Below are 55,724 nucleotides of genomic sequence, written 5' to 3' on the forward strand. Positions count from 1 at the left end.
CAGAGTACCATCCTTCTCCAGGTTTCCCTGAAGCGGTGTACTCACCAAAGCATAGACATCGGTCGATGTTCTCATTCGATCGCCCCGAAGGACAATCCGCAAGGACACCGCCGCCTACGCTTCTCTTCTCTCTTCACTTGTCAAAGAACAGGTGCCCCACAAGAGACACAAAAGAACCCCAAGCACCCCCGCCATCCCTTGCCAGGATGACCAGGCCCCGAAGCCCCGAAAGCAGAAGGACCAAACAACCCCGCCGCCGATGAAGTTGTTCTACCCGAACCCCTTCCTTAGGTCAACACCTATTTCGAAGAAATTTCTCGAAATCGGCGTGCCCAGCCTTCTTCTTCAGTATTCAGGCAAGCTTTGCCGTTCGCAAAAGCGTATTCGCCTCTGCGTGGATGCCATTCGAATCGATTAAATTCATCCGAATGCTTCTCGATTGTCGTCAGAGGAGCCGTGGGTTGATGCCATATACTGGCTTCCATGGCTCGTGCCGTTGATCGGGATCAAAGGAGATCGCGATCGGGACCCGAACGATCGCCGAGATCCGTGGATCTCGGCAACGTTGGCGTCGTGTGAGAGTGAAGCTTGCCAGAACCAAGTTCCGGCGGGGCTGCGGATATGTCGATTCCCGGATCGTTTGTCAACACCTGCGGGCTCGACCGATGGCAAATGGCTCCGGAGCGTCCTGCTCTCTTGGAGGAGCGGCCTCCCGTACGAATGCTCGCCAGGAAAGTTATGGAGCGGACGGGGGGATTGAACCCGCGACATTCGACCTGGAAAGCCAGATGACTGGCCCCTCCCCTCACCGGCAATGCTTCAATTCTCCTGCAACGATGCTTGCTCCCTCATCATTCCCGACGATTTCCGGATCCTGATCCTAAGGTCTGGTTTGATCCCGCTGCTGTACCACGCCCTGTTCGAGCCGCTCCACTCATCGCGATCCGGCCTGTCGTCACGACGTAAAGCCCGAGTTGAGCTTCAAGCCCCGCCACATGAATGGCGGAACTCGGATGACCGCAGGACAGGGGCCGCATCTCCGGCAGCCGCCGGCCTCGCGGCGCGTGACATGCGCGATCATGGCTGCCTCGCTTTGCGAGCGCCTTTCGGGCTTCACTCCGCCGGGGCGGCAGGCGCGACACCGGTCACCTGCGCGGAGGGCTCTTCGCTGAGCCAGCGGTAGAGCATCCCGCCGAGAGCTCCGCCGATCAGCGGCGCGACCCAGAACATCCAGAGCTGCGCCAGGGCCCAGCCCCCGACGAACAGCGCCGGACCCGTGCTGCGGGCCGGGTTCACGGAGGTGTTGGTGACCGGGATGCCGACGAGGTGGATGAGCGTCAGGCCAAGCCCGATGGCGATGGGCGCGAAACCCGCCGGAGCTTTGCCGTGGGTCGCCCCCATGATGATGAACAGGAACATCATGGTGAGCACCACCTCGGCGACGAACCCGGACATCATGCTGTACTGGCCGGGCGAGTGCGCGCCATACCCGTTGGCGGCAAACCCCTTGGCGAGGTCGAAGGTCGGCGAGCCGATGGCGATTGTGTAGAGGGCGGCCGCCGCGACGATGGCGCCCACGACCTGCGACGCCACATAGGTTCCAATGCAATTGGCCGGGAAGCGGCCTCCGGCCCAGAGGCCCACGGTCACGGCCGGGTTGAGGTGGCAGCCCGAGATGTGGCCGATGGCGTAGGCCATGGTCAGGACCGACAATCCGAACGCCAGCGAGACGCCGAGCAGGCCGATGCCGACCTCCGGGAAGGCCGCCGCGATGACGGCGCTGCCGCACCCGGCGAAAGTGAGCCAGAATGTGCCGATCGCCTCGGCGGCGCATTTGTGGATGGTGCTGCTGTTCATGGGCTCCTCCCTTGGTTGATGCAACCGAACGGTTCAGGAGAGACGTCGACAAAGCTGTCGATCAAAAGCGGCTCGTCGGGAGCCCAGGCTGAACGCAGATCTTCTTTTGTCGACAGGATACGCCCTCCTGCCCCGGTGGGAAAGCGGCACTGGGCCGGCCAGACGCCAGAACCGAGCGAAGGTCCGGGAAGCGCCGAACACGGTCGTTCGCAAGACCACGTCGATGGATCCGTCTATTCGTCAAACAGGAAAGCCGGACACGGGGGCGAAAGGGCCGATAGAGCCGCACTCCCGCCGCACCCGTACCGGGCGCGGGAAGATCCGGTTCGAGACGCCGATGATCTGGGTGATGGGCTTCATCCCGACCTTCGTGATCGGCGGATTGACCGGCGTGCTGCTCGCGGTGCCGCCCGCCGACTTCGTCCTACACAACAGCCTGTTCCTGGTCGCCCACTTCCATAACGTCATCATCGGCGGCGTGGTGTTCGGGCTGCTCGCAGGCGTCCAGTACTGGTTCCCCAAGGCCTTCGGCTACAAGCTCGATCCGTTCTGGGGAAAGGCGTCGTTCTGGTGCTGGCTGGTCGGCTTCTGGGTCACGTTCATGCCGATCTACATTGTCGGCCTGATGGGCGTGACGCGCCGGACGCAGCATTTCGACGATCCGGCCGTGCAGCCCTTCCTGACGCTCGCCGCGATCGGCGCCTTCATCATCATGGCCGGCATCCTGGCGTTCGTGGTCCAACTCGTCGTCAGCTTCTTCCGTCGCGAGCAGCTGCGCGACCTCACCGGCGATCCCTGGGGCGGCCGCACGCTCGAATGGTCGACCACTTCGCCGCCCCCACCCTACAACTTCGCCTTCACGCCGGTCGTCCACGACCTCGATGCGTGGTGGGACATGAAGAGGCGCGGTCACGACCGGCCCATGCAAAGCTTCAGGCCGATCCACATGCCCAGGAACACCGGCACGGGCGTGATCCTGGCCGGGCTCAGCACCGTACTCGGCTTCGCCCTGGTCTGGTACATCTGGTGGCTGGCCGCCCTGTCGTTCGTCGGTCTCCTCGCGGTCGCCATCATCCACACGTTCAACTACGACCGGGACTACTACATTCCGGCCGAGGACGTCGTCCGGATCGAGAGCCAAGGAGCGGCTCAACTCGCAGGGGGAGGCTGAGCCGATGCATGAAACGACCCCGCCGCCCGGTGCCACGGCGCCCGTCTTCTACGAACAGGAGGAGCATGCCCACGGCGACGGGGGCACGCTGTTCGGCTTCTGGCTCTATCTGATGAGCGACTGCCTCATCTTCGCGGCCCTGTTCGCCACGTTCGGCGTGCTCGGCCGCAACTATGCGGCGGGCCCGTCGGGGGCCGACCTGTTCGATCTGCGGCTCGTTGCCGTCAATACGGGCCTCCTCCTTCTGTCCTCGATCACCTACGGCTTTGCCATGCTGGCGATGGACAAGGACAGGATCGGCCCGACCCTGAAGTGGCTTGCGGTTACAGGCCTGTTCGGAGCGGCCTTCATCGCGATCGAACTCTACGAGTTCACGCACCTGATCCGCGAAGGCGTCACCCCTCAGCGCAGCGCCTTCCTTTCCTCCTTCTTCGCGCTGGTGGGGACGCATGGACTGCATGTCACGTTCGGCATCGTCTGGCTCGTGACGCTGATGATCCAGGTGCGCCGGCGGGGGCTGATCGCGGCCAACCAGCGCCGGCTCATGTGCTTGTCCATGTTCTGGCACTTCCTCGACGTGGTCTGGATCGGCGTGTTCACCTTCGTTTACCTGATGGGAGCCATGCGATGAGCGAAGTCGCCGAGCCGGGGCTCGCCCCGAAGCCGCAAGGCCACGGCGGGGGGCACGGGGAGCATCCTCATGGCGCGCAGGGCACGTTCAGAAGCTACATGACCGGCTTCGTCCTGTCGGTCATCCTCACGGCCATTCCGTTTTGGCTCGTGATGGGTGACGTCCTGAACGACACGCTCATGACCAGCATCGTCATCATGGCATTGGCGGCGGTGCAGATCGTGGTCCACATGATCTACTTCCTGCATATGAACACGAAGTCGGAGGGCGGCTGGACCTTCCTGGCCCTGCTGTTCACGCTCACCCTCGTCGTCATCACGCTGGTTGGGTCGATATGGGTCATGTACCACATGGACCAGAACATGATGCCGATGTCGCCGCACGAGGCGCTGCAAAAGCCGTGACGCGCAGAAAAATCGCCGCGCTGATTGCCTTCAATCTCGTGGCGATCGTGCTTGTGGCCTGTCTCGCTGCACTCGCCGTCTGGCAGATCCATCGCCGCGCCTATAAGCTCGACCTGATCGCGCGCGTGGAGGCGCGGGTCCATGCGGCTCCGATTCCTGCGCCGGGGCCGGGAAGCTGGACTGGTATCTCGGCCGCTTCGGACGAGTACCGCCGCGTCGTTGCGGCGGGCGATTGGCTTGAGGATCGCTCGACTCTCGTCCAGGCCGTCACGGAATTGGGTGGCGGATATTGGGTCATGACGCCTTTAGCCCGGAATGACGGGACGACGGTTCTGGTCAACCGCGGCTTCGTTCCCGGGAACGGGCGCGACCCGGCCTCCTGGCGGCCGCGAAACCCGGAGCCCGTCACCGTGATCGGGCTGCTGCGCATGTCCGAGCCGGGCGGCGCCTTTTTGCGTGCGAACGATCCCTCGTCCAACCGCTGGTTCTCCCGCGACGTGGCTGCGATCGCCGCAACGCGCGGCCTGGACAAGGTCGCGCCCTACTTCATCGATGCCGAGCGCATGCTGGGGGAAAGCGGCCTGCCGGTCGCAGGACTGACGGTGATCGCCTTTTCCAACAACCATCTCGTTTACGCGCTTACCTGGGGCGCCCTCGCCCTGATGGCCGCGGCGGGGGCGATCTTCGTCAACCTGGACAGGTTGCGCTCCGACTGGATCGGAGCGCGCCAGACAGACCCGCACGGCTCATGACATACAACGCTGCCGTCTCGTGTCGGACTTCAGGGCCATGGCCGAGCCGACAGACCTAGCCCTGGATGGAGTCGAGATAGGCGAGCAGATCGTTGATCTGAGCAGGATCGAGCTGGAACTGGGGCATGGAGGGATGGCCTGTCGTGATACCTTCCGCGAAAGCCTCGGCCAGGCTTTCAATGGGATAGCGAGTATGCAGGGTGCGGAAGGGTGGCGCCTCGGGAACGGGACTCTCGCCGACACGGCCGATGGCATGGCATTGGGAGCAGTTCGTCTGCGCAAACACCTGTCCGCGCTGTACCCGGCCCGATTGAGCCATGGCGGCCGACGAGGCGCATGCGAGGGCGAGGCCGAGAAGAGTGAGCCGCCTCATCATCGGTTCTCCTATTCTCGAACGGGCTCAGCCCGTTTTACGGAGACGACCTGAAACGTGTAGGGCTTCCCGTCATCGTCCTCGATCGTGACGTACTCGCCCTCAATGAACCGATGCTGATGCAGGTGATATCCCGCCTCCTCGTCGCCGGGACGGCCTTGGTTGTAGTGGATCATCCAGGTCGCTCCACCAGCCCCACCTGGCCGATGGACGAGAGCACCCCGCCGCTCGCCCTCATTGGCCCAGAAGCGGCGGACCCGGCAGTAAGCCCGTTTGTCGGACCATTCTTCCTGATCGAGATGGCCCTGCCCGTCGAGCGGCGCGGTGATCTCGTAGCCGTAGCGCGGGCTGCCCTCCGGAAACTGCTTGCTGCGGGCCAGATGGAGCGTGATGTGATGGAGCATGGATCTCTCCCGAAAACGGCCGCGTCTCTACCAGGACATGCCATTGTGGCAGAGCTTAGGAGACACTCGCTCTGCCGCCTTGATCCTGATCAACAGGGAACGGCCTGAGCGGAGACTTCCATGGTTGTGCGCGCTTGCCCCTGGCAGGAGCAAGTCGCGGTCAGTGCGCCAGGAGGATGGGGCGATCCGCGATCGTCAGCATGTCCAGGGTCGCGCCGCCGAAGACCTGTTCCCGCAGGCGGGTATGGCCGTAGCCTCCCATGCCGACGAGATCGGCGGAAATCCGGCGAGCCTCGTCGAGCACCACATCCGCAACCCGACGTCCCTGACTCTCGACCGGGACGATCTCCGCCGTTACGCCGTGGCGGGCGAGATGCCGTTCGATGGCCTGGCCCATCCTGCCGTCGGCCTTGGGATCGATCATGAGTACGGCAGTGCGGTCGGCATCCTGGATGAAACCAAGCCCTTCGCCCAAGGCGCGGGCGGCCTCGCGGCTGCCGTTCCAGGCCAGCAGAACCGTCCGAACGGATCCCGACTGACGGTAGCCCGGCGGGACGACCAGGAGACCCCGTCCGCTGCCGAAGAGAACGGACTCGACCAGGTCCAGCCACATGGGGGGGTCGCCTGCGCCATAGGGACGGGTGGCAACGAAGAGGTCGGCGTAGCGGGCCCGCTCTGCCACCGTGATCGACATCGATCCTAAGGTTTCGTCGAAGCGGAGCAGCTCGGTCGGCGCCCCACGCCCGCCGAGCCTGTCTGCCAGGCGCCTGGCGACAGCATCGCCGTCCTTGCGGGCCTGCTGCTCGAGTTCCATCACGACCTGCACGACGGCGGCGGCACCGCCATCGAAGGGCATGGCCATCGAGAGTTCGGGAAGGAGATTGGTAAAGGCGCCGACCAGGTGAACCGGCATGCCGGACGTGATGGCCTGGGCGTATTCCAGCCGGACCTCGTCCTCGGGACTTCCATCCAGATGCACCATCAGGTCCTTGATCATCGTTATCTCCTGCTGCCCGGCCGGGGAACGCAGGCGCCGGACCTTCGAGTTCGATCATGATGCAGACGGATCAGGACGGATGCCTTGATCCAGCGCAAAACGCCGCGCGAATGCGGATGCGCCCGCTTTCCGCCCTGGAGAACCCGCTCGAGCGCCATGCCGGATGCGGCGACCATTGCAGAGCGCCGTCCCGGCTGCGGAAGCCAATTACCCTTGCGGCTTATGAAAGCGTTCGGGCACCTGCGGGTTGTTCGCCGGATTCGTGTCATGTCGCGAGATCCGCAGGATGGATATGCCATCCACCACAGGGTGCAGATCAGCCTCGAGGCCGTCTGCTTCCTGCTTTGGATACACGGGCTCACCGTTGATGTGGAGGGCGAATGACCTGAGGTGCTTTGCCCTCTTCACGGGATCCTCGATCGTAGCCTTCGTCCACTCATAGAGAGGGTAGCCCCCGACCCCATGCGCCTCGGCCTCCGTCACATAATCTGCAAAGGCGTCGAGCTGGCATTTCATGGTCGCGCCGTGCTTTTCCAGCACGGCGGGCAAGGGCCCGAGTGCGGCGGCGGCGGAATCACCGCGGGCCACCTCAGCGAGCTCATCAGCCAGATAGATCCGCAGTTGGTACTGCCACTGGTCGCCCATGCTACAGCTCCATCGGAAATGTCAGCCGAACCCTCATTGAAGGGAATTCTAGCACCATTCCCCAACAGGCCGCTCCGCCGGGTAGCCGCACCCACCCGATCAGAATGATCCGCCAGTCCTGAAGCCCCCGCCACCGAAGGACCCGCCGGTGCCGAAACCGTCCGGAGGCGGAATGGGCAATCCGCCGCCAAAACCGGAATCCCACGGGCTCGGCCCATGGTGGAAGCCGCCGCGCAGAACCTGTCCTAGGATGGCCCCGCCGATTGCACCCGTGAGAACGCCGCCCAGCACGTTGCCGAGGGCGGCCTCGTTACCGAAGGTTCCATATGGGGTGTCGTATCCCTGGCTTCGCAACTCCTCCCATTCATGTTCGATCATCGCCCGCCGCTGGGCGACCTCCTTGAGCTGACGGTGGGCATCCACCGCCTGGCGCAGCGCCCGGTTGATCATCACGTCGGTGGCCTGAATGCGGCGCACGATCTCCTCATCGCGCGGCGTCGGGGTGCGCAGCGCCTCCTGGTAGAGCTGGTCGAGGTCTTCGCGCTGGTCGGCGGCGGCCAGGACCTCCACGCCCTCGCGGTACGGGGCGTCCCCCTCCAGGACCGAGACGTCGTAGGTGCGGTCGAGCATGGCGAGCGCATCCCTTGCCTCGGCGAGCCTGCCGTCGGCCTCCGCCACGGCGTCCCGCGTCTTCGCCGCAGCAGCCTCGGCGGCTTCGATCCCGGCCTCCACGAGCGCCGTGCGCTCCAGGGCCGTCAGCCTGTCCCGGGCATCCCTCAACTCGTCGATCAGCCGGCGGGAATGCTCGCGCAGGCGCTCCGGGATCTCGTTGAGCAGGCCGTAATTGGCCCGTGCCTTGTCATAGCCGACGACACGCGCCACCAGGCGGTCCATGGTGCGGGTGAAGGGGCCGACCCGATAGGCGGCAGTGCCGAACTTCCGCTTCCACAGATACATGAACAAGGGGTCGTCCTCGTAGGGGCGGCGCTTCTCGTCCCGATCCGTTTCAGCCTGCACGGCCTTCTGCTCCGCCTGCTGCGCCTGTCCGGTGAGCTCACCGACCCGGGCCCGGGCCATGACCCAGTCGGCATTGGCGCTGATCCTGGCCTCGACATTCTTGCGGGTCGTCTCGACATCGGCCAGGGCCCGCTCCAGAACGTCGACTGCGGCCTGCCGCCCCGCTTCCGCCTGGCGCACGCGCTCCTCTGCCTGTCGGCGCCGCTCGGTCAGCTGCCGCAGGGCCTCCTGGCGGCTGCTGAGCAGGTTCATGGCCTGGCGTTCGGCAGCATCCAGCTGGCCGACAACCTGTTCCTGCCTGATGGCATCCAGCTTCAGCCGCGCCAGCTCACGGAAGCGTTCCGTGCGCTCAATTCGCAGGCGACCGACCTCCTCGGTTACGGTGGCATAGGCTCGCCCGCATTGCGCCTCCTGCTGACGGGCCTTCTCGATGAACTGCTCGATCTGCGCGAGCGCGTGCCGTCCCGATATCATGGCCCTACCATTGCGTGATCGTGCCGCCGAGAACCGGCATCAGGTAGCTCACGTCGAGCTGGCCGCGGCGTTTCTCACCGAGACGGTTGCGCTGCACGATGCCGTCGTCGTTCCTGTCCCGCTGCACCTGCATGGCCACGTCCTCGCTCACGCGTATCCCCCACTTCGATGCCGTCACGGTCCGGCCGTCCTCCTCGCTGGTGACCGGCAGGCTGAGGATGCGTCCATCGGGGGCTACCGCCTCCACGATCAGGTAGTAGTTCCGGCCGGCTGGGTTGCGCTCCGGCACGCGCCAGACCCCCGTTGGTTCGCCCGGCCGCGAGACGATACGCAGGACGTATTCGCGCCGCAGATCCGCGCGCAGAACCTCCAGGTCATTGATGGCCTGCCGAGCCCCTTCGCCGTCGCTGCGGGCAACGGCTGCCTTTCCGTCCGCCAGGAGCCGATCTGCCCGTTCGCGCGCCGCCGGCACCTGCGCCTCCCGCAGCACGTCCTCATGCCCCTGCTCCAGGGCGGCTGGCAGCCTCTCGGCCAGCTCGATCCGGTTGCGCTGTTCTTGAGCCTGCTCCTGGGCGGCCCGCTGCCGGGCGGGCTCGACCACGCCGAACTGATAGGCACCCCAGCCGAGACCAAGAAGCGCCAGGGCAGCGAGGAGGCGACGACCGATCCGCCCGCGATTGACCCATGCCCGTGCGACCGTGCGGGCGAAGCTCGGGCCGGGCGGGGTGTAGACGAAGCGATGCTCCTTGAGGGCCTGTACGCCCTCCTGCAGGATCCGGTCGGGAACCTCGATTCCCTGTCCGTGGTAGATATCGCGCAAACGCTGCAAAAGCTGGGCGTCGCGATCTTCCTCGCTGAGCTCACGGCTGACAAGGTTCTCCTGATGGCGGAGCGTGTCCACCACGTCCATCGCGAGCATCACCTCGTCGAGGCTCTGAGATGGCTTGTCCGGAGGGCCCGCGAGCGTCCTGGCGACCATCTCAGCCATTGGCCGGCAGGGCCTGTCCTTCTGCCACGAGGCGTGCGATGCGCCGTTTGCCGTCCTCGACCGCATCGCGGATTTCGGCCGAGTTCTGCGTCGCGAGCCGGCGCATCTCGCCGATGATCTCCTGGGAGCGCTCCTGGAACGTGATCACGGAATCCACGAGCTTCCTGACCGCGTCTGCCCGGATCGTGGGGCCGTAACCTGCCTTCACGGCTGCCTCGCCGACCTGGTCGCCTATCTCGGCCAGCACCTCCAGGCTGCGGGAGACCCCCTCCTTCATCTCGTTCAGGGTCTGGGTCGACTCGTTCAGGCCGAACATGCCGGTGAAGGAGGCCTTCAGTGCCGTGAACACGGAATCATTGGTCGAGAAGAAGGTCACGGCCTGGGCATAGACACGCTCCTTGGCATTCGTCATCTGCATCAGCCGCGCCATGATGACCTCGGAGGTGTTGTAGCTGACCGTCAGGTTGTCCGAGAGGTCCTTGGCGATCTGATAGCGCTTCTCCTCGTCCTGCGTTCGGCGCAACTGTTCGTCGCGGGCGAGCTCGAGCCGGGCGCGATCGGCCACCTCGGCGCCCTTGAAGGTACCGACGGCATCGGACGACCTCTGCAGATCCGCCTTGGCAGCCTCCAGCTTCCGCTCCGCGGTCCGAAGCACCTCCAGGGCCATCACCTCGGCGTGCTTGAGGGCGCCGCGGAAATCACGGTAGGCGTCGAGGATGATCTGCTCACGCTGAATTTGATCCTTCGTCGACTGGGTCACATCGAGGTAGATCTCCTTGATCTCGTCAAAGCGGTCCGCGACGTCGCCCCGGGAAAGCTTCATCCAGACATTGTTGATCCGTTCGAAGAAGTCGATCTTCTGGTCATCGAGCTGGTCGACCATCTTTTTCGTGTCGTCGCGGATGGAATTGAAGGCTTCCGTGATCTGGCGGTAGCGCTCGCCGATCTCCATCGCCTGGGTCTGCTCGCGGACGACCTCGTTGAACACGCTGGTCTGGCCCAGGGTACGGGCGATGATCACGATCCGGTCCTGATCCAGGTCCGAGATCTTCTCCAGAAGGCCGTTGATGGGAGCGTCCATGGCTTGCGGCGGGATGATGCCAAGGTCGCGCAGGGCCGATGTAGCCCTGTCGAGATACTGCATGGGGCTTTTTACGACGATGTCAGACATGGCGTCTCTTCCGATCACGCGCAGCGTTTCGGACATCCGGGCGAACGGAAATGCTGCGCTTGGCCTGTTGCGGTGGTGAAAGCACAGCGGGCTAATGTCCAATGTGAACGAGGGTTCCCCATATGGTTCGTCCGGGAGGTCTCTTCCGAGCCAAGGAACGCGGTTCCCGACATCTCGCGAGAAATTCTTTAGCCATGGTTGGAAGCAAGACTTCGCCGTAGAGACAAAGTTCCTGAGTTCAACGGCAACATCGCCGAGTCCACCATTCATCAATCGGCAAAGCATGCAGCCCGACGATCGAAAGCCGCAGAACCTCGAGGCTATTCAGGGCCTCCTCGCCAAGCAGGAGATTAAGAACGCCTTTTGCCTTGGCTATTGTGTCAAGCTTGTCTCTCGTGACACGCGGCCTCTTCATCTTCCACGGCCTTCAAAGACCCTGACGAGCTTCAAAGGCCCGATAATCTTTCCGCTTTATAGTCAGAATGGAGGATTTCACCCTAGAACTGTCATCTACCCGACAGACAGAAGGGGTGTGGGCACGTTATAGGAATCCGACCGGCCTTTTATGCCCCTACGGGTCGGACTTTAGAGCGCTCCCTGAGACGGTGGGCGCTTTCTTTTTCTGTGATCTCAACTCGGGACGGTCTCACGTTTTTGGCAGTTGCTGTCAATGCGGTGGCTCATTCACTCGAGTCCAACCGAGAGGCCATGCTCCTGCTCTGCTTCATCATGGGGCAGCAGAACGCCACCATGACCAAGATTTCCGGCGCTCGTATCCGCATGATCCATACGATAGGCATGATCACCGATGCCAGGATTGAGGGGAGAAAGCGCGTCGACTGGAACAGAGGGATCACCCGTTCGGCAATGCCCTTGGCCCATGCAGGGCATCCGAAGCCGCGCTTGCAAAGTCTATCGGAACTGCTCATGCGCAGCCGTGAGGCTTACGGCGTCTTCACGCTGCCTCGACACCGTTTTTCCATGCGGCAGGCAACGGCGCACTTATGTCGCACAGAACCCCGTTAGGCTCGTAGCTGATATGGACCTCGCCCGCGAGTTCCAGCGCCAGACTGCGTTCGATCAGGCGTGATCCAAAACCCTTCTGGCTGGGCGGCGATACAGGAGGGCCGCCACGCTCCTGCCAGCGCAAGGCAAGGTGCGGCGGATCGCCGGGCCTGACTGTCCACGTGATCGCCACCCTCCCTGTCGGGACGGAGAGCGCGCCATACTTGGCAGCATTCGTCGCCAGCTCATGCAGCGCCAGGGTCAATGCCAGGGCCACCCGTGGGGTCAATCGCAGCTCTGGCCCGCCGATCTCGAAGCGTTGGCGCTGGTAGGGTGCAAGAACTTGGCCAACGACAGTCGCCATGTCGGTCCCGTCCCAGTTCTCGCGGGTGAGCAGATCATGGGCACGGGACAACGCTTGCAGGCGCGCCTCAAATGTCTCCCGCGCCCTGCTGTCCAAGGGACCGCTGCGGAAGCTCTGCCGCGCGATGGCCTGCACCGTCGCCAGCGTATTCTTCACCCGGTGGTTCAGCTCGTGCACCAGGGTCTGTTGGAGGCGCTCCGCCCGCTTCTGGTCGGTGATGTCGCGCGCGATCTTGGAGGCACCGGCGATCACGCCCTGAGCATCTCTAACCGGCGAGATCGTCAGCGATATCTCGATCAAACTGCCGTCCTTGCGCTGGCGGACGGTCTCGAAGTGATCGACGCGCTCGCCCCGGCGGAGACGTTCGAGGATTCTCGGCTCCTCGTCTTGCCGGTCCTCGGGGATCAGGACGGTGACCGGCTGCCCGACCACCTCTTCGGTCCGGTAGCCGAAGAGCCGTTCCGCTCCCCGGTTCCAACTCGTGATGATGCCGTTCAGGTTCTTGCTGATGATCGCATCGTCCGACGACTCGATGATCGCCGCCAGCCACTGTCCGAGCTCGCCGGCCTGCTTGCGCTCGGTGATGTCAACCCCGGCACCGGCAAATCGCAACGGCTTGCCGGCCTCGTCGTAGATGCATCCACCGCGCGCTTCGATCCAGTGGACCGTACCGTCCCGGCGCAGGAGGCGGTACTCCTGAACGTATTTCTCGCCTGTTGCGATAGTCCGATCAACCGCACTAGCAATCCGATCCCGGTCGTCGGGATGGATGCCGGCGAGATAGTCGGCAATCGGCGCCCCCTTCTCGCCCTTCTCGGGGTCCAGGGAGAACATCGTCGCAAACCGTGCGTCCGAGTAGAGCGTATCGGATGGAATGTACCAATCGAAAGTACCGATCATCCCCGACGCGCTCAGAGCATGAGATAAGCGCTCCTGGGTTTTCGCCAGCGCCTGTTGAGCCAGGACGCGCTCCGTCGTCTCGCTGACGATGCACAGGACGCCCGCCACCGCGCCTGCCTTGCTGCGAACCGGGGAGTAGGAGATGTCGAAGTACACCTCCTCAGGATAGCTGTGCCGCTCGATGTAGAAGGGCCGATCACTGGCGGTGACCGTCTCGCCCGTGCTGAGGACACCCTGGAGCAGCGGCTCGAGATCGTCCCAGAGTTCGCTCCAGTTCTCCCGCGCCGGGCGTCCGAGTGCCCTCGGATGCTTGTTACCGATCACCTGTGCGTAGGCGTCGTTGTAGAGCGCGATGAATTCCGGCCCCCAAAAAAGCACGATCTGTGCCTTCGCGGGCAGCATGAGACTGACAGCGGACATGAGACTTGGCGGCCAGTCGGAGATTGGCCCCAAGCTGGTCGCCGACCAGTCGTAGACGCCGATGAGCGCGCCCATTTCGCCGCCACCTGGGAAGTCAGGGCTAGGCGGAAGTGACTTCTTGTCCATCGGGTCTGTTCTTTTTCTGCCGGTGATGGCTGCTGGGTTCCATGCGGCGCTCCTGTTCCGCCAACAGGCGCAGAGCGGCCCGGACGACCTCGCTGGCGCTGCAGTAATGGCCAGTTGCGATCTTCTGGTCGATGAACGCGGTCAGTTCCCGCGTGAGCGACACGCTGCGAACGAACTTGGCGGGCACGGGAGGGCGTCCTGTCAGGGTCGTGAAGGTTCATACCCTTATAGGACCTACCGCAAGGGGAACAAGTATCAACCCGGCCGTTCCGCACCTCTGCGCCGGTTGAGGTTCCTCGTCTTGCAGGGGCGGCCGCCATGCGGATGGGCCTGCCCAACAAAAGTACGATTTGCGGGTAGGCTGGTCGCATTCAAACTCTTCTCTGCCCAACAAGAAGAAAAGGTAAGTAGATGAAATTGTTAGTTGGCGATAAGGTCCGCGTGCATTTCTATCCTCCAAAGTCTACGCGCAGCTTTGTTGAAGGTATCGTAGACCGCAACGAGATCAGCACTTTCCGAGGACTGGGTTTTTCGCTCCAAACTACCCGGGAAGTCGTCCTGGGACACGAGATCTCCACCCCTCGGAGCCTGCCGTATATCATCGCCTACGTGAAGGAAGACGATTTCGAGGGGCGGATCGAAGTCTTGGAGACCGCCGCAGAGCCGGTGATTGAGGCTGTGTCCGGAGCCGAGGCGGATCACACGCCTCAGACAGAGCCCGTGGAAATCGCCGAGGAGCCTGATCTGCTGCTTGAGACGCAGGTCGAGGCGGAAGTCCAACCAGAGCCCCAGAAGCAGGGCTGGCGACGGCTGTTCAATCGGGCGGCCTGACAGACGTCGAGAAGACGAACATCGACTGATTCCATTGGACGTGTACGGGACCGACGTGCACCGAAACATCCAACAAGCCTGCTTTGTTCCCGTGCCTTCCCAGTCCTGGAAGATCCCGCAAAAATGAAAAACCCCTGCAACTGCAGGGGTTTATTGGAGCGGGCGATGGGAATCGAACCCACGACATTCAGCTTGGGAAGCTGACGTTCTACCTCTGAACTACGCCCGCGTTCCCTTATTCATATCCGGCCTTGTCGCGATCCGGCAAGGGGGTCGACTGAAGTGGCGCGAAAGCTCAGCGGAAGTGCTTGGAGAGCTTCAGACCCTGCGCCTGGTAGTTCGAACCGGCGCCCGCGCCGTAGAGCACCTTGGGGCGCTCTGCCATCCGCTCGTAGACGAGGCGCCCGACGATCTGCCCGTCCTCGAGGATGAAGGGAACGTCGCGGGAGCGCACCTCGAGCACCGCGCGGGCCCCCTCCCCTCCGGCTTCGGCGTGGCCGAAGCCCGGATCGAAGAAGCCGGCATAGTGGACCCGGAACTCACCCACGAGAGGATCGAAGGGCACCATCTCGGCGGCGTAATCCGGCGGCACATGCACCGCCTCCTTGGAGGCGAGGATATAGAACTGGCCAGGATCCAGGATCAGGGTCCTGCTGGCGTCGGCATAGAGCGGTTCCCAGAAATCGGCGACGCGGCAGGAGCCGGGCCGGTCCACATCGACCAGGCCCGTATGGCGCTTGGCCCGGTAGCCGATGAGGTTGTCGGGGCCGAAGCCCGAGAGATCCACGCTCACGGCGACGCCGTCCTGAATGGACGGCTCAGTCGAGGTCACGACCCGCTCCCGCTCATGAACCGCCTGGAGTTCGGCATCGCTCAGGCGCACGTGGCCCTTGCGCAGACGCAGCTGCGACAGGCGCGTGCCGGTCCTGACCAGCACCGGGAAGGTGCGCGGTGAGATCTCGGCATAAAGACGGCCGCGGTAGCCGGCGCCGATGGTGTCGAATTCCTGGCTCCGATCGGTGATGACCCGGGTGAAGACGTCGATGCGGCCGGTCGAGCTCTTCGGGTTCGCGGCAGCCGACAGATCCTCCGGCAGAGCCAGTTCCTCCTGCAATTCGGCGATATAGACGCTGCCTGTTTCCAGGATCGCCCCTATGCTCAGGTCGATCTCATGGAAGCTCAACTGGTCGAGCCGGTCGCGCACCGTGTGATTGCGCCCTGGCAGGAAGCTGGCACGGACCCGATAGGCGCGGCGCCCCAGCCTCAGATCCAGGCTTGCCGGCTGGACCTGATCGGACGCGAAGGGCGTCTCCGGTCTGATGGCCCCAGCCTCAGCAAGGCGCATGATGGCATCTGCCGATTGGATCCCGTCCTTCAACGTAACCATATCCGTCTTCCGAGGGGCCTGCCCTCATTGAGATGTTGAGCCTGGCAGTATCTGTAAGGGTTGTTACGGAATTCTCAATCGCTTTCCTTGCCATGGGAAAATTCCGGCTGGCGGGTCGGTCTCCCTTCCCTCCTCGATTGACGAGGCTCGAAGGCCGCCGTACCACGGGCTCATGGAACTCTTCGACCGGCGTGAGGCTAGCTCATGTATAAGGCCGTGACCCGCGGCATCAGCGTGACGGTGACACCCCGCTACATGCCCGAAGAATCCTCGCCCCAGCAGGGCCGCTATTTCTTTGCCTATACGGTCGAGATCATCAACACGAGCCTGGACCGGGTCCAGCTCCGCGCCCGTCACTGGACAATCACCGACGAGCACGGTCAGGCCCAGGAGGTGCGCGGCGCCGGCGTGGTCGGAGAGGAGCCGGTGCTGGGTCCCGGCGAGAGCTTCAGCTATACGAGCGGCTGCCCCCTGCCGACGCCCAGCGGCACCATGCAGGGGACCTATCTGATGGAGACCGCCACCGGCGAAACCTTCGACGCCGAAATTCCCGCCTTCTCACTCGACATTCCCCGCACCAATCGCGTGCTGCACTGAGGTTCCCGATGTCTCCTAACGGTCAACGGCTGACGCCGCTCGACATGCTGGCGAAGCTGGTCTCGTTCGATACCGTAAGTACCAAGTCGAACCTGCCTCTGATCGAGTTCGTCGAAAGCTATCTGCAGAGCTGGAATGTGCCTTATGTGCGCGTCCCGAACGAGACAGGCGACAAGGCGGCCATCTACGCCACAATCGGCCCGCAGGACCGAGGCGGGATCGTGCTCTCCGGCCACACGGACGTGGTGCCGGTGACGGGCCAGGCCTGGACATCCGATCCCTTCACCCTTCGTGTCGAGAACGGACGCGCCTATGGGCGCGGTGCGGTGGACATGAAAGCTTTCGACGCGCTGGCGCTTGCGATGGCGCCCGAATTCCAAGCCGCCCATCTCACGACGCCGATCCACATCATGCTCTCCTACGACGAGGAAACGACCTGCCTCGGCGTCGTCGACACCATCCGCCGCCTCGGACACGATCTGCCTCTGCCGAATGCCGCCATCGTCGGCGAGCCGACGATGCTGGAGGTGGTGGATGCGCACAAAAGCGTCGTGACCTTCTCCACCACGGTGCATGGTTTCGAGGCGCATTCGTCGAAGCCCTATCTCGGCGCCAGCGCCGTCATGACGGCGGCTGAACTGATCGCGGAGCTGAACCGCATCGGCGACGACATGATGGAGCGCGGCGACTCCAGCGGGCGCTTCGATCCGCCCTACACGACGGTGCATGTGGGAACGATCTCAGGGGGCACGGCGCGCAACATCCTGTCGAAGACCTGCACCTTCCATTGGGAGTTCCGCGGCCTGCCGAGCCTCGATCCGCAGGAGATCCCCGATCGTCTCGACCGGTTCGTCGGGGAGGTGGCTCTCAAACGGCTCAACCGCTTCGGCGAGTTCGGACGGATCGAGACCGTCCTACACGCCGACGTGCCGGGCCTCGCACCGGATCCGGGCTCGGCGGCGGAAGTTCTGGCCCTGCGCCTTGCCGGCAAGAACCACACGCAGACCGTGCCCTTCGGCACAGAGGCAGGCCATTACCAGGCCGCCGGGATTCCCACCGTCGTCTGCGGACCCGGCTCGATCAATCAGGCTCATCAGCCTGACGAGTACATTACCCTGGAACAGCTCGAGGCCGGCATGGCGTTCATGCGGCGGCTCGCGGCGACCTGTGCGCGTTCGTGACGCCGTCACGTCTTAGTCAGCATTCATCCTGAGCGGCTGGCTCGGAATGCGCTGCCCGTCCCTCTTACGTCATCACCGGCCTTGTGCCGGTGATCTCGATGGCATGAAACTCTGAGCTTTTCCGTATCGGAATGGCCGGCACAAGGCCGGCCATGACGACGGAGAGAAGGACTTATCGGCCACACGCTGACGAGCTTAGTCTGCGTTGAAGCGTCGTCAGTCCGATGCTTCCGACTTGGCGATCTCGGCCTCGACCTCCGCCGGATCCAGATCGTAGAAGCGCGAGCAGAACTCGCAGGTGATGCCGATGCGGCCGTTATCACCGACCATGTCGTGGCGATCCTGCGGAGAGAAGCGGCGCATCATGCCCATGATGCGTTCATGCGAGCAGGTGCATTCCTCATGCACGTGCTGGCCCTCGAAGACGCGCACGCCCCGCTCGTGGAACAGGCGATAGAGAAGCGTCTCGCTGGAGACGGTCGGATCGACCAGCTCGTGATCCTCGACCGTGCCGACCAGGGATTTCGCTTCGAGCCAGGCATCGTCCTCCGACGACGACGCGAGATCGTTCGAGGGGTGTCCCTCCGGGATGTCGCCCGGATGCAGATCGGCCTGCCGAAGGCGCTCCGATGAGGATGGCAGGAACTGGATCATCAGGCCGCCGGCGCGATAGGTGTGACGGCCATCCTCGAACTGCTCGGCCACGGCCAGACGCACCTGCGTCGGGATCTGCTCGGACTGGCGGAAATACTGGTGGGCCGCCTCCTCGAAACCCTGCCCTTCCAGGGCGACGACGCCCTGGTAGCGGCTGCGCTCGGAGCCCTGATCGATGGTCATGGCAAGATAGCCCGAGCCGAGGAGCTCGCCCGTTCCCGGCGAGGTCTGGCCGAGAGCCTCGAGCTTGTCCTTGTCGAAGCGGGCCGTGGCGCGCAGGCGATCCGGTGCGTTGAAATCGACCACCACCATGTCGATGATGCCGTCGGTCTTGGTCTGCAGCTGGAAGCGTCCCTCGAGCTTGAGGGACGCACCGAGCATGACCGTCAATGCGGCCGCCTCGCCGATGACGCGGGCCACCATGTCGGGATAGCCGTGCCGGGCCAGGATCGTGTCGATGGAGGCCCCGAGACGCACCACGCGCCCACGCACGTCGAGAGGTTCGACTGCGAACGGCAGAACGACGTCGTCGTTTCCTTCAAGCGAAGCTGAACTCATGCGCTTGCTGCTCCGAGGCACCACGCCAGGATGCCCTTTTGTGCGTGAAGCCGGTTTTCGGCCTCGTCGAAGACCACCGATTGCGGACCATCCATCACCTCGTCAGTCACCTCTTCGCCGCGATGGGCAGGAAGGCAGTGCATGAAGACGGCGTCCTTGTCGGCCACGCCCATGAGCCTGCCGTTGACCTGATAGGGTTTGAGCAGATTCTGGCGGCGGAACTCGTCGTCGTCACCCATGGACACCCAGCAATCGGTGATGACCGCATGGGCGCCCTCGGCGGCCTCGTACGCATCGGTGGTCACGCTGATCTTGGCCCCTTCCTGTTTCGCCCAGGACAAAAGCTCCGGGCGCGGGGCAAGTTCCGGCGGCGATGCGATCTTCAGCGTGAAATCGAGACGCGCCGCCGCGTGAACCCAGGAGGCGAGCACGTTGTTGGCGTCGCCTGTCCAGGCGACGGTCCGGCCTTCGATGGAGCCGCGATGCTCCTCGTAGGTCATGATGTCGGCCATGATCTGGCACGGATGCGTCACCTTGGTGAGGCCGTTGATCACCGGGATCGAGGCGTACTGGGCGAGTTCCGTCACCATGGCATGATCGAGGGTGCGGATCATGATGGCGTCCACGTAGCGCGAGAGGACGCGCGCCGTATCGGCGATGCTCTCGCCGCGACCGAGCTGCATCTCCTTGCCCGTCAGCATCAGGGTCTCGCCGCCAAGTTCGCGCATGCCGACATCGAAGGAGACGCGGGTACGGGTCGAGGGCTTGTCGAAGACCATCGCCAGGACCTTGCCTTCGAGCGGCCGATCCTTGGCCTTCTCGCCGCGGCGGCGCTTCGACTTGATCTCCAGGCCGATATTCAGGAGGTGCCGGATCTCCGCGCCGGAAAAGTCGCTGAGATCGAGGAAATGGCGGGTCTTCATTGAACGGCTCCCGGCGGAACGGCGGTTTTCTGCTTAGCTTCGATGGCCGCGCAGGCGGCGTCCAGACGGTCGATGGCCTCTCCGAGATCGGCCTCCGAGATGATCAGCGGCGGCAGAAGCCGGACGACATTGTCGCCGGCTCCGATCACGATGAGCTTCTGGTCGCGCGCGGCGCTGACGAAGTCCGTGTTGGGCACGACGGTGCGCAGGCCCATGATGAGCCCCTGTCCCCGTACCTCGGCGATGACGTTCGGATGGCGGTCCTTCAGCTCGGCGAGGCGCTGCGTGAGCAGCAGGCCCTTGCGTTCGACGCTCTCCAGGAAGCCGGGCTCCAGGATCACGTCGAGCACGGCGTTGCCGACCGCCATGGCCAGCGGATTGCCCCCGAAGGTCGTGCCGTGAGTGCCGAGGGTCAAGCCCTTGCCGGCCTCCGCCGTGGCAAGGCACGCGCCCATCGGGAAGCCGCCGCCGATGCCCTTTGCCACGGTCATGATGTCGGGCGTCACACCGCTCCATTCATAGGCAAAGAGCTTGCCCGTACGGCCGACGCCGGTCTGGATCTCGTCGAAGATCAGGAGCAGTCCCTGGCTGTCGCACAGGGCGCGCAGCTCGCGCAGGAAGGCGTTCGAAACGGACCGGACGCCGCCTTCGCCCTGGATCGGCTCGATCATCAGGGCCGCCGTGTGGGGGCCGATGACGGCTTTCAGGGCCTCCAGATCCTCAGGCGGAACCTGATCGAAGCCCTGCACCTTGGGGCCGAAGCCTTCCAGATACTTGGCCTGCCCGCCGGCCGCGATGGTGCCGAGCGTGCGGCCGTGGAAGGCACCCTCGAAGGTGACGATGTGGAAGCGCTCGGGATTGCCGTTCACGTAATGATAGCGTCGCGCCATCTTGATCGCGGCTTCGTTGGCCTCGGCGCCGGAATTGGCGAAAAAGACGAAATCCGCGAAGGTGCTGTCGACGAGGCGCTGGGCAAGGCGCTCGCCTTCCGGGATCTGGAACAGATTGGAGCTGTGCCAGATCTTGGAGGCCTGCTCGGTCAGGGCCTTGACCAGATGCGGATGGGCGTGGCCCAGGGCGTTCACGGCGATGCCGGCTCCGAAATCGAGATATCGCTCGCCATCTCGGCCGTAGAGCCAGGGGCCCTCCCCCTTCTCGAAGGAAAGCTCGGCACGGGCAAAAGTCGGCAGCAATGGCGATGTCACGGGTGGTCTCCGCCTCAAGAGAGGCCCAAGGTCGCACCCGGGCCCGAAAAAGAAAGCGCCGCCCCAACAAGGGGCGGCACGGAGAGGGATTCTAACGAGGTGCGAGACCCTGTCAATTCAAGAGAAATGAAGTCATTCATCACAAGGAATTTTTGCCGATTCAGGGGCACGGGCGAGTTCCTTGGGGAAAACGACAGGGCCTGTCCGGGGACTCTTGCGCCGGAGTCCACCCATCCTGTACCTTCGGGGCAGTCGAGTACAGCATTCGTGCCACGGCATTCACCCTCAGGAGCGGCCCTCGCAACGCGGTCGGACATCAAAACCCTGTCCGCGAGGCATCCGGGATTCTGAGCTTGAAGCCGGTCACGATGGAGGAAAGTTTAAAAATGATGGATGCGGGCGGAACTTGGACGGACGAGCGGGTCGAGCTTCTCAAGAAGCTCTGGACCGATGGTTTGAGCGCGAGCCAGATCGCCGCCGAGCTTGGCAACGTGACCCGCAATGCGGTGATCGGCAAGGTTCACCGCCTCGGCCTCTCCGGCCGCGCCAAGGATGCGAAGCCCGCCGCCTCGGCCGCCGCCCGCCCGCGCAAGGCGACCCGCGCCCCGAGCGCGCCGGCTCCGATTGCGCCCCAGCAGCACAACAACAACGTGGTCATGGCTCCGATCGCCCTGCAGCCCGTGGCCGAGGAGCCGGTGGCGTTCGCCGACGACGACATCGCCATTCCCATGTCCGAGCGCGTGACCATCATGGATCTGCGCGAGTCCATGTGCCGCTGGCCCATGGGCGACCCGACCAAGCCGGAGTTCCGCTTCTGCGGCGCCCGCTCCATCACGGGCCTGCCCTATTGCACCCATCATGCGCGCATCGCCTACCAGCCGGTGGCCGACCGCAAGCGCGAGCGCAAGCTTGCCCGCGCTTAAGAACTATTCTCGATAAGAAGGCCGCGCTGATCGTGTTCAGCGCGGCCTTTTTGCTTTCCCCTTTCACGTCATCACCGGCCTTGTGCCGGTGATCCCGATGGATCGGAGCGCGGCGCTCTTCCGATCGGGATGGCCGGGACCGATCCCCGGATCAAGTCCGGGGACGGCCATGACGGGGAGAATTGAGGTATCAGAGCGCACCCTGCGGATCCGGGGAGACGCNCGGGACCGATCCCCGGATCAAGTCCGGGGACGGCCATGACGGGGAGAATTGAGGTATCAGAGCGCACCCTGCGGATCCGGGGAGACGCGCCCTATGATGCCTCAGGCGCTCACGGCCGGCTCCTCGCGGGCGAAGGTCTCGTCGAAGGAATAGCCGGCGCCGCGCACGGTGCGGATGGGATCGGGACGGCGCGGCAGGCTGATCGCCTTGCGCAGGCGGCCCACATGCACGTCCACGGTGCGCTCGTCGATATAGACGTCGTGGCCCCAGACAGCGTTGAGCAGGTGCTCGCGGCTGTAGACGCGACCGGGGCTCTGCATCAGGAATTCCAGCAGGCGGAACTCCGTCGGCCCGAGATGGAGTTCCTGGCCGGCGCGGCGCACGCGATGGGTCTCGCGGTCGAGCTCGATGTCGCCGGCTCTGAGAAGCGTTGCGATATGCGTCGGCTTCGCCCGCCGCAGGAGCGCACGGACCCGGGCCAGGAGTTCCGGCACGGAGAACGGCTTGACGATGTAATCGTCCGCACCGGTGGACAGGCCGCGGATGCGATCGCCCTCCTCGCCCCGCGCCGTGAGCATGATCACCGGCAGGCGCTCGGTTTCGGTCCGGGCGCGGATGCGCCGGCAGAGTTCGATCCCGGACAGCCCGGGCAGCATCCAGTCGAGCAGCACGATGTCCGGCACCTGCTCCCGCAACCGGATCTCCGCCTCGTCACCACGCGATACGCTGTCGACCTCGTAGCCTTCGGCCTCGAGGTTGTAGCGCAGGAGCAGCATCAAGGGCTCTTCGTCCTCGACGATCAGAACGCGAGGTCCCATGGTCAGGCTCCGGGGCCGATTGTCGTGTCGATGGAGCGGTCGTTCTTGGGCCGGTCGATGGCCAGCGTCTCGCCCGTGACCAGGTAGTGAACGGTCTCGGCGATGTTGGTGGTATGGTCGCCGATGCGCTCGATGTTCTTGGCGCAGAACAGGAGATGCGTGCAGAACGAGATGTTGCGCGGATCTTCCATCATGTAGGTCAGGAGCTCCCGGAACAGGGAGGTGTAGAGCGCGTCGATGGCGCCGTCCCGCTTCCAGACATCGAGCGCCTTCGCCGTGTCCTTTTGCGAATAGGCATCGAGCACATCCTTGAGCTGCCCGAGCACCAGATCGTTCATGTGGCGGAGCCCGACGACGATCTTGTGCGGCTGGAAATCGTCGCCGATGGCAACCGCGCGCTTGGCGATGTTCTTCGCCAGATCACCGATGCGCTCCACGTCGCCGGCGATGCGGATGGCCGAGATGGTCTCGCGCAGGTCGACGGCCAGCGGCTGGCGCCGGGCGATGGTGAGAATGGCGCTCTCCTCGACCTCGCGATGCAGGACGTCGAGACGGGGATCCGAGGCGATCACCGTCTGGGCCAGAGGCTTGTCGTGACGGGCCAGCGCGTCAACGGAATCCACCAGCATCTTCTCGGCAATGCCACCCATCTCGGCAATGCGCTGCCTGAGCCCTTGGAGGTCGGCGTCGTAGGAGCGGACGATATGCTCTGACATGGAAGTCCCCCTTGGACCGCTTCGATCAGCCGAAGCGGCCCGTGATGTAATCCTGAGTTTGTTTCTTGGTCGGGTTCATGAACATCTTGGTCGTGGGCCCGAACTCCACGAGTTCGCCGAGATACATGAACGCCGTGAACTGGGAGATGCGCGCCGCCTGCTGCATGTTGTGCGTGACGATCACGATCGTGAACTCGGAGCGCAGCTGCTCGATCAGCTCCTCGATTTTGCCGGTGGAGATCGGGTCGAGCGCCGAGGTCGGCTCGTCGAGCAGGATCACCTCCGGCCGCTGAGCGATGGTGCGCGCGATGCACAGGCGCTGCTGCTGGCCGCCCGACAGGCTCATGCCCGATTGGCGCAGCTTGTCCTTCGCCTCGTCCCACAGGGCCGCCTTGCGCAGCGCTTCCTCGATGCGCCCGTCGAGCTCGGATTTCGGCAGCCGCTCGTAGAGTTTGATGCCGAAGGCGATGTTGTCGTAGATCGACATGGGAAACGGCGTCGGCTTCTGGAACACCATGCCGACACGGGCGCGAAGCTCGTTCACGTCGATGGAGGGCGAGAGCACGTTCTGCCCGTCGAGCAGGATCTGACCATCGGCGCGCTGCTCGGGATACAGGCTGTAGATGCGGTTGAAGGTGCGCAGCAGCGTCGACTTCCCGCAGCCGGACGGGCCGATCAGGGCCGTGACCTGCCGGTCGTAGAAGTCGAGCGAGATGTCCTTCAGGCTGCGGAAATCGCCGTAGTAGAAATTGAGGTTCCTGACGGCGATGCGCACCGGCGCGCCGGCATCCGCAGCGGCGGCATTTCCGATGGCGCTGCTTGTGTTGAGGGCAATCGTGCTCATCGGACTTTATCCTTCCTCAGGAGCAGGCGCGCCACGACGGACAGCGCCAGGATCGACATGGTGATGATGAGGGCGCCGGCCCAGGCGAGTTCGCGCCAGTTCTCATAAGGCGACAGGGCGAACTGGTAGATCATGACCGGCAGGTTCGAGACGCCGCCCATCAGGGTCGGGTTGAACCAGAAATTGTTGTTGAGTGCCGTGAAGAGCAGGGGTGCCGTCTCGCCGGCGATGCGAGCGGTCGCAAGCAGGACGCCGGTGACCATGCCGGCGCGGGCTGCCTTCCAGCTGATCTTGATGATCACCGTCGACATGGGTGCGCCGAGCGCCGCTCCGGCTTCGCGCAGCGAGCCCGGCACGAGGCGCAGCATATCCTCGGTGGTCCGCACGATGACGGGAACGGCGATGATTGCGAGGGCCACGCCGCCGGCCCAGCCCGAATAGCCCCCCATGGGCTGCACCATGAGCATGTAGACGAAGAGGCCGATGAGGATGCTGGGTGCGGCGAGCAGGATGTCGTTCACGAAGCGGATGACCTCGGCAAGCTTCGAGCTCTTGCCGTACTCGGCCAGGTAGGTGCCGGCCAGCACGCCGACGGGCGTGGCCACGACGATGCCGAGGACCGTCAGGATCAGGCTGCCGACAAGGGCGTTGGCGATGCCCCCGCCCTGGCTTCCGGGGCCCGGCGTCGTCTCGGTGAAGACCGCAGGCGAGAGGCCGCCGATGCCCTCGACCAGCAGCATCAGCAGGATCCAGCCGAGCACGGTGGCGCCGAGAATCGTGAACAGGGTGCAGACGATCTTGAGCGCGCGGTCGGCCACATGGCGGCTGCGGCGCACCCGTCCCCAGGGAGCCGGGGCGGGCGTCGACCTTGCAGGCGCGCGGGTCTGGAGAGCGGTATCCATCGTCATTCTCCTACCCGACCTTCACACGCGCCACCAACAGGCGGGCGAGCACGAGAACGGTGAACGTGACCAGGAACAGGATGCATCCGAGAGCCATCAGCGCATTGAGCTGCAGGCCGATGGCCTCGTTGAACTCGTTGGCGATGCGTGACGCGATGGTGGAGCCCGGATCGAACAGTGAGCCCGACAGCCGGTTGGCGTTGCCGACCACGAAGGTCACGGCCATCGTCTCGCCGAGCGCGCGTCCGAGACCGAGCATGACCGCCCCGATGATGCTGACGCCGGCCTGCGGCAGGAGCACGTTGCGCACCACCTCCCAGGTGGTGCAGCCGATGCCGTAGGCGCTCTCGCGCAGCACGGACGGGATCTGATCGAGGATGTCGCGCGCAATCGAGGCGATGAAGGGAATGATCATGATCGCCAGGATGATGCCGGCTGTCAGAATGCCGACGCCGGAGGGTGTGCGCGCATAAAGGATGGTGCCGACGATGGGCATGCCCTCGACGATGTTGGACACGGGGATCTGCACGTAGTTCGCGAAGAGCGGCGCGAAGACGAAGAGGCCCCACATGCCGTAGATGATGCTGGGCACGGCGGCGAGGAGTTCGATGGTGGTCGCCACCGGACGCTTGAGCCAGGGCGGGCAGAGTTGGGTGAGAAAGATCGCAATCCCGAGGGACAGGGGAACGCCGATCACGAGGGCGATCAAAGCCGTCGACAGGGTGCCGACGATGGCAACCCACGCACCATACTGATCCTCGTTGACGTTCCAGACGCTCGACGTGATGAAGCCGAAGCCGAATTCGCGGAAGGCCGGCAGGCCGCCGTAGATCATGGCGCCGATGATGCCGAGAAGCACGATCAGCACCAGGAGGGCCGATCCAAGGCTCGAGAGACGAAAGAGCCGGTCGAAGCTCGGAGGGGTGGATCGGCGAGCGGGAGCATCCGCGCTCGACACGAGACGTTCTTGCGAGAGAGCTACCATTCGCCGATCCGCTTTGTTGTTCAATCGATCGAGATCAGATTACTGCGTGAAGACCGCTTGGCCCGAAGCGTTCTTGATCTCGCTCGCCCAGGTGGCGCGAACCTGATCCTTCAGCTTGCTCGGAAGCGGCACGTAGTCGAGCTCGACGGCCATCTTGTCGCCGTTCTTGAAGGACCAGTCGAAGAACTTCAGGGCCTCGGCCACCTGCTCGGGCTTCTCGGGGGTCTTGGGCACGAGGATGAAGGTCGGAGCCGTGATCGGCCAGGCCTCGTCGCCGGGCTGGTTCGTCAGCGAGATGCCGTAGCCTGGAGCAGACTTCCAGTCGGCGTTGGCAGCGGCGGCCTGGAAAGTCTTGGCCTCCGGCGACACGAACTTGCCGTTCTTGTTCTGCAACTGAGCGAACGGGATGCTGTTCTGCTTGGCATAGGCGTATTCGACATAGCCGATGGAGTTCGGCACCTGCTTCACGAGAGCGGCGACGCCCTCGTTGCCCTTACCGCCCTGACCGACCGGCCACTGCACGGAAGAACCGGCGCCCGGGCCGCTCTTCCAGCCTTCCGAGACCTGGGACAGGTAGGTGGTGAACACGCTGGTGGTGCCCGATCCGTCGGAGCGGTAGACCGGGGTAATCGACGCGTTGGGAAGGGTCACGCCCTGGTTCGCCTGTGCGATCTTGGGGTCGTTCCACTTGGAGATCTTGCCGTTGAAGATGTCGGCCAGAACCTCGCCCGTCAGCTTGAGCTGACCAGCGCCTTGGACATTGTAGACGGCCACCACGCCGCCCATCACGGCCGGAAACTGAACGAAGCCGTCCTTCTGGAGATCCTCGCCCTTGAGGGGAGCATCGGTCGCGCCGAAATCGACGGTCTTGGCCCGGATCTGGCGGATGCCGCCGCTGGAGCCGATCGACTGATAGTTCATGCGGTTCCCGGTTTCCTTGTTGTAGGCCTCGGCCCACTTGGCGTAGATCGGGAACGGGAACGTCGCGCCTGCGCCGGTAATGTCAGCAGCAGTTGCCGTGGTCGTAAGGCTCGCGACGGCAAGGCCGGCCGCAATGGCGTAGGACAAAATCTTCACGGTAAGTCTCCTGTTCATAAGCGCGACAGGCGGCTTCGAAGCCTTGGGCCGTGTCTCGCGATGGGACAGCTAGGCCCGACGGATGTCTCCTCTACGACAGTTGGATGACAATTAAATGACACCCCAAAAGGATCCCTTGGGAGGGGTGGAACCTTCACGTCATGGCCGGGCTTGTCCCGGCCATCTCGACAAGGTGAGGCTCGGCGCTTCTTGGATCGGGATCACCGGCACGAGGCCGGTGATGACGTCGCGGGTGTCATCACCGCCACACCTCTCCCTCTCCCGCCCGGGAGGGGAATTCCGTAGCCCCTACGGGCGAGGCCCCGCTTCCGGGAACCGCACCGTGAATCGGGCGCCCTGCCCCGCCTCGCTGGTAATGTCGAGATGACCGCGGTGGCGGTTGACGATGTGCTTGACGATGGCCAGCCCGAGGCCCGTTCCGCCCTTGCCCCGGCTCTGCACGACATCGACCCGGTAGAACCGCTCGGTCAGGCGCGGCAGGTGCTCCGGGGCGATGCCGGGACCGTAATCCTGCACGAAGAACGCAACCTGCGGCACCGGCCCCTCAATATGGGCGACCTCCACATCCACCTTTCCGCCGCTCTCGCCGTATTTCACGGCGTTCTCGATCAGGTTCTCGGCCACCCGCAGAAGCTCGTCCCGGTCGCCGAGCACGAGGCTGGGCCGATCCGGAAGGGTGGCCTTGATGACCACCCCCCGTTCCTTGGCCAGAGGCGAGAGAGTCTCGACCATCTGGGAGGCGATGGTGGCGAGATCGACCGTCTGCGTGGGCGAGAGGTGAGCGCGCATCTCGATGCGCGACAAGGACAGAAGATCGTCGATCAGGCGCTTCATGCGCTGCGCCTGCCCCTTCATGATGTCGAGGAAGCGCTCTCTCGCCCTGACATCGTCGCGCGCCGGGCCCTGCAGGGTCTCGATGAAGCCGAGAAGCGAGGCCAGCGGCGTGCGCAGCTCGTGGCTCGCATTGGCGACGAAGTCGGCCCGCATGGCCTCGAGCCGCCGGGCCGAGGTGAGATCGCGGAAGAACAGGACGACGCCCGCTTGGACTTCCGCATCCGCAACATCGGATTGGAGAGGGCCGATATGGACCTCGAAGGTCCGCTCAGTCGGAATCCGCTCGGAATATTCGACCTTCATGGGCTCACCCGTCTCCAGCACCTCCTGGATGCCGTCGAGCACGTACGGGGTGCGTAAGGCAAAGGACAGGGGATGGCTCGTCTTCAGCCCGGCCAGGAGATCGTAGGCGGCCCTGTTGGCCTCGATCACCACGGAACGCTGGTTTACCAGAATGACGGGATCGGGGATCTGGGCCAGAACCGCTTCGGCGACGCTGGAGCGGGGATTTGCCTTCGGCAGCGACGTGATCCTGGTTCCGAGCCCGAGGTTGCGCTTGGGTCCCGCGACGAGAAAGCCCGCGAGAATGGCCACGGCGGCCCAGAACAGAAGCCACGCATCCCCATGACCCCGCACCAGCGCAACGGCGACCAGCACGAAACAGGTCACGACGGTCCCGCGCAAAGCGGCGTCACGGACCAGGGTGGCACTCTGACGGCCAGGGTCCGGCGTGAGGTCGTCGGGATCGCTCATGGCGGGACTGCTTATGGGAGGAGATGTCTCGAGGGCGCTGCCTGCCTTCTTTAGGCGAGGCAAGCTCGGGTGTCATCTCCCGCCAAGCTCGGCCTCGGTCGCGACATCGCCGTCATCCGGCTTGAAGGCCAGTCGGGCGGACCGGATGCGGTTGCGGATCTCGTACGCGCCGAGAATGGCCAGGGCGATGACGAAAGGAACGAGGTAATAGCAGAGGCGGTAGAGGAGCAGCGCTCCGAGGACCGGTTCGCGGGGGTAGTTGGACAAAGCCAGGAGAATCGTGGCTTCGAAGACCCCGAGCCCTCCCGGCGCATGGCTCGCCACGCCCAGCATGACGGCGAAGATATAGACGGCCAGGAAGGTCTCGAAGCTGAGATTGTGCCCTCCCGGCAGAAGCACGAAAAGGACACCGGCACCGGCACACACGTCGCCTGCCCCGATCATGATCTGAGCCAGCGACAGGCGAAAGCCCGGCAGTTCCAGCTTCCAGCCCTGGATTTTCACGGCCCGGCGCTTGATCGAGACCCAGATCATGTAGCCGACGACGAAGCCGGCGGCACCCAGGCCGACCAGCTGGTTCATCCAGATATGGGTATAGACCAGGCTCGCCAGCTCGTCGGCCTTGCTGATCAGGCTCCAGGCAAGGACGAGGGCCATGCCAAGCCAGAAGGTCACCCCGGCGATCACGGTGAGGCTCGCCACACGCCCCGGGCTGACGCCCTTGGGGGAGTAGATCCAGTAGCGCACCGTGCCCGCCGTCAGCAGGGGGAACCCCAGCGTGAAGCTCACCGCATAGCTCGTGAAGGAGGCGAGAGCGGTGGTACGGTAGGGGATCTGCAGCTTGAGTTGCCGCAGGGCGATGGCATCGTAGCAGGTCAGCAGACTGTAGCTGATGGCGGTGAAGAGCACCGCCAAGCCGATCTGGCGCAGGCTCGCCGCCGTGAAAGCGGATTTCAGTTCATTGACATCGATTTCAGATACGATGTGCCAGAGAACTACCAGCGAAGCCCCGAACAGGAGGATGCTCGCCGCCATCCCGATCCAGGCGAACCGGCGGGAGCGGCGCTCCTTCGGATGAAGGGCTTCGGCAGAGGACATCTCCGGCGGAGACACCGGACGGGGGCTCATATCATTCATGAAAACGGTCAATCAGCCTCAGCGTGGGAGTGATCGCATCGGGGTCCGAGGGCTGTCCTGCATCTATGCGCTGGCAGGAGGAACCGCCAGACATCGCCGGCCTTTTAATGGTTTCGTATGCCTGGCGCTACTCTTTCGCCTGAGAAATCGCCGCTGGTGTCCGATGTGGGTTGTCAGCCTCGAAAAAGGCCTACAACAATGCTTCCTTTGCCATCGGAGACTTGGCTGCAGGAGCGGCCCCGGGAGTTTTGAGTGGATTTCAAGGAAACAGAAACGCAATTTGCTGTTCTGGCGGAGTCTCTGCCTCAACTTGTCTGGTCATCCCGTCCCGATGGATCTGTTGATTATGTGAATCGCCGGTGGCGCGAGTTTACGGGGATTCCAGGCGATCAGTTCCTTGGAACCGGGTGGGAAGCAGCGGTTCATCCCGACGATCTTCCCCAGGTTCGAGAGCATTGGACCCGGTCCCTTGAAACCGGACAGGCCTATGAATGGGAGTACCGGGTTAAAGCCTCGACCGGGGGATACCAATGGTTTCTCAGCCGGGCCATTCCGATCCAGGATCTGTCAGGAAAAATCACCCGATGGTTCGGTACGAGCACGAACATCAACGCGCAGAAAATGGCAGAAGAAGCCCTGCGCATGCTCGAAAGCCAGTACCGGCTAGCCCTTGAGGCCGCCAATCTCGGGACTTGGCAGATCGATCTGGAAAACAACCTGATCACCTGGGACGAGGGTTCATGTGCTCTCTACCACATTCCTCATAACGGGTTGTACAGCCTCACCCTCGAGGAAGCCTGGGCGATGATCCATCCAGAAGATCTGGAAGGGGTCAAAGGGCGGATTGCAGCGGCCGCCGCTCCCGAATCCGATGGCAAGTACGACAGCCAGTACCGTGCCATTCTGCCTGATGGGAAGCTCCGCTGGTTCCGCTCGCACGGACAGGCGCTTTATACGAATGAGGGCGGCGTCCATCGCGTCATCAGCCTTTATGGCGTCGTCAGCGACATCACGGAGCGCCATGCGCTGGAAGAGGGTCAGAAGCTTCTGACGCGAGAACTCAACCATCGCGTGAAGAACCTGTTCGCCATCGCCAACGGCATGGTTTCGATGACCGCCCGGACGGCCAAAGATACCAAGGATATGGCCAATGCCCTGCGCGGGCGCCTGAGCGCCCTGTCACGGGCGCATGAACTGGTTCAGCCTGCCTCAGCGAGCGAGATGGGCGAGGGCCCCGATGTGGAATTCGCCCGGCTGATCGAAGCCGTCCTCGAGCCCTATCGACAGGCCGGCCAAAACAAGATCGCCATCGAAGGACCAAGCGTTCTCGTCGGGTCCAACACGACGACGAGCCTTGCCCTCGTCCTGCACGAATTGGCCACCAACGCCGCTAAATACGGCTGTTTGTCATGCGCGGAGGGCGAGCTTGTCATTCGGTGGGCCATCCAGGATGAGAACGTCGATTTGCTCTGGACCGAGAGTGGCGGTCCATCCATCGAGAGCCCCCCGACCTTTGAAGGGTTCGGCACCCAGCTGTCGCAGCGGAGCATCGCCGGGCAACTCGGTGGAGCTCTTGAGCGCGAGTGGAGAACGGAAGGCTTGCGCGTGCGCATGATTCTACCGCTCAACCGCCTGAGCGCCTGAGCGATCATGACCGTCTATCGCCGCGTCCTGGTCCTGGGCGGAGCACGCTCCGGAAAAAGCCGTACCGCCCTGCAATTGGCCGAGAGCGCATCGTCCGAGCGAATCTACATCGCGACTGCCCAGGCCTTCGACGATGAGATGCGCGAGCGCATCACGCAGCACCAAGCCGAGCGCGACGGTTCCTGGCGAACAGTGGATGCTCCGCTGGATCTCGCACAAGCGGTTCAGGCGCAGACGGCTCCTGGAAAAGCCGTTCTGGTCGATTGCCTGACGCTCTGGCTCTCCAACATCGTCCTGGCCGAGCATGATCTGGCCCGTGCGGCGGGCCGGCTGGTTGAGACGGTACGGGATGCACGAGGCCCGCTCATCCTGGTCTCGAACGAGGTCGGACAGGGCATCGTGCCCTCGACACCCTTGGGGCGGAGGTTCCGGGACGAGCAGGGCCGCCTCAATCAACGGATTGCAGAGGCGTGCGATGCGGTCGTCTTCGTCGCGGCGGGCTGCCCGATCCTCCTCAAGCCGGCCCCTCCCCTGCAACTGCGGCTGGGATAGGCTTGTCCCGATCAGCGCACCTTGGCCCTAACCGTGTTGCTCAACATGTTGATCGCGACAGGCGTCGAGGGCCCTCCGCAGATCGTAAGCCGACGAGGCAGCGCCAGGCGCCGCTCTGGGGGTACGGCCTCTGCAAGGGCCGGGTGCGCGAAGAGCGCCGTACCGCTGTCGACCGCCCGGCTTGAAGCCGCATCGACGAGCATGAAATCCGGCGGCACCGTGACGATGGATTCGAGGCGCGCGACCCCGCCTTGGTCTAGTCCCAAAGCCTCCTGATGCAGCCTGAAGCCCATGTGAACCAGGATCTCGCTGAGCGGTGAATGGGGGGCCAGGACCCAGCCGCCTCGTTCATAAACCAGGATGCTGCGCCTGTCTGGGACGATCCCCCTCCCCCGCTCCAGGGCCGCATCGATCCGGGTGATCAGAGCCTCGCCGCGATCTGGATGTCCCAGCCTACGGGCCAGGGCGCGAATTTGCCCACGCCCATCCTCAAGGCCCGCCCAGGGCCCGAGGGGCAGCACCTCCAGCCCCTGCCGTCGCAGAAGAGCGATCTGCTCCTGCTGGCCATAGGTGCCCGTCAGTACGAGGTCCGGCCTCTCGAACAGGATCGTTTCGGCACTTCCGTCATTCATGGGCAGCCCGGCGACCTGATGGGCTAGAAACGAGATCGAGTCGTCCTGGGCGAGACGGCTCAAGGATAGGATCTGCCCGCGATCGGCGAGAGCCAGAAGAAGCTGATCGGTACAGAGGTTGAGAGACGCAACCCGCGACGGCCTGGGCTGGGCCTGCGCCGCCCCGGCGATGAAAGCCGCCAGGCACGCGAGCAGAACCAACGCTGCATGGCAACCGGCGTGTCGGTGGAGCATCATAGTGCTTTCGGTCTGCGGCCCGCACTTTCTTTATCACCGGGGAATGGAATTGGGAGAGGCAACAACCCACTCTGGGGCCCGCCCGGCATGGAATACCGCCCTCCCGAAGGATCGCTTGAGTTGATGGCGCAACCGGAGTTTCAGCTCGTCCGGACATCTTTCCGATCAAAGATCGTAGTATTACGTTGCGATACCTCAATAAAGCAGGCTATTTCCGCCTCATCAAATCGTATTATTAACCCTGCGTCATCTCGTCGTCAGTCATAAGCGTTACAGGTTAAGAGTTTCCTTGAGAAACAAGGCCTCTTTGAAGATGAACATCTATCAATAAACAAGCGCGAATGGTCGCACCCTGGAACATAATCGAAATTTTAACGCCAAGCTGACCTATTCTGGACATATCGACCTATCACATACTTGCCCCTGTTAAACGAAGAACGACCGTGTCCCCGCCTTGTCGGAGAAGCGGTGCATTTCTGGGGGTTTATCCGTATGCAAATCGCTCTGACAGCGTCTCAGGACGCATGCCAGCAGACGGCCATTTGCCTTAAAAATGAAGCGAAGAGCGGACTCAAGGACCGTATCGTATCCCGCCAACGCTCGCGCTTGCAGGGTGGAAGAACCCTGTTGGACCTCACCAAGTGCTTCGGTTTCGGTGCTTGCCTGACGATCGCCATCGGTACGGCGGTCCACACGCGCTCCGCCTCGGCTGCCGAGGCGTGGACGCCTCTCCCGTCGGCTCTCGCTGCCAGTCAAAACGCCATCCGTGTGCCGCCCGCCCAATCGGCGATGCCGTCCACGACGTCCGCTGGGGAAGTAGCCCTGGCCGATCCGCTCGAAGCCATCGTCCCGGTCGCGCCCGTGGAGGCGTCTCCTGCCGAACTGCAGAAGCAGATCATCCTGACAATCCCTCTGTCCGATGCGTCGGCTTCGGGCGGCAGCAAGGACGAGGAACCCGTCTCCCGCGAACTCACGGAGTTCATGGAATTCGAAGAGATGCGCGTTCCCGTCTGGATCGTCGACACGATCCTGCGGGCCTCCAAGCTGACGGGTGCCGATCCCGTGTACATGATGGCCCTCGCGGACAAGGAATCGAGCTTCCTGCCCGGCAACAAAGCTTCGACATCCTCGGCCGTTGGCCTGTTCCAGTTCATTTCCAGTACATGGCTCGAGGCCGTGAGATCGTTCGGCCCGCTGCATGGCCTGATCGCAGAAGCGCAAGCGATCGTCGGCTCGGGTGCGAAGATCGACGTCACAGACGGAGCGATGCGCCAGCACATCCTCGGCCTGCGCCGGAACCCCTACATCTCCGCCCTCATGGCCGCTGAGATGATGAAGCGCGACAAGGCGAAGATCGAGACGAAGCTCGGGCGCAGGCTGAGCCGATCGGAGTTCTACCTGTCCCACTTCTTCGGGGTCGACAGCGCGAGCAAGTTCATCGCACTGGTGGACGACACGCCCAAGAAAAGCGCGCCCGATGCCTTCCCGGCTGCTGCAAAGTCGAACAAGTCCCTGTTCTTCACCAAGGACGGCAAGAAGAGCCGCCAGCTCAGCGTGGCCGAGGTCTACGACAGAATCGACGACATGATCGACAAGCGCCTCAATCGCTACGAGGCAGTATCGGCCCGGGCGACGGCAGACGCGTCAGCCTTCTGATCGGGCTCTTCCGCCTCGCGCGAATTGTTTGACGCCGGAGCCTGATCCGCAACCGTATCGATCTCCGCACGAGGTGTCAGGCCCGCCGCGGCAGAGCTGGTTGGCGCGATATCCGCAAAGCCTCCCTTGGCAGGCGAACGCTGCACCTGGAGGATCCGCATCACGATGAAGACGACGAGCCCAAGCGAGGCTACGGCCGAGTAGATGAACAGCCCCCTCGGCCCCGTCATCTCCATCGCGGCCGCCCCGAGCAGAGGGCCGACAGTGACACCGGCGGCCCAGGAAAACAGCAAAGTACCCACGGTGGAGACGATCTGCCCCGGATCCACGATATCGCAGGCATGGGCCACGCAGACGGAATAGATGCATAGGGCCAAACCGCCCCAGGCTGCGAAGGACCAAAGGATCAGCAGGTTCGCGCCCTGCGCACTCGCCCACAGGATCAGCAGCGAAACAAGGCTTGTCCCTGCAGCCAGACCGGCAATCACATAGCGGCGATCCGCCCGGTCCGAGAGCCACCCGAGCGGCCATTGCATTGCGAGGCTGCCGGCCTGCAAGGCGAACAGAAGGGCGGCCGCCTGATCCTGGCCCAATCCGATGCTGACGCCGAAGACGGGCGTGATCGCGATGACAGGGCCATTGACCAATCCGACCACAAAGGCCCCGACCACGGCGGACGGCGCCGCCGCGAACAGCTTCCGAACTTCGATCCGCACCCCCTGCGGGGCGGCCGGCTCCTTCGTTGTCGTTGCGGCAATCGGGAGGAGCGAGAGCGTGATCAGCGCGCTCACCGCCATGAACAATCCATCCGTGCGGATGTCTCCGAAGCCGATGCCGAGCGGAGACAGCATCAGGGCGACCTTGGTGCAGATCATGTAGATCGACAGAATCCGCCCGCGATGGCTCGATGTGGCGCGCGCGCTGATCCATCCGTCGGTGACGGTGAAGATGCAGGCCAATGTCACGCCCGTCAGCCCACGCAGGATGATCCACGCCAGAGTGGAATGGGCCTGGGTCATGATGAGCACCAGGACTGACACCATGGCCGCGAGGCTGGCGAAGGCCCGGATGTAGCCCACGTGACGGATGAAGCTCGGAGCCAGGAAGCAGCCCGTCGAGAAGCCCAGCCCGTAAGCCGCTGCCACAATGCCGATGGAGGCAACGGAGATCCCCTCGGCCTGCATGCGCAGAGGCATCAGCGCCTGAAGCAGGCCATTGCCGGCCTGCAGCAAGGTGGTTGCTGCCGTGATGGTCCAGATAAGAGCGAGGGAGGAGTTCACAATCGAATCGATGATGCAAAGCGGCGGGCGCAAAGATCAGCAAGATAGAAAGCAGGTGCTGCCCAAGATCAAGAGTCGATCCGAATCGTGGCGATGTTCTTTAGTCGGTCCGGCATGCCTGCGCCGGGCATGCCGAGGGGCCGCCAGACCCTACCGGCCCGGACGGTCCTTCTGGAAGCTGGCGAAAAGATAGAAACCGTTAAACCGAACGCCTTCCATGGCGGCCTTCCGGTCGAAGCCGAGGGGGGCTTCCTGGCTCTCGATCCGCCCGCCGAATTGCCAGTGCGGCCCGACGACGAAAGAGGGAACCGAGCGTTCTTCCGGAACAGCGCAGACAAGCCCGTCCGGTTGCGTACTTTGGAACAGATTATATGAGTACATGTCCCTGCTCCTTTGTTCGCTTCACGAATCGCACCCTGCAGGAAAAGAGTGACAGGAGTGTGATATTGCAGCGCAGCAAAAGCAGAATTTCTTCTTTTTATCGAGTCGAGGGAAGTGGCGCAAAGGGACGATCCTTTGTTAGGCTCCTCTTATTCCGCCGGATTCAACGACGAAGAGGGAGCACGATAATGACGATCCAGAGCGCTCTGCGGCGAGGCCTTTTTGGTCTTAGCCTTCTCGCGAGCCTTCCCCTGTCTTTACCGGCTTTCGCCCAAGCTCTCGCGCCTGCTCCAGAGGCTCCTACCGGGCGCACGCTCAAGCCTTCAGGGATGGCGACGAAAGACATGGTTGCCGCGGCCAATCCCCTGGCAGCGCAAGCAGGCCGGGAAATTCTGGCCGTTGGCGGCAGTGCCGTCGATGCGGCGATTGCCGTTCAGCTTGTTCTCAATCTCGTCGAACCCCAGAGCTCCGGCATCGGCGGCGGCGCCTTCATGGTTTTCTGGGACGGAAGGACCATGACAACGCTCGACGGGCGCGAAACGGCCCCTGCCGCAGCCAAGCCCGAACGATTTCTCGGACCTGACGGCAAGCCGGTGAAATTCTACGATGCCGTATTGGGTGGCCGCTCGGTCGGCGTGCCGGGCACACTGCGCCTCTTGGAAACCGCGCACAGGAACTGGGGCAAGCTTTCCTGGCCTCAGGTGATCGAACCGGCGGCACGTCTCGCCGAGGAAGGCTTTGCGATTTCGCCGCGCCTCAACGGCCTTCTCACGCAAGAGAAATACCTCCAGAACGATCCGGTGGCACGCGCCTACTTCTACGAGGCCGATGGCAAGCCGAAAGCGGTGGGGACCGTTCTCAAGAATCCAGCCTTCGCCAAAACCCTGCGCACCGTCGCCGACAAGGGAGCCGATGCCTTCTACACGGGCGAAATCGCGCAGGACATCGTCACGACCGTCACCGGCCATGCCATGAACCCGGGCGACATGACCCTGGACGATCTGAAGGGCTACAAGGTCCAGGAGCGTGATGCTTTGTGCGGGAACTATCGGACCTATCGGATCTGCGGCATGGGCCCACCGAGCTCGGGGCAGGTCGCGGTGCAGCAGATCATGGGCGTTCTTGAAACGCACGATATGGCGTCTCTCAAGCCCGGACCGGATGCGATCCACTGGATCGCCGAAGCGGGCCGCCTGGCCTATGCGGACCGGGCGCTCTTCCTGGCCGATCCCGCCTTCGTGAACGTGCCGGTCAAGGGCCTGACCGATCCCGGCTATATCAAGAGCCGTGCGGCTCTCGTCGATCCGAACAAGTCCATGGGCAAGGCGAAGCCTGGCGATCCGCCCTTCCAGAAGACCTTCCTGTGGGGCGCATCGGACGGCATCGAGTTCGGCACGAGCCACATCTCCATCGTGGATCGCAACGGCAATGCGGTCTCGATGACGACCACGATCGAGGACGGCTTCGGCTCGAGGCTGATGACGAAGAGCGGTTTCCTGCTCAACAACGAGCTGACCGATTTCTCCTTCGCGACGACGGAAGACGACAAGCCCATCGCCAACCGGGTCGAAGCCGGCAAGCGGCCGCGCTCGTCGATGGCGCCGACCATCGTGCTCGACGGCAGCGGCAAGCTTTATGCGGTCGTGGGCTCGCCGGGCGGCAGCCTGATCATCAACTACGTGGCCAAGACCCTCGTGGGCATTCTCGACTGGAAGCTCGATCCTCAGGTCGCCGCCGATCTTCCCAATGTGGGGAGCCGCAACGGCCCCACCGAGCTGGAGGCCGGAACGGAAGCGGAAGGGTGGAAAGCTGCACTGGAAGCGAAGGGCCACGAGGTCAAGCTGATCGACCAGAATTCCGGCATTCATGCTATCGTCGTGACGCCGGCAGGACTGGTCGGCGGCGCTGACAGCCGCCGCGAAGGCGTTGCCATTGGCAACTGATCTTGCCTCGGCGGTTCTGTTCCGATAGGGCCGCCCGCACCACCAAAGGGGATCGCGAGTGTCCATGCGTATCATCGTCGTCGGCAAGGAGGGGCAGGTCGCGCGCGCCCTCGCGGAACGTGCGCGGGCTCATGGCGCGCAGGCGGTGCTCGTCGGCCGCCCCAAGCTCGATCTCGCCGATCCGTCAGGCATTGAGGACGCCCTGATCGAAACCGGCGGCGACCTCATCGTGAATGCGGCCGCCTATACGGCCGTGGACCAGGCGGAATCGGATCCGGAACTGGCGGAGGCCATCAACGGCATCGGCGCGGGCGTCGTGGCCGGCGCAGCAGCCGCCATGAACGTGCCCGTCATCCATCTCTCCACCGATTACGTCTTCGATGGCACGGCCGACCGCCCCTACCGGGAGGACGATCCGGTCTCTCCGCTGGGCGCCTATGGCGCCTCGAAGCTTCTGGGCGAGGAGGCCGTGGCTGCCGAGGCGGAGAACCACGTCATCCTGCGCACCGCCTGGGTCTACAGCCCCTTCGGCAAGAATTTCGTGAAGACCATGCTGCGCCTCGCCGCCGACCGCGAGGAGCTCGGCGTGGTGGGCGATCAATACGGATCGCCCACAAGCGCCCTCGATATTGCCGACGGCATTTTCGCGGTCGGGCGCAATCTGCTCGAAAAGCCGGAGGACCGAACCCTGCGAGGGCTGTTCCACATGACGGGAACGGGCTTTGCGAGCTGGGCGGAATTCGCCGCGGAGATCTTCGCCCTCTCGGCCCGTTTCGGCGGCCCGTCGGCGAAGGTCCGGTCGATCGCAACCGTGGATTACCCGACGCCGGCGAAGCGGCCCGCCAATTCCAGGCTCGACTGCAGCAAGCTGAAGGAATCCCATGGGGTGGTTCTCCCGCCCTGGCGCTCCTCCCTGGAGCCCTGCGTCAAGCGGCTGATCGAGGAGGCCCGCAAGGAAGTCGCTCGCTGAGGGCGGGATCGGAGAAGGAAATTGTGAAACTTTCCGCGAAAGAAGACGATTGTTCTTTTTAAAGAACAATCGTAGGATCGATTCATGACCTCGCCTCAACACCCCGATCATCATCTGGAAACCCGCCTCGTTCACGACGGTTCTCAACGCACGCCCTTCGGCGAGACGTCGGAAGCGCTCTTCCTGACCCAAGGATTCATCTACGAAAGCGCGGAGAGTGCCGAGCGGCGCTTCCTGAACGAGGAGCCCGGCTACAGCTACAGCCGCTACTCCAACCCCACGATCGACGCCTTCGAGCAGCGCATCGCCTCTCTCGAAGGAGCCGAGGCGGCCCGTGCGACGGCGAGCGGCATGGCCGCAGTGACGGCCGCCATGGTCGGGCAGGTTCAGGCCGGCGACCACGTGGTTGCGGCGCGTGCCCTTTTCGGTTCCTGCCGGTGGGTCGTAGAGGATCTCCTGCCCCGCTTCGGCGTCGGCTGCACCCTCGTCGATGGAGCGGATCTCAACCAATGGCGCGAGGCGGTCAGACCGGAGACGAAGGCCTTTCTTCTCGAAACGCCGACCAATCCGGGCCTAGATATCATCGACATCGCCGCCGTCGCGGCCATCGCACACGAGGCAGGCGCGACACTGACCGTCGACAACGTCTTCGCCACCCCGCTCTTCCAGAAGCCCCTGGCGCTCGGGGCCGATTGCGTTGTCTATTCTGCGACCAAGCACATCGATGGACAGGGTCGATGTCTCGGCGGCGTCATCCTGGCGTCCACCGAGTTCATCGAGACGAAGGTACAGCAATTCCTACGCATGACGGGCCCGTCGATCTCGCCTTTCAATGCCTGGGTGCTCCTGAAAGGATTGGAGACGCTTCCCCTCCGCGTCGAGAGGCAGACGGCAACCGCAGGCTACCTCGCCGATGCTCTCCACGATCATCCCAAGCTTCAGCGGCTGACCTATCCGGGGCGTCCCGACCACCCCCAGGCCGAGCTGATCCGGCGCCAGATGAGCGGCGCCTCCACCATGATCGCCCTTGAGGTGAAGGGTGGAAAGGCCGGTGCCTTCCGGTTTCTGAATGCGCTGAAACTGATCCGGATCTCGAATAACCTGGGCGATGCGAAAAGTCTCGTCACCCATCCGGCAACGACTACCCATCAGCGCTTCACGGCCGAGCAGCGGGCCGAGATGAGCATTCCGGACGGGCTCGTGCGCCTCTCCGTGGGACTGGAGCACCGCGACGATCTGCTGGCGGATCTCACCCGTGCTCTCGAGTGCGCGTGAGCGCAGCCCGTTCCTGCTGCACGGAGCCGGTCTCACGTTGACCTGAGCGCAAGAGAAGCCAGCCGGCGAGCAACATCGCGGCGCCCCAGATCAGAAAGCCCAGGTCCCAATAGATCCACTGCTCCCGAGGCACGGTTTCGTTGACGTGATGAAGGCCGAGAAGCTGATGGTTGACGAGGCCCTCGACCACGTTGAACAGACCGAAGCCGATCAGGAGCGTGCCGAAGAGCAGCTTGCTCGACCAGCGGATATGGGTGCGCCGCGCGGCCCGCCAGAGAAGCGCCAGGCCGATGACGACGAACGCGTAGGTGAGCGCATGAAAGAGCCCATCCCAGAACGTGTTCACCTTCAGGTTCTCAAGGCTGTCGGGCGGATAGCCGGCATCCGTGACCAAATGATGCCACTGAAGCAGCTGATGCAGGACGATCCCGTCGAAGAAGCCACCGAGGCCGAGGCCGAAGAAGATGCCGGCTGAAACAGGAAAGCTTGCGCTGTCTCGAGAGATCTTGCGGTCCATGGTGTCCCGAGCCCTAAACCGTATTTATTGAGGCGGCTGAGAGGGAGCCGGAGTTGTCGGTGCCCTGGTGGTCGTTCCCTGCTGAGACTGGACGCGATCGAACATGCGCAAGGCCGCATCGACACAGGATTGGGTCGATTCCCGGCTGCCGCAGACGACGCGAAGCTGCGTGTCGCCGCTGCGCAGGAAGAAGTGAGCCCCACGCTCGGAACGCTCATTCCGATCGTCATCGTCATCGTCCCGCATGCTCGAGCCGCGACGGCGATCCCTGTCGCGGTCCCACCCGTCATGATTCTCACGCCAACTTCCACGGTTGAAGTCGTCACGATCGCGTGATGATTCCTGACCGAAAGCCCCTGTCGCGAAAAGAGCAAGACCGGCAGCCAGAATGAAAGCACTCTTCATGTGAATCTCCATTCGGAGACACTCGAAAGAAGAACCCGGTTTCCTTTTTCGAGGCACCCTAACTATTGCGTGTCGTCACGCATGAAAGTGAACAGGCCACAGGGCTCATGGTTCCTGATTCAGGATCTCAATCCTTCCTCCTGACGTCGTCTGCATGGCAAAGCGCCTACGACTAACGTCGTAGCATCTGCATGGTGTTCGAAAGTAAAACTTTCTCTCGGATGCAGCACGCCCCAGGTTTCATCGACCCCCACTTGCACGGCCTGCCAAAATGACGCACCATCGATCAAGGAATTACGCGTTCGGACACAAGAAAACGCGATCCTCATAATAAAGAGGGGCGAGGGAGGAAGCTGTGAAGAAAGACAATACGTCTGCATCGAAGACTCCGAATTCATCCAAACAGTCGCGCCGCCGGTTCCTGCAGGTGGCCGGTCTGGGGGCGGCAGCAACGGTTGCTGCTCCCCAGATATCCAGAGCCCAGACGGCCACGTGGAAATTTCAATCGACCTGGCCGAACCGAGACATCTTCCACGAGTTCTGCAACGACTTCGCCAAACGTGTGAATGACATGTCGGGAGGGCGTCTGAAGATCGACGTCCTCGCCTCCGGCGCGGTCGTGCCCGCCTTTCAGCTCCAGGACGCCGTCCATGCGGGCATCCTTGATGGCGGCCATGGCGTGGCCGCCTATTGGTACGGCAAGAACAAGGCCTTCGCGCTCTTCGGCACGGGCCCGTCCTTCGGCTGGAACGCCAACTCGTTCCTTGGCTGGATGAACTATGGCGGAGGGTACGATCTCTACAATGAGTTGCAGAACCAGATCCTGAAGCTCAACATTGTCGGCTTCGTATCGGGCCCCATGCCCGCCCAGCCCCTCGGCTGGTTCAAGAGCGAAGTAACCTCCGCCGATGCCTTCAAGGGCCTGAAGTACCGCACGGTCGGGCTTGCCGCCGATCTCAACCGCCAGCTTGGCGCTGCGGTGACCATCCTTGCGGGCGGCGAGATCGTGCCGGCCCTGGAGCGCGGCGTCATCGACGGTGCCGAGTTCAACAACCCATCCTCGGACCTGGTGCTCGGCTTCCCCGACGTCTCGAAGAACCTGATGCTTCAGAGCTATCACCAGTCCGGCGAGACGTTCGAGCTCATCTTCAACAAGACGAAGTACGATGCGCTTGCGCCCGAGTTGAAGGCCATCATCAAATATGCCGCCGAGTCGGAATCGGCGGACATGTCTTGGAAGGCGCTCGACCGCTACTCGAAGGATCTCGAGGCTATCCGCGCTCGTGGCGTCAAGGTGGCGAAGACGCCCGACTCCGTACTGAAGGCCCAGCTCGACGCCTGGAACAAGGTCATCGACGAGTTCTCCAAGGACCCGTTCTTCAAGAAGGTGATCGACAGCCAGAAGGCATGGGTGCAGCGCACCTACGCCTATGAGCGCCTCAACGAACCCTCCCGCGATATGGCCTACGACCACTTCTTCAAGACGACCTGAAGAATGGCGCGGGGGGCTGCTCTCGTCTGAAAGGCTCCGTTCAAACCGGGGGCGGCATTGTCGTGCCGCCCTCGCGATATGTTCCGAAGGCTCGTGAAAGGGCTTCGATCCATGCGCTTCGTCTATTTCGTCGACCGCATCAACACCTTTATCGGAAAAACGGTCGCCTGGTCGATCGTGGCTCTGACCTTCGCCGTCTGCTACGAGGTTTTCTCGCGCTATGTGCTGCGGGCTCCGACAGAATGGGCGTTCGATGCGAGCTACATGCTCTATGGCCTGCTCTTCATGGTGGCGGGCCCCTATGCGCTCGCCCGCAACAGTCACGTGAGAGGCGACTTCCTCTACCGCAACTGGCCTCCTCGACGGCAGGCGGGATTGGACCTTGTGCTCTATTTCCTGTTCTTCTTCCCCGGGATCCTCGCTCTCATCTATGCCGGCATCCCATTCTCCCAGATGTCGTGGCTCATGAACGAGCATTCGATGAATTCGCCCAATGGCCCACCGATCTATCCGTTCAAGGCGCTTATTCCGATCGTGGGCGTGCTGATGGCGTTCCAGGGCGTGGCGGAGGTGATCCGCTGCATCACGTGCTTGCGGCAAGGAGAGTGGCCGCCGCGGCTTCATGACGTCGAAGAAACCGAGAAGCTCATTCTCGAACAGGCCGAACAGCAAGGCCTTACGAAGGGAATTATCTGATGCTGGCATCATGGGGGCTGGGGAATCCCGAACTGGGCGTGGTGATGCTCGGCCTGTTCGTGGTTTTCATCATGTTCGGATTTCCCATCGCGTTCACGCTGATGGCTTTGGGCTTCGGCTTCGGCTACTTCGCCATGGGCGACATCGTGTTCGCCCTCGTGGTGCAGCGCGCCTATTCGGTGATGACGAACGACACACTCGTCGCGATCCCGCTCTTCGTCTTCATGGGCTACATCATCGAGCGAGCGAATATTCTCGATCGCCTGTTCCACTCGATCCAGATCGCCGTCGGCGGGCTTCCCGGCTCGCTCGCCATCGCGACGCTGATAACCTGTGCCATGTTCGCCACCGCGACGGGCATCGTCGGCGCGGTCGTGACCCTCATGGGCCTTCTCGCTTTTCCGGCCATGCTGCGCGCCGGCTATGACGTTCGCCTTTCAGCCGGAGTGGTCTGCGCCGGCGGCTGCCTCGGCATTCTTATCCCGCCTAGCGTGATGCTGATCCTCTACGGCGCGACCGCCGGCGTGTCCGTGCCGAAGCTCTATGCCGGCGCCCTCTTCCCGGGCCTGATGCTCGCCGGACTCTACATGCTCTACGTGCTCATCCGCTGCGCCATCAATCCGAGCCTTGCACCCAAGCTGCCGGCGGAACAGCGCAAGGTCCCGCTTGTCAAAATCATCTGGTCGCTCGGCACCTCGTTCTTCCCGCTGGCGCTGCTCATCCTCTCCGTTCTCGGCGCGATCTTCTTTGGCATCGCGACACCGACCGAGGCGGCCGCCGTGGGAGCTCTCGGCAGTCTTCTGCTCGCGGCTGCGTACCGGTCGCTCTCGTTCGGCAAGCTGAAGGAATCGGTCATCCTGACTGCGCGCACATCGGCCATGGTGTGCTGGCTCTTCGTGGGCTCCTTCATCTTCTCGTCGATCTTCGCCTTCCTCGGCGGACATCAGCCGATCGAACACTTCGTCACGAGCTTGAACCTTTCGCCGTTCTGGTTCCTCATCCTGACGCAGGTGATCATCTTTGTGCTCGGCTGGCCGTTGGAATGGACGGAGATCGTCGTCATCTTCGTGCCGATCTTCCTGCCGCTTCTCGACAATTTCGGCATCGATCCGATTTTCTTCGGCATTCTGATTGCGCTCAACATTCAGACATCATTCCTGTCGCCGCCGGTCGCCATGGCGCCCTTCTATTTGAAGGGCATCGCGCCGGCGCATGTGAGCATCAACGAGATCTTCGCGGGTGTGATGCCGTTCCTGCTCCTCGTCATCGTCGCCATGGCGATGTTCTACATCTTCCCGGGAATCGGCCTCTGGCTGCCGCGTTATCTCTATGGCTGAGATTGAAGAACTGACACCCGAAGCTTCGCCATAAAGCGGATATTCGAGGAGCGGAACCCTGACTTCACCTCCACGTTGGCCTCCTGTTCATGCTGCAAAAGGAGGCCATCATGAAATGCCAGTTCTGCCATCAGGAGATCGAGAACCCTTGCCATAACGCTCAGGAGATGCAGCAGCGTGCGGCAAGCCATGTGGAGCGTTGCGAGCATGCTCTCGAGGACCGGCAAGGCATGGAAGCCGGCTCCCACCGCAGCGATATTCAAAGCAACGGGTGAAGCCATGGCCGGCAAGGCCGAGGACCACGCTCAGGGCTTGGCCGAGCGGAGCGTGAATACCAGCATCGTGCCTCCAGTCGAGAGCAATTCCCATCACCGGGTCCGAGACGATCGTTCCGCAAGCGATCGGCGCCTGAACGGGAACGATCAGCGAGAAGGTTTGGAGAAAACGGATCCCGGAAACTCGAAATCACAGGACTGCATGAAACGTTGAAAGCATCGCGTTGGCCAGCAACGCCTGCAAGAGACCATCTTGGAAGAAGGTGAAAGGTCAGAAGCAGAAGACATCGAGTTCCCGCAAAGAGCGGGTTACCCAACGCAGCTAACCTCTTATTGAAAAGTTGCTGCGACGGCCCGCTTTGCGGGCCGCTCCTTTATCGAACCTACCCTCGTCGCAGACACGGCATAAGACTTGGATCGTCACCCGGAAGAAATGTAATATTACAGTGTTTTACTACTGAATACCCGCGAATTATCAGTTGTGATTTTCCACACATCGGACATCGTGCTCGCGGCTGTAGTAGAAATAACAAAAGATTATCAGGGAATACTTTCCGGAGGACCTTTATGACCGCTTCTTCGCTGAGCTTCAAACTCGCCGTTCTGTTCGTCATCGCCGGCATGGCCATGGGAATCGGAATGGCCGCATCGCAAGATCATTCGATTATGCCAGCCCATGCTCATCTCAACCTGCTTGGCTGGGTGTCCCTGTTTCTCTTCGGCATCTATTACGAGCGCCGTCCGGTTCTCGATACGAGCCGTCTGGCCCTGGTCCAGGTCATCGTCTGGTCGATCGGCACCGTCATCCTGACCGTCGCCGTCGCCGCCCTTCATCTCGGCTACGCCGCCTTCGATCCGGTTGCCGCGATCGCATCGCTGATCGTGCTGGCCGCCATGGTGCTGTTCGCCTACTTCGTCTTCAGACCGGCACGTAACGCCGCGCCGTCACAAACGGCGCGCCTGACGCCCGCCGAGTAAAAGGCATGCCGACGGGCGGCGGGCTGCCGCCCCGGAACCATCACGGCCATCGGCAAGTCTCAATTCACGCCTGCAAAGCCTGCGGCTCTTTCGAGTACAGCTGGATCACCCATGTCCAGAAAAGCAAAAGCCCCGCACGGGCGGGGCTAAGCACTTGAAACCTTTGGCGCTCCCTAGGGGACTCGAACCCCTGTTTTCGCCGTGAGAGGGCGACGTCCTAGACCGCTAGACGAAGGGAGCTAGCAAGGTTGAGGCCGCTCGTATAACCACCCTTCCGAATCCCTTCAAGCCCTTTTGCTGAAAAAAGCGAACGGCCCAGGTCAAAAGAGGATGCGGTGAACGACACGACCCAACAGGAATGGCTCTTGGAAGACGGCACGACAGCCGAGCGGCTGGATCGCGTGCTGGCGCGCCTTCAGACGGATCTATCGCGGAGCCGCCTGCAGGCGCTCATTCGTGACGGTCGAGTTGCCGTCGACGACGTGCCGATCCTCGATCCGAACCGGAAGGTGGCAGGCGGTGTTCGGATCACCCTGACAGTGCCGCCGCCCGTTCCGGCAGAGCCCGCCGGCGAAGCGATTGATCTCACGATCGTCTACGAGGACGACGACGTGATCGTCATCGACAAGCCGCCGGGTCTCGTGGTTCACCCGGCGGCCGGGCACGATTCCGGCACTCTGGTGAATGCCCTCATCGCCCATTGCGGGGAGAGCCTCTCAGGGATCGGCGGCGTGAAGCGGCCCGGCATCGTCCATCGCCTCGACAAGGACACGTCGGGCCTGCTGGTGGTCGCCAAGAACGACCTCGCTCATCAGGCGCTCGCGGCTCAGTTCGCCGATCACGGCCGCACCGGCCCCTTGGAGCGCGCCTATCTGGCGATCCTCTGGGGCGTGCCCGAGCGGCGACGGGGGACCGTCGAGGCAGCGCTCGCCCGCAGCACGCACAACCGCGAGAAAATCGTCGTGGTGAGCGAGGATCGCGGCCGTTATGCCATCACCCATTATGAGGTCATGGAAGGCTTGCCTCCCGCCAATCCCATCGCGAGCCTGGTCCGATGCGAGCTGGAGACGGGCCGCACGCACCAGATCCGGGTTCACATGGCCCATCTCGGCCACCCCCTCCTGGGCGATGCGACCTACGGCTCCGGCTTCAAGACCAAGGCGAACCGCCTCTCGGAGCCGCAGAAGGAAGCGTTGAACGCCCTGAATCGACAGTCCCTGCATGCCGCGATCCTCGGCTTCGAGCATCCGCGCAGCGGAGAATTCCTGCGTTTCGAGAGCTCACTTCCCGCGGATATGGCTGCGCTCCTCCAGGCTTTGCGGGCTGAAATTTAGCGTCAATCGGTCGCAAAATCAGGTTACGCTGGCACCCTTGCGACTCTGGGGCGTTCACCACGTCTTGAAGCCTGATGCCTCTATTCGGACAAGGTCGAACCGCTTATATAGGGGCAGGGCGGCCGGCCATGGAGGGGGGCTGCCCCAGGCTTGCCTCGTGGTGAGGGAGCCAAAGGAGGAGAAGATATGGCTGCAGCGCTTCCGGTGCTTGCCAATGAAGGGGGCCTTTCGCGCTATCTCGACGAGATCCGTCGCTTCCCCATGCTCGAGCCGCATGAGGAGTACATGCTCGCCAAACGCTGGCGTGAGCATGGAGATCGCGAAGCGGCCCATAAGCTCGTGACATCCCACCTGCGCCTGGTCGCCAAGATCGCCATGGGCTATCGCGGCTATGGTCTGCCGATCGGCGAAGTAGTGTCCGAAGGCAATGTCGGCCTGATGCAGGCCGTCAAGCGCTTCGAGCCCGACAAGGGCTTCCGCCTCGCCACTTATGCCATGTGGTGGATCAAGGCGGCGATTCAAGAATACATCCTACGCTCCTGGTCCCTCGTGAAGATGGGCACCACTGCGAACCAGAAGAAGCTGTTCTTCAACCTGCGCAAGGCGAAGGGCCGCATCTCCGCGTTCGAGGAAGGCGATCTTCGCCCCGATCACGTGAAGCAGATCGCCACCCAGCTCGGCGTGACCGAGCAGGACGTGGTCGACATGAACCGCCGGCTCGGAGGCGACGCCTCCCTCAATGCCCCTTTGCGCGATGAAGGCGAAGGCGGTGGGGAATGGCAGGACTGGCTGGTCGATCAGGGCCAGAGCCAGGAGCAGGTGCTCGTCGAGGAGGAGGAAGGCCAGAACCGTCTGACCGCCCTGCGCTCCGCGCTCTCCGTCCTCAATCCGCGCGAACGCCGCATCTTCGAGGCGCGCCGCCTGTCGGACGATCCGATCACGCTTGAAGAGCTCTCCACCGAGTTCGGCGTGTCGCGGGAACGCGTCCGCCAGATCGAGGTGCGGGCCTTCGAGAAGGTGCAGGAAGCGGTCAAGAAGAACCTGACCCAGATCGAGACTTCCTCGGCCGACGCTTGAAATCAATCGACATGAACTCATGAAAAAGCCGCGCATCGAGCGCGGCTTTTTGTTGTCAGGGGCCGGTTCCTCTTACTGCCACTGATTGAAGGCGTCGTTGAGAATCTGGCTGCCGGAGCCGCCCTTCTCGAAGCTCAGGATCGCGCGCTGGCCGGATGCCATCCGCACCGGCAGGTCGATCCAGTTGCGGCGCACGAACAGCTGGGTATTGCGCGCCACATCCACCTGCAGGTTGGAAAGGCCGATCAGGAACAGGTTCTCGCGCACCGGCACCGGAAGTCCGGCAACGGGAGTTCCCCGGGCGGCTTCCTCATCCTTGAACTGCAGCAGGCCCACGTCCCGGATGACACGGTTCGCGTCGCCTTCGCGGGTGGTGAAGGTGAGTTCGACCGTATGGGAAGCGGGCAGCGTCGCGTCGAGGTTGCGCCTCAGCACCATGCGCATCGTCAGCCCGGCATCGGGCACCTCGATCTGTGCGCTGACCGCCTTCTCGAGCGGCTGGCCCTGACCGGGATTCACATCTTCGAGACGCCACGTCACACGCCCGACCTGCGCCTTGGGGGTCTGCAGATTGGTGGGATCCTCCTCATAGAAGACCGCGCGCTGCACCACACCGGTCTCCTGGCGGGGCGCAGGAGCGGTCGCGGGAGGAGCCTGACCGCCGACGCGCTCGTTGATCTTGGAATCGGCAGGAGCCGGCTGCGGCGCTTCGGCGACCGGCGTTTCGGGAGCCAGATCCTCGGGCTTGTCGCGCCACAGGAAGGCGAAGGCGGCAATCGCCGCAATCACGAGCGCCAGAACCGATCCGAAGATGATGGTCCGGGTTCGCCCCTTGCCCTGCATGGCCGGATGCGGTCGGCTGTCGATCTTGGGCCGCGCGACCGCCGGCTCGGCGTAAGTGTCTCCGGGCCGCTCCTCCGCGTCCGCGCCGGCTTGAGGAGCGGGAGCGCGCAAGCCATGAACCGAGCCTGCGCTCCGGGATCCCTCGGGCGCCGGCTGGTCGTCGGCCGGCATGCCCGAGACGGCATCCGGATCGAATCCGGCCGAAGGCACGGTGTAATCCGCCTCGACTCGGGCGATGGCCTCGTCGAGGGAACGGCCCTCATGCTGGATCTCCGCCTCGCTCAAAGGCGGGTCGAGAGTACGCAGCTGCGCGATCAGAGCCGTGCGGGCACGCTCATAGACGGCGTGCCGCTTGTCGGGCGTCTGCTCTGGCAAGCCTTCGACGGCTCGTGCGATGAGAGGGTAATAATCTGCCATTTATCTTTGGGAATGACCCGCCGTGGTTCCGTCGTCAACCCTCAAAGGGGTTCTTCATGAGGATTGTGTCGTCACGCTCCGGCGAGGTGGAGAGCACGGCGACAGGCGCCCCGATCAATTCCTCCACCCGGCGGACATACTTGATCGCCTGTGCCGGGAGGTCAGCCCAGGAGCGCGCTCCTGCGGTCGAACCGCTCCAGCCTTCGATCTCTTCGTAGATCGGCTCGACGCGCGCCTGAGCGCCCTGGCTTGCCGGGAAGTAGTCGATGGTCTCGCCATCGAGCTTGTATCCGACGCCGATCTTGATCGTCTCGAAGCCGTCGAGAATGTCGAGCTTGGTGAGCGCGATGCCGTCGATGCCGGAGGTGCGCACCGTCTGGCGGACCAGCGTGGCGTCGAACCAGCCGCAGCGGCGCTTGCGGCCCGTCACGACGCCGAACTCCTTGCCCTTCTGGCCGATCAGCTCGCCGGTCTCGTCGAACAGCTCGGTCGGGAACGGCCCCTCGCCCACGCGGGTCGTATAGGCCTTGGCGATGCCGAGCACGTAGCCGACGCCGCCCGGGCCGAGGCCGGAGCCGGTCGCCGCCTGGCCGGCCACCGTGTTGGAAGACGTGACGAAGGGATAGGTGCCGTGATCCACATCGAGCAGCGCGCCCTGCGCGCCCTCGAACAGGATGCGCTTGCCGGCGCGACGCTCCTCGTCGAGCAGGCGCCACACGGCGTCCATGTAGGGCAGGACCTTGGGCGCGACGGAAGCCAGCTCGTCATAGATCGCCTTCGGCTCGAATTCGTCGAGGCCGAAGCCGCGACGAAGCGCGTTGTGATGGGTGAGCAGCCGCTCGATCTTCTCGGGCAGAGCCGAGAGATCGGCGAGGTCCATGAGCCGGATCGCCCGGCGGCCGACCTTGTCCTCGTAGGCCGGGCCGATGCCGCGCTTGGTGGTGCCGATCTTCGTGCCGGCGCTGCCGCTTTCGCGCAGCGCATCGAGCTCGCGGTGGATGGAGAGAATCAGCGTGGCGTTCTCAGCGACCCGCAGGTTGTCACGGGTGATCGAGACGCCCTGCTCGGCAAGGCGCTCCACCTCTCCGGCGAGCGCATGCGGATCGAGCACGACGCCGTTGCCGATGACGGAGAGCTTGTTGGGGCGCACAACGCCGGAGGGCAGGAGCGAGAGCTTGTAGACCTTGTCGCCGATCACGAGGGTATGGCCGGCATTGTGACCGCCCTGGAACCGCACGACCACGTCCGCCTGTTCGGACAACCAATCGACGATCTTGCCCTTGCCTTCGTCGCCCCACTGGGCGCCCACGACAACCACGTTCGCCATCGCTCAAGCCTCACATAAAAAAACCCCGGCGCAAGGCCAGGGTTGGGTAAAAACCTTGCAAACCCTCATCGTGGATCGCGCGCCTCAGGTCAAGGCGGAATGAGCCTCGATCCCTCGATCATATGTGTCGTGAAGGGCGGGAATATGATTTTGCGTCGTACCGGGGCAGAAGGCACGGCATCGTTCGCCGAGGGGATATGGCTCATCTTCCCTCCCAATGCAGCGGATCAGCCTGAAGCCGCGAAGTCGGAGCTTCACCGTGAGGAGTTTTGACAATGCGTGCCTTACTTCATCCCCATGATCCCTGTCGGCTACCTTTCTTCCTCATGCTGAGAAGTTGGCTCATGAAGGGTCCACACCGTCCACGTCATCACCAGCCCCGGACTTGATCCGGGGCTCAGCCCCCATGATCCCGAAGAGTGTAACGTGACGCTCGTCCGATCGGGATGGCCGGGACTGAGCCCGGCCATGACCGCAGGAGGAGGGGTGCGACGGGATGATGGACGACGCCGGATGAGCCACAGCCTTTCACTCCTCCCTCCCTCGTCATCACCGGCCTTGTGCCGGTGATCCCGATAAAGAGAAGCGCCGCGCCTCACAGCATCGGGATAGCCGGGTCAAGCCCGGCCATGACGGCAGAGGGGGTGACGAAGGCAGGTGCAGGACGAAGGCGGGTGCGGGACCAAGGCGGGCGCGGGATGGAGAGGGTGTGACCAACATGACCATGGACGGCGCCACTCCCGGAGGGACGCGTCATGGGGAAGGGATCCACTCGCACCCTCAACGACTCGGTGGATCCCCTTCCCTCGGCGCATTCGCCCGGGATCACATGGCACATCACTCGTACTCTCGCACTTGGCAGAGCGGCACCCTCACGCCCGTCCGCGCGCGCTCTTTCGCGTCTTCACGCGGTGCTCGATGAAATTGCGGATCTCGCGGGTGCGATGATGGGGGTCGAGGACCTCGGCATCGATGCCGTGCCGCCAGGCGAGATCGAAGCGGGACGGGTCCCTGTCGAGGGCGGACAGATCCTGCGCATAGGCGATGGCTTCTTCGGTCGTCCGGCAGAAGCCCTCCCTTACGAGGATGTCCGTCCGGCGGCTCAGGATGGCCGCGAGCTCACCCAGGGAGAACTCGGGGTGATACTGCACGCCCCAGAACACGCCGCCATCCTGGCGGATTTCGGCGGCCTGGACCGGCGAGATGGCATTGCTCGCCAGCACTGTGCAGTCGCCCGGCAGGACCGTGACCACATCGAGGTGAATGGCGGGCGCGTCATAGACCGCAGGACGCCCCTCGAGCAGAGGATGGGCGCGGCCCGCCTCGGTGGCCGTGAGCTTGCGCGCGATGCCCACTTCGCGCCCGAGCGGATTGGGCCGCACGTCCCCGTCCGCCGCGACGGCCGCCACCTGCAATCCCCAACAGGAGCCGAAGGACGGGGTGCGGGACGCATAGACCGCCCGCATCAGGTCGATCTGGCTCAGGATGTCGGGCGTGCGGTCGTAGATGTTGAGATGCGAGCCGGTCAGCACGATGCCGTCATAGGATTCGAGCCCGGCCGCATCCGGCAGGTTCGCCCCCTCGTCCGTCGGAAAGGCGATGTCGCAGACGGCATCGCGTTCGATCCCGTGAATCACCTCCGCATAGGATTCCGAGAGCGTGAGTCCATAGGCTTCCCTGTGGGCCTGCCTTGCACCCCGCGTATTGCCCTCAACCACCAGAAACCGTAAGGCCATGCGTGTCACCCGCTTCGTTTCGTGCCGGTTTAGCCGAACGGCGCACAGCGGCAAGCGCAATTGTATCGGACCCAAAAGTGGAAACCGCTTTTGGGGTCAATCCGATACAATCTTCATAGAGTAAGCGCATCGTTTGCCGCGCAAGTGTGGAGCCACTGTTGCGCGGCAAACGATGCGCTAGAGAGGTCCGGCCTCCGATGAAATTTCTGCATTCGCTCCGGCAGGGCCTTTGGGGGCGGGCCTATGTTCTCCTGGTCCTCACCACGCTCATGTGGGCCGGCAACGGCATCGCCGGCCGGCTGGCCATCGGCGAGGTCTCGCCCATGGTGCTCACCTGCCTGCGCTGGATCGTCGTGGTGGCAATCCTGCTGCCGCTCGTCGGGCGGCAGCTCGTGGCGGAATGGGCGAAGTTCCGGGCCCGCTGGTTCTTCACCCTCATCATGGGCGTCTTCGGCTTCACCGCCTTCAACGCGCTCTTCTATGCCGCCGCTCACCACACGAGCGCGGTCAACCTCACCATCTTCCAGGGTTCGATCCCGGTTTTCGTGCTCATCGGCATGATCGTCGTCTTCCGCGCCCGCGTGATCCCGCTCCAGATCCTCGGCATGATCGTCACGCTGATCGGCGTGATCATGGTGTCCGTCAAAGCCGATTGGGAGATCCTGAAGACGCTGGCGATCAATATCGGAGACGTATGGATGCTGATCGCCTGCGTGTTCTACTCGATCTACACGCTGGGCCTCCGCTATCGCCCGGAGATGCCGGGCCTCCTCTTCTTCACCGCCATGGCCGTGGTGGCCTTCGTCAGTTCCGTGCCCCTCGTCGGCATGGAGATGATCCAGGGCACGGCGCAGTTTCCCACGCCGAAGGGCTGGCTCATCCTGCTCTACGTCGCGCTCCTGCCCTCGCTGCTCTCGCAGATCTTCTTCATCCGCGGCGTGGAGCTGATCGGCCCCGCACGGGCAGGACTTTTCGTCAATCTCGTGCCGGTCTTCGGCGCCCTGCTCGCGGTCGTTCTGCTCGGCGAGCCTTTCGCGACCTACCATGCGCTCGGCCTGGCGCTCGTGCTCGGCGGCATCTGGCTGGCAGAACGGCGGCGGTAGGCACGGCCGCCCCATAACCCAACTCTCCGCGTCATGGCCGTCCCCGGACCTGATCCGGGGATCAGTCCCGGCCATCCCGATTGGTTGAGCACGGCGTTTCGAGTAATCGGGATCACCGGCCCAAGGCCGGTGATGACGTTGTAGGTGTGACAGGCCGCAACGCTAATCCGCGAAAACCACCGTCTTGCGGCCATTGAGCAGGATGCGGTCTTCAAGGTGATAGCGCACGGCGCGCGCGAGAACGCGACGTTCGATGTCGCGCCCTTTCCGCACGAGATCTTCCGCCGAGTCACGGTGCGTGATCGACTCCACGTCCTGCGCGATGATCGGGCCCTCGTCGAGGTCGGACGTTACGTAATGCGCGGTCGCGCCGATCAGCTTCACGCCGCGGGCATGAGCCTGATGGTAGGGCTTGGCGCCCTTGAAGCTCGGAAGGAACGAGTGGTGGATGTTGATGCAGCGCCCCGTGAGCTTTGCCGCGAGACCGTCCGACAGGACCTGCATGTAGCGCGCGAGCACCACGAGATCGGCCTTGGAGTCGCGGATGATCTCCCAGACCCTGGCTTCCTGTTCGAGCTTCGTGTCCTTCGTGACGGGAAGGCAGTGGAACGGAACCCTGCCCAGATCCACATGGCTGTAGGTTTCGACCGGGTGATTGGCGATGACGCCGACGGGCTCGAAATCGAGCTCGCCGATGCGCCAGCGGTAGAGCAGATCCGCGAGGCAATGGTCGAATTTCGAGACCAGCAGCATCACCCGGCGCTTCTCGCTCGGATCGCGCAGGGTCCATGTCATGCCGAAGCGCTCGGCAAGCGGCACGAAGCCGCTCTTCAAGGCGTCGATGTCGCTCTCCCCCGACACGGGATCGAACACGACACGCATGAAGAAGCGATCCGTCTGCGTGTCGTCATATTGCTGAGCGTCGAGGATGTTGAGGCCCGCATCCGACAGATGCCCTGCCACGGCAGCCACGATACCGGGACGGTTCGCGCAGGCGAGCGTCAGGACGAAGCGTTGCGACGGGACATGGACCATCATGCTTACCTCAGCTTCTTGCATGCCGCATCTTCCGGCGAAGCGGATGCCGGTTCGCCGGAAGATGCGTTTAGAATCGCACCGCGCGGGCGCGCTTGACCTGCGGGATCTCCTCGATCTTGCGCAGGAGTTCATCGGAGACCGGCTGGTCGACCGACACGAAGCAGATGGCGTCGCCGCCCGGCTTGTCGCGCCCGAGCGCGAAGGTCGCAACGTTCACGCCCGACTCGCCGAGCAGCGTGCCGAAGCGGCCGATGAAGCCGGGCTTGTCGTCGTTGCGCACATAGATCATGTGCGGGGCGAATTCCGCATCG

54 protein-coding genes, 2 tRNA genes and 1 pseudogene (1 of these 57 only partly in view) are annotated in these 55,724 nt (G+C 63.4%); 23 read left to right on the forward strand and 34 right to left on the reverse strand.

Annotated features, from left to right (window positions below; translation table 11 throughout):
• Nucleotides 1–1,113: 1,113 nt before the first annotated feature.
• A complete protein-coding gene (gene aqpZ, locus KHP60_RS18245; protein ID WP_213565752.1) occupies nucleotides 1,114–1,857 on the reverse strand; it encodes an aquaporin Z in 744 nt (247 codons plus the stop codon).
• Between the two features lie 310 nt (nucleotides 1,858–2,167).
• Between aqpZ and KHP60_RS18250 the strand changes: the two are divergent.
• From KHP60_RS18250 to KHP60_RS18265, 4 genes and pseudogenes are all read left to right on the forward strand, one after another.
• Nucleotides 2,168–3,028: pseudogene (locus KHP60_RS18250) on the forward strand (cbb3-type cytochrome c oxidase subunit I); the annotation flags it as partial.
• 4 nt (nucleotides 3,029–3,032) lie between these two features.
• Nucleotides 3,033–3,659 carry a cytochrome o ubiquinol oxidase subunit III gene (gene cyoC, locus KHP60_RS18255; RefSeq protein ID WP_213565753.1) on the forward strand — a complete coding sequence of 209 codons (627 nt, stop codon included), beginning with the start codon at nucleotides 3,033–3,035 and terminating at the stop codon, nucleotides 3,657–3,659.
• Nucleotides 3,656–4,063: a cytochrome o ubiquinol oxidase subunit IV gene (cyoD, locus tag KHP60_RS18260; protein ID WP_213565754.1), complete on the forward strand. Its 408-nt coding sequence runs from the start codon at nucleotides 3,656–3,658 to the stop codon at nucleotides 4,061–4,063. The genes cyoC and cyoD overlap by 4 nt, the downstream gene beginning before the upstream one ends.
• A complete protein-coding gene (locus KHP60_RS18265; protein WP_311925187.1) occupies nucleotides 4,060–4,815 on the forward strand; it encodes an SURF1 family protein in 756 nt (251 codons plus the stop codon). The genes cyoD and KHP60_RS18265 overlap by 4 nt, the downstream gene beginning before the upstream one ends.
• A 55-nt stretch (nucleotides 4,816–4,870) precedes the next feature.
• Here KHP60_RS18265 and KHP60_RS18270 read toward each other — a convergent pair whose 3' ends face one another.
• The 7 genes from KHP60_RS18270 to KHP60_RS18300 all read right to left on the reverse strand — a co-directional run bounded on the left by KHP60_RS18270 (nucleotide 4,871) and on the right by KHP60_RS18300 (nucleotide 10,884).
• Entirely contained in the window at nucleotides 4,871–5,188 is a 318-nt protein-coding gene (locus KHP60_RS18270; RefSeq protein ID WP_409366298.1) for a c-type cytochrome, read from the reverse strand.
• A gap of 11 nt (nucleotides 5,189–5,199) precedes the next feature.
• Nucleotides 5,200–5,592 carry a hypothetical protein gene (locus tag KHP60_RS18275; protein WP_213565757.1) on the reverse strand — a complete coding sequence of 131 codons (393 nt, stop codon included), beginning with the start codon at nucleotides 5,590–5,592 and terminating at the stop codon, nucleotides 5,200–5,202.
• 160 nt (nucleotides 5,593–5,752) lie between these two features.
• Entirely contained in the window at nucleotides 5,753–6,589 is an 837-nt protein-coding gene (locus tag KHP60_RS18280) for a universal stress protein (RefSeq protein ID WP_213565758.1), read from the reverse strand.
• Nucleotides 6,590–6,796: 207 nt separating this feature from the next.
• On the reverse strand, nucleotides 6,797–7,234 hold the full coding sequence (locus KHP60_RS18285) for a hypothetical protein (RefSeq protein WP_213565759.1): 438 nt from the start codon (nucleotides 7,232–7,234) through the stop codon (nucleotides 6,797–6,799).
• Between the two features lie 99 nt (nucleotides 7,235–7,333).
• Entirely contained in the window at nucleotides 7,334–8,725 is a 1,392-nt protein-coding gene (locus KHP60_RS18290; protein WP_213565760.1) for a hypothetical protein, read from the reverse strand.
• A gap of 4 nt (nucleotides 8,726–8,729) precedes the next feature.
• Nucleotides 8,730–9,713, reverse strand: a complete 984-nt coding sequence (locus KHP60_RS18295) for a DUF6384 family protein (RefSeq protein WP_213565761.1) — start codon at nucleotides 9,711–9,713, stop codon at nucleotides 8,730–8,732.
• Complete coding sequence (locus KHP60_RS18300) at nucleotides 9,706–10,884, reverse strand: cell surface protein (RefSeq protein WP_213565762.1); 1,179 nt, start codon at nucleotides 10,882–10,884, stop codon at nucleotides 9,706–9,708. The genes KHP60_RS18295 and KHP60_RS18300 overlap by 8 nt, the downstream gene beginning before the upstream one ends.
• A 597-nt stretch (nucleotides 10,885–11,481) precedes the next feature.
• Between KHP60_RS18300 and KHP60_RS25540 the strand changes: the two genes are divergently transcribed.
• Nucleotides 11,482–11,910: a DUF1275 family protein gene (locus tag KHP60_RS25540; protein WP_283770722.1), complete on the forward strand. Its 429-nt coding sequence runs from the start codon at nucleotides 11,482–11,484 to the stop codon at nucleotides 11,908–11,910.
• On the opposite strand, the gene KHP60_RS18310 is transcribed toward KHP60_RS25540, so the two are convergent.
• Nucleotides 11,840–13,699, reverse strand: a complete 1,860-nt coding sequence (locus KHP60_RS18310) for a PAS domain-containing sensor histidine kinase (protein WP_213565763.1) — start codon at nucleotides 13,697–13,699, stop codon at nucleotides 11,840–11,842. The genes KHP60_RS25540 and KHP60_RS18310 overlap by 71 nt on opposite strands.
• The gene (locus KHP60_RS18315; RefSeq protein WP_213565764.1) at nucleotides 13,674–13,886 is read right to left on the reverse strand and encodes a type II toxin-antitoxin system ParD family antitoxin; all 213 of its coding nucleotides are present in this window, start codon (nucleotides 13,884–13,886) and stop codon (nucleotides 13,674–13,676) included. Before KHP60_RS18315 ends, KHP60_RS18310 begins: the two co-directional genes overlap by 26 nt.
• A gap of 224 nt (nucleotides 13,887–14,110) precedes the next feature.
• On the opposite strand from KHP60_RS18315, the gene KHP60_RS18320 reads away from it, so the two are divergent.
• Nucleotides 14,111–14,530, forward strand: a complete 420-nt coding sequence (locus tag KHP60_RS18320) for a hypothetical protein (RefSeq protein WP_213565765.1) — start codon at nucleotides 14,111–14,113, stop codon at nucleotides 14,528–14,530.
• Nucleotides 14,531–14,684: 154 nt separating this feature from the next.
• Here KHP60_RS18320 and KHP60_RS18325 read toward each other — a convergent pair.
• A tRNA-Gly gene (locus KHP60_RS18325) sits at nucleotides 14,685–14,759 on the reverse strand.
• A gap of 66 nt (nucleotides 14,760–14,825) precedes the next feature.
• Nucleotides 14,826–15,917: a 2'-deoxycytidine 5'-triphosphate deaminase gene (locus KHP60_RS18330; RefSeq protein WP_213565766.1), complete on the reverse strand. Its 1,092-nt coding sequence runs from the start codon at nucleotides 15,915–15,917 to the stop codon at nucleotides 14,826–14,828.
• Nucleotides 15,918–16,121: 204 nt separating this feature from the next.
• Between KHP60_RS18330 and apaG the strand changes: the two genes are divergently transcribed.
• Complete coding sequence (gene apaG / locus KHP60_RS18335; RefSeq protein WP_213565767.1) at nucleotides 16,122–16,514, forward strand: Co2+/Mg2+ efflux protein ApaG; 393 nt, start codon at nucleotides 16,122–16,124, stop codon at nucleotides 16,512–16,514.
• 8 nt (nucleotides 16,515–16,522) lie between these two features.
• Complete coding sequence (gene argE, locus KHP60_RS18340; protein WP_213565768.1) at nucleotides 16,523–17,695, forward strand: acetylornithine deacetylase; 1,173 nt, start codon at nucleotides 16,523–16,525, stop codon at nucleotides 17,693–17,695.
• A gap of 216 nt (nucleotides 17,696–17,911) precedes the next feature.
• Here the strand turns inward: argE and KHP60_RS18345 are convergent, their stop codons facing one another.
• Genes KHP60_RS18345 through KHP60_RS18355 form a run of 3 tightly spaced genes read right to left on the reverse strand, consistent with a single transcriptional unit; the run spans nucleotide 17,912 to nucleotide 21,035 of the window.
• Complete coding sequence (locus tag KHP60_RS18345; protein ID WP_213565769.1) at nucleotides 17,912–18,907, reverse strand: Hsp33 family molecular chaperone; 996 nt, start codon at nucleotides 18,905–18,907, stop codon at nucleotides 17,912–17,914.
• Nucleotides 18,904–19,830, reverse strand: a complete 927-nt coding sequence (gene argF, locus KHP60_RS18350; RefSeq protein WP_213565770.1) for an ornithine carbamoyltransferase — start codon at nucleotides 19,828–19,830, stop codon at nucleotides 18,904–18,906. Before argF ends, KHP60_RS18345 begins: the two co-directional genes overlap by 4 nt.
• Nucleotides 19,827–21,035, reverse strand: coding sequence for an aspartate aminotransferase family protein (locus tag KHP60_RS18355; RefSeq protein WP_213565771.1), 1,209 nt, complete (start codon nucleotides 21,033–21,035; stop codon nucleotides 19,827–19,829). Before KHP60_RS18355 ends, argF begins: the two co-directional genes overlap by 4 nt.
• 386 nt (nucleotides 21,036–21,421) lie before the next feature.
• On the opposite strand from KHP60_RS18355, the gene KHP60_RS18360 reads away from it, so the two are divergent.
• Nucleotides 21,422–21,958 (forward strand): GcrA family cell cycle regulator, encoded by a 537-nt coding sequence (locus tag KHP60_RS18360; RefSeq protein ID WP_213565772.1) that lies wholly within the window; start codon nucleotides 21,422–21,424, stop codon nucleotides 21,956–21,958.
• 324 nt (nucleotides 21,959–22,282) lie between these two features.
• Here the strand turns inward: KHP60_RS18360 and phoB are convergent, their stop codons facing one another.
• The 8 genes from phoB to KHP60_RS18400 form a co-directional block, all read right to left on the reverse strand.
• Complete coding sequence (gene phoB, locus KHP60_RS18365) at nucleotides 22,283–22,999, reverse strand: phosphate regulon transcriptional regulator PhoB (RefSeq protein WP_213565773.1); 717 nt, start codon at nucleotides 22,997–22,999, stop codon at nucleotides 22,283–22,285.
• Nucleotides 23,000–23,001: 2 nt separating this feature from the next.
• On the reverse strand, nucleotides 23,002–23,715 hold the full coding sequence (gene phoU / locus KHP60_RS18370) for a phosphate signaling complex protein PhoU (protein ID WP_213565774.1): 714 nt from the start codon (nucleotides 23,713–23,715) through the stop codon (nucleotides 23,002–23,004).
• Between the two features lie 25 nt (nucleotides 23,716–23,740).
• Entirely contained in the window at nucleotides 23,741–24,559 is an 819-nt protein-coding gene (gene pstB, locus KHP60_RS18375; protein WP_213565775.1) for a phosphate ABC transporter ATP-binding protein PstB, read from the reverse strand.
• The gene (pstA, locus tag KHP60_RS18380) at nucleotides 24,556–25,461 is read right to left on the reverse strand and encodes a phosphate ABC transporter permease PstA (RefSeq protein WP_213565776.1); all 906 of its coding nucleotides are present in this window, start codon (nucleotides 25,459–25,461) and stop codon (nucleotides 24,556–24,558) included. Before pstA ends, pstB begins: the two co-directional genes overlap by 4 nt.
• 10 nt (nucleotides 25,462–25,471) lie before the next feature.
• Nucleotides 25,472–26,446 carry a phosphate ABC transporter permease subunit PstC gene (pstC, locus tag KHP60_RS18385; RefSeq protein WP_213565777.1) on the reverse strand — a complete coding sequence of 325 codons (975 nt, stop codon included), beginning with the start codon at nucleotides 26,444–26,446 and terminating at the stop codon, nucleotides 25,472–25,474.
• Nucleotides 26,447–26,485: 39 nt separating this feature from the next.
• The gene (pstS, locus tag KHP60_RS18390; protein WP_213565778.1) at nucleotides 26,486–27,523 is read right to left on the reverse strand and encodes a phosphate ABC transporter substrate-binding protein PstS; all 1,038 of its coding nucleotides are present in this window, start codon (nucleotides 27,521–27,523) and stop codon (nucleotides 26,486–26,488) included.
• A gap of 309 nt (nucleotides 27,524–27,832) precedes the next feature.
• The gene (locus KHP60_RS18395) at nucleotides 27,833–29,131 is read right to left on the reverse strand and encodes an ATP-binding protein (RefSeq protein WP_213565779.1); all 1,299 of its coding nucleotides are present in this window, start codon (nucleotides 29,129–29,131) and stop codon (nucleotides 27,833–27,835) included.
• A gap of 72 nt (nucleotides 29,132–29,203) precedes the next feature.
• Nucleotides 29,204–30,268, reverse strand: coding sequence for a lysylphosphatidylglycerol synthase domain-containing protein (locus KHP60_RS18400; protein WP_213565780.1), 1,065 nt, complete (start codon nucleotides 30,266–30,268; stop codon nucleotides 29,204–29,206).
• 252 nt (nucleotides 30,269–30,520) lie between these two features.
• On the opposite strand from KHP60_RS18400, the gene KHP60_RS18405 reads away from it, so the two are divergent.
• Both KHP60_RS18405 and cobU read left to right on the forward strand, forming a co-directional pair.
• Nucleotides 30,521–31,912: a sensor histidine kinase gene (locus KHP60_RS18405; protein ID WP_213565781.1), complete on the forward strand. Its 1,392-nt coding sequence runs from the start codon at nucleotides 30,521–30,523 to the stop codon at nucleotides 31,910–31,912.
• A 6-nt stretch (nucleotides 31,913–31,918) separates the two neighbouring features.
• Nucleotides 31,919–32,464, forward strand: a complete 546-nt coding sequence (cobU, locus tag KHP60_RS18410) for a bifunctional adenosylcobinamide kinase/adenosylcobinamide-phosphate guanylyltransferase (protein ID WP_213565782.1) — start codon at nucleotides 31,919–31,921, stop codon at nucleotides 32,462–32,464.
• Between the two features lie 11 nt (nucleotides 32,465–32,475).
• Here the strand turns inward: cobU and KHP60_RS18415 are convergent, their stop codons facing one another.
• Nucleotides 32,476–33,333 (reverse strand): ABC transporter substrate-binding protein, encoded by an 858-nt coding sequence (locus KHP60_RS18415; RefSeq protein WP_213565783.1) that lies wholly within the window; start codon nucleotides 33,331–33,333, stop codon nucleotides 32,476–32,478.
• 627 nt (nucleotides 33,334–33,960) lie between these two features.
• On the opposite strand from KHP60_RS18415, the gene KHP60_RS18420 reads away from it, so the two are divergent.
• Entirely contained in the window at nucleotides 33,961–34,989 is a 1,029-nt protein-coding gene (locus KHP60_RS18420; protein ID WP_213565784.1) for a transglycosylase SLT domain-containing protein, read from the forward strand.
• Here the strand turns inward: KHP60_RS18420 and KHP60_RS18425 are convergent.
• Together KHP60_RS18425 and KHP60_RS18430 are read right to left on the reverse strand one after the other, a co-directional pair.
• Nucleotides 34,941–36,269, reverse strand: a complete 1,329-nt coding sequence (locus KHP60_RS18425) for an MFS transporter (protein ID WP_213565785.1) — start codon at nucleotides 36,267–36,269, stop codon at nucleotides 34,941–34,943. The two genes, KHP60_RS18420 and KHP60_RS18425, sit on opposite strands and share 49 nt — an antisense overlap.
• A gap of 150 nt (nucleotides 36,270–36,419) precedes the next feature.
• Nucleotides 36,420–36,650, reverse strand: coding sequence for a hypothetical protein (locus KHP60_RS18430; RefSeq protein ID WP_213565786.1), 231 nt, complete (start codon nucleotides 36,648–36,650; stop codon nucleotides 36,420–36,422).
• A 188-nt stretch (nucleotides 36,651–36,838) separates the two neighbouring features.
• Between KHP60_RS18430 and ggt the strand changes: the two genes are divergently transcribed.
• From ggt to KHP60_RS18445, 3 genes are all read left to right on the forward strand, one after another.
• The gene (ggt, locus tag KHP60_RS18435) at nucleotides 36,839–38,593 is read left to right on the forward strand and encodes a gamma-glutamyltransferase (protein ID WP_213565787.1); all 1,755 of its coding nucleotides are present in this window, start codon (nucleotides 36,839–36,841) and stop codon (nucleotides 38,591–38,593) included.
• Between the two features lie 64 nt (nucleotides 38,594–38,657).
• Nucleotides 38,658–39,563, forward strand: coding sequence for a dTDP-4-dehydrorhamnose reductase (gene rfbD, locus KHP60_RS18440; RefSeq protein WP_213565808.1), 906 nt, complete (start codon nucleotides 38,658–38,660; stop codon nucleotides 39,561–39,563).
• Nucleotides 39,564–39,647: 84 nt separating this feature from the next.
• Complete coding sequence (locus KHP60_RS18445; protein ID WP_213565788.1) at nucleotides 39,648–40,838, forward strand: O-succinylhomoserine sulfhydrylase; 1,191 nt, start codon at nucleotides 39,648–39,650, stop codon at nucleotides 40,836–40,838.
• Here KHP60_RS18445 and KHP60_RS18450 read toward each other — a convergent pair.
• Nucleotides 40,813–41,355: a DUF2243 domain-containing protein gene (locus KHP60_RS18450; RefSeq protein ID WP_213565789.1), complete on the reverse strand. Its 543-nt coding sequence runs from the start codon at nucleotides 41,353–41,355 to the stop codon at nucleotides 40,813–40,815. The genes KHP60_RS18445 and KHP60_RS18450 overlap by 26 nt on opposite strands.
• 24 nt (nucleotides 41,356–41,379) lie before the next feature.
• Entirely contained in the window at nucleotides 41,380–41,760 is a 381-nt protein-coding gene (locus KHP60_RS18455; protein WP_213565790.1) for a hypothetical protein, read from the reverse strand.
• Nucleotides 41,761–42,115: 355 nt separating this feature from the next.
• Here KHP60_RS18455 and KHP60_RS18460 point away from each other — a divergent pair, with 355 nt between their 5' ends.
• From KHP60_RS18460 to KHP60_RS18480, 5 genes are all read left to right on the forward strand, one after another.
• The gene (locus KHP60_RS18460; protein ID WP_213565791.1) at nucleotides 42,116–43,252 is read left to right on the forward strand and encodes a TRAP transporter substrate-binding protein; all 1,137 of its coding nucleotides are present in this window, start codon (nucleotides 42,116–42,118) and stop codon (nucleotides 43,250–43,252) included.
• A gap of 111 nt (nucleotides 43,253–43,363) precedes the next feature.
• Nucleotides 43,364–43,948: a TRAP transporter small permease subunit gene (locus KHP60_RS18465; protein ID WP_213565792.1), complete on the forward strand. Its 585-nt coding sequence runs from the start codon at nucleotides 43,364–43,366 to the stop codon at nucleotides 43,946–43,948.
• Nucleotides 43,948–45,285: a TRAP transporter large permease subunit gene (locus tag KHP60_RS18470; protein ID WP_213565793.1), complete on the forward strand. Its 1,338-nt coding sequence runs from the start codon at nucleotides 43,948–43,950 to the stop codon at nucleotides 45,283–45,285. Before KHP60_RS18465 ends, KHP60_RS18470 begins: the two co-directional genes overlap by 1 nt.
• A gap of 110 nt (nucleotides 45,286–45,395) precedes the next feature.
• On the forward strand, nucleotides 45,396–45,560 hold the full coding sequence (locus KHP60_RS18475; protein ID WP_213565794.1) for a hypothetical protein: 165 nt from the start codon (nucleotides 45,396–45,398) through the stop codon (nucleotides 45,558–45,560).
• A 567-nt stretch (nucleotides 45,561–46,127) separates the two neighbouring features.
• Nucleotides 46,128–46,538 (forward strand): hypothetical protein, encoded by a 411-nt coding sequence (locus tag KHP60_RS18480; RefSeq protein WP_213565795.1) that lies wholly within the window; start codon nucleotides 46,128–46,130, stop codon nucleotides 46,536–46,538.
• Nucleotides 46,539–46,702: 164 nt separating this feature from the next.
• Here KHP60_RS18480 and KHP60_RS18485 read toward each other — a convergent pair.
• Nucleotides 46,703–46,778: transfer RNA gene (locus KHP60_RS18485), tRNA-Glu, on the reverse strand.
• Between the two features lie 95 nt (nucleotides 46,779–46,873).
• On the opposite strand from KHP60_RS18485, the gene KHP60_RS18490 reads away from it, so the two are divergent.
• Together KHP60_RS18490 and rpoH are read left to right on the forward strand one after the other, a co-directional pair.
• On the forward strand, nucleotides 46,874–47,872 hold the full coding sequence (locus tag KHP60_RS18490; RefSeq protein ID WP_213565796.1) for an RluA family pseudouridine synthase: 999 nt from the start codon (nucleotides 46,874–46,876) through the stop codon (nucleotides 47,870–47,872).
• Nucleotides 47,873–48,058: 186 nt separating this feature from the next.
• Complete coding sequence (gene rpoH / locus KHP60_RS18495; RefSeq protein WP_213565797.1) at nucleotides 48,059–48,949, forward strand: RNA polymerase sigma factor RpoH; 891 nt, start codon at nucleotides 48,059–48,061, stop codon at nucleotides 48,947–48,949.
• A gap of 72 nt (nucleotides 48,950–49,021) precedes the next feature.
• Here the strand turns inward: rpoH and KHP60_RS18500 are convergent, their stop codons facing one another.
• The 3 genes from KHP60_RS18500 to KHP60_RS18510 all read right to left on the reverse strand — a co-directional run bounded on the left by KHP60_RS18500 (nucleotide 49,022) and on the right by KHP60_RS18510 (nucleotide 53,272).
• Entirely contained in the window at nucleotides 49,022–50,209 is a 1,188-nt protein-coding gene (locus KHP60_RS18500) for a histidine kinase (protein WP_213565798.1), read from the reverse strand.
• A gap of 34 nt (nucleotides 50,210–50,243) precedes the next feature.
• Complete coding sequence (locus KHP60_RS18505) at nucleotides 50,244–51,536, reverse strand: adenylosuccinate synthase (protein WP_213565799.1); 1,293 nt, start codon at nucleotides 51,534–51,536, stop codon at nucleotides 50,244–50,246.
• Between the two features lie 872 nt (nucleotides 51,537–52,408).
• Entirely contained in the window at nucleotides 52,409–53,272 is an 864-nt protein-coding gene (locus KHP60_RS18510) for a type 1 glutamine amidotransferase (RefSeq protein WP_213565800.1), read from the reverse strand.
• Nucleotides 53,273–53,469: 197 nt separating this feature from the next.
• On the opposite strand from KHP60_RS18510, the gene KHP60_RS18515 reads away from it, so the two are divergent.
• Nucleotides 53,470–54,375: a DMT family transporter gene (locus KHP60_RS18515; RefSeq protein WP_213565801.1), complete on the forward strand. Its 906-nt coding sequence runs from the start codon at nucleotides 53,470–53,472 to the stop codon at nucleotides 54,373–54,375.
• Between the two features lie 162 nt (nucleotides 54,376–54,537).
• On the opposite strand, the gene purU is transcribed toward KHP60_RS18515, so the two are convergent.
• A complete protein-coding gene (gene purU, locus KHP60_RS18520) occupies nucleotides 54,538–55,410 on the reverse strand; it encodes a formyltetrahydrofolate deformylase (RefSeq protein WP_213565809.1) in 873 nt (290 codons plus the stop codon).
• Nucleotides 55,411–55,480: 70 nt separating this feature from the next.
• A protein-coding gene (serA, locus tag KHP60_RS18525) for a phosphoglycerate dehydrogenase (protein ID WP_213565802.1) crosses the window boundary here: on the reverse strand, nucleotides 55,481–55,724 show its 3' portion. The gene runs 1,349 nt beyond the window's last position; the window shows 244 of its 1,593 coding nt (coding positions 1,350–1,593); the start codon falls outside the window, past its right edge — the gene reads right to left on this strand; its stop codon occupies nucleotides 55,481–55,483.

This window comes from Microvirga sp. 3-52 (assembly GCF_018383585.1).
GTDB lineage: Bacteria > Pseudomonadota > Alphaproteobacteria > Rhizobiales > Beijerinckiaceae > Microvirga.

Excerpts from the sequence above, each read along its gene's own strand:
- KHP60_RS18455 (WP_213565790.1), bottom strand. The coding sequence starts at position 41,760 with ATGAAGAGTGCTTTCATTCTGGCTGCCGGTCTTGCTCTTTTCGCGACA.
- KHP60_RS18395 (WP_213565779.1), bottom strand. The coding sequence starts at position 29,131 with ATGAGCGATCCCGACGACCTCACGCCGGACCCTGGCCGTCAGAGTGCC.
- KHP60_RS18275 (WP_213565757.1), bottom strand. The coding sequence starts at position 5,592 with ATGCTCCATCACATCACGCTCCATCTGGCCCGCAGCAAGCAGTTTCCG.
- KHP60_RS18295 (WP_213565761.1), bottom strand. The coding sequence starts at position 9,713 with ATGGCTGAGATGGTCGCCAGGACGCTCGCGGGCCCTCCGGACAAGCCA.
- KHP60_RS18505 (WP_213565799.1), bottom strand. The coding sequence starts at position 51,536 with ATGGCGAACGTGGTTGTCGTGGGCGCCCAGTGGGGCGACGAAGGCAAG.
- cyoC (WP_213565753.1), top strand. The coding sequence starts at position 3,033 with ATGCATGAAACGACCCCGCCGCCCGGTGCCACGGCGCCCGTCTTCTAC.
- KHP60_RS18450 (WP_213565789.1), bottom strand. The coding sequence starts at position 41,355 with ATGGACCGCAAGATCTCTCGAGACAGCGCAAGCTTTCCTGTTTCAGCC.
- cyoD (WP_213565754.1), top strand. The coding sequence starts at position 3,656 with ATGAGCGAAGTCGCCGAGCCGGGGCTCGCCCCGAAGCCGCAAGGCCAC.
- apaG (WP_213565767.1), top strand. The coding sequence starts at position 16,122 with ATGTATAAGGCCGTGACCCGCGGCATCAGCGTGACGGTGACACCCCGC.
- KHP60_RS18510 (WP_213565800.1), bottom strand. The coding sequence starts at position 53,272 with ATGGCCTTACGGTTTCTGGTGGTTGAGGGCAATACGCGGGGTGCAAGG.
- rpoH (WP_213565797.1), top strand. The coding sequence starts at position 48,059 with ATGGCTGCAGCGCTTCCGGTGCTTGCCAATGAAGGGGGCCTTTCGCGC.
- KHP60_RS18310 (WP_213565763.1), bottom strand. The coding sequence starts at position 13,699 with ATGGACAAGAAGTCACTTCCGCCTAGCCCTGACTTCCCAGGTGGCGGC.
- pstB (WP_213565775.1), bottom strand. The coding sequence starts at position 24,559 with ATGAGCACGATTGCCCTCAACACAAGCAGCGCCATCGGAAATGCCGCC.
- KHP60_RS18270 (WP_409366298.1), bottom strand. The coding sequence starts at position 5,188 with ATGAGGCGGCTCACTCTTCTCGGCCTCGCCCTCGCATGCGCCTCGTCG.
- KHP60_RS18415 (WP_213565783.1), bottom strand. The coding sequence starts at position 33,333 with ATGATGCTCCACCGACACGCCGGTTGCCATGCAGCGTTGGTTCTGCTC.
- pstA (WP_213565776.1), bottom strand. The coding sequence starts at position 25,461 with ATGGATACCGCTCTCCAGACCCGCGCGCCTGCAAGGTCGACGCCCGCC.
- KHP60_RS18430 (WP_213565786.1), bottom strand. The coding sequence starts at position 36,650 with ATGTACTCATATAATCTGTTCCAAAGTACGCAACCGGACGGGCTTGTC.
- KHP60_RS18465 (WP_213565792.1), top strand. The coding sequence starts at position 43,364 with ATGCGCTTCGTCTATTTCGTCGACCGCATCAACACCTTTATCGGAAAA.
- KHP60_RS18480 (WP_213565795.1), top strand. The coding sequence starts at position 46,128 with ATGACCGCTTCTTCGCTGAGCTTCAAACTCGCCGTTCTGTTCGTCATC.
- KHP60_RS18500 (WP_213565798.1), bottom strand. The coding sequence starts at position 50,209 with ATGGCAGATTATTACCCTCTCATCGCACGAGCCGTCGAAGGCTTGCCA.
- KHP60_RS18280 (WP_213565758.1), bottom strand. The coding sequence starts at position 6,589 with ATGATCAAGGACCTGATGGTGCATCTGGATGGAAGTCCCGAGGACGAG.
- argE (WP_213565768.1), top strand. The coding sequence starts at position 16,523 with ATGTCTCCTAACGGTCAACGGCTGACGCCGCTCGACATGCTGGCGAAG.
- KHP60_RS18290 (WP_213565760.1), bottom strand. The coding sequence starts at position 8,725 with ATGATATCGGGACGGCACGCGCTCGCGCAGATCGAGCAGTTCATCGAG.
- aqpZ (WP_213565752.1), bottom strand. The coding sequence starts at position 1,857 with ATGAACAGCAGCACCATCCACAAATGCGCCGCCGAGGCGATCGGCACA.
- KHP60_RS18515 (WP_213565801.1), top strand. The coding sequence starts at position 53,470 with ATGAAATTTCTGCATTCGCTCCGGCAGGGCCTTTGGGGGCGGGCCTAT.
- KHP60_RS18330 (WP_213565766.1), bottom strand. The coding sequence starts at position 15,917 with ATGGTTACGTTGAAGGACGGGATCCAATCGGCAGATGCCATCATGCGC.
- cobU (WP_213565782.1), top strand. The coding sequence starts at position 31,919 with ATGACCGTCTATCGCCGCGTCCTGGTCCTGGGCGGAGCACGCTCCGGA.
- phoB (WP_213565773.1), bottom strand. The coding sequence starts at position 22,999 with ATGGGACCTCGCGTTCTGATCGTCGAGGACGAAGAGCCCTTGATGCTG.
- KHP60_RS18360 (WP_213565772.1), top strand. The coding sequence starts at position 21,422 with ATGATGGATGCGGGCGGAACTTGGACGGACGAGCGGGTCGAGCTTCTC.
- rfbD (WP_213565808.1), top strand. The coding sequence starts at position 38,658 with ATGCGTATCATCGTCGTCGGCAAGGAGGGGCAGGTCGCGCGCGCCCTC.
- KHP60_RS18475 (WP_213565794.1), top strand. The coding sequence starts at position 45,396 with ATGAAATGCCAGTTCTGCCATCAGGAGATCGAGAACCCTTGCCATAAC.
- purU (WP_213565809.1), bottom strand. The coding sequence starts at position 55,410 with ATGGTCCATGTCCCGTCGCAACGCTTCGTCCTGACGCTCGCCTGCGCG.
- argF (WP_213565770.1), bottom strand. The coding sequence starts at position 19,830 with ATGAAGACCCGCCATTTCCTCGATCTCAGCGACTTTTCCGGCGCGGAG.
- KHP60_RS18400 (WP_213565780.1), bottom strand. The coding sequence starts at position 30,268 with ATGAATGATATGAGCCCCCGTCCGGTGTCTCCGCCGGAGATGTCCTCT.
- KHP60_RS18285 (WP_213565759.1), bottom strand. The coding sequence starts at position 7,234 with ATGGGCGACCAGTGGCAGTACCAACTGCGGATCTATCTGGCTGATGAG.
- phoU (WP_213565774.1), bottom strand. The coding sequence starts at position 23,715 with ATGTCAGAGCATATCGTCCGCTCCTACGACGCCGACCTCCAAGGGCTC.
- ggt (WP_213565787.1), top strand. The coding sequence starts at position 36,839 with ATGACGATCCAGAGCGCTCTGCGGCGAGGCCTTTTTGGTCTTAGCCTT.
- KHP60_RS18320 (WP_213565765.1), top strand. The coding sequence starts at position 14,111 with ATGAAATTGTTAGTTGGCGATAAGGTCCGCGTGCATTTCTATCCTCCA.
- KHP60_RS18470 (WP_213565793.1), top strand. The coding sequence starts at position 43,948 with ATGCTGGCATCATGGGGGCTGGGGAATCCCGAACTGGGCGTGGTGATG.
- KHP60_RS18345 (WP_213565769.1), bottom strand. The coding sequence starts at position 18,907 with ATGAGTTCAGCTTCGCTTGAAGGAAACGACGACGTCGTTCTGCCGTTC.
- KHP60_RS18300 (WP_213565762.1), bottom strand. The coding sequence starts at position 10,884 with ATGTCTGACATCGTCGTAAAAAGCCCCATGCAGTATCTCGACAGGGCT.
- KHP60_RS18445 (WP_213565788.1), top strand. The coding sequence starts at position 39,648 with ATGACCTCGCCTCAACACCCCGATCATCATCTGGAAACCCGCCTCGTT.
- pstC (WP_213565777.1), bottom strand. The coding sequence starts at position 26,446 with ATGGTAGCTCTCTCGCAAGAACGTCTCGTGTCGAGCGCGGATGCTCCC.